This is a genomic window from Marinobacter sp. CP1, from assembly GCF_001266795.1.
GTDB lineage: Bacteria > Pseudomonadota > Gammaproteobacteria > Pseudomonadales > Oleiphilaceae > Marinobacter > Marinobacter flavimaris.
The window spans coordinates 2,798,253-2,854,456 of the sequence record NZ_CP011929.1 but is presented as its reverse complement, the minus strand read 5'-3'; the positions used below and the strand labels follow the sequence as shown (position 1 = coordinate 2,854,456).

57 protein-coding genes, 7 tRNA genes and 3 rRNA genes (1 of these 67 only partly in view) are annotated in these 56,204 nt (G+C 55.6%); 3 read left to right on the top strand and 64 right to left on the bottom strand.

Annotation, left to right across the window (positions count from 1 at the left end; genetic code table 11):
- Positions 1-219: 219 nt before the first annotated feature.
- Both ssb and ACP86_RS13220 read right to left on the bottom strand, forming a co-directional pair.
- A complete protein-coding gene (ssb, locus tag ACP86_RS13225; RefSeq protein WP_008174919.1) occupies positions 220-744 on the bottom strand; it encodes a single-stranded DNA-binding protein in 525 nt (174 codons plus the stop codon).
- 57 nt (positions 745-801) lie between these two features.
- Positions 802-2,172: an MFS transporter gene (locus ACP86_RS13220; protein ID WP_053114306.1), complete on the bottom strand. Its 1,371-nt coding sequence runs from the start codon at positions 2,170-2,172 to the stop codon at positions 802-804.
- 186 nt (positions 2,173-2,358) lie between these two features.
- On the opposite strand from ACP86_RS13220, the gene uvrA reads away from it, so the two are divergent.
- Positions 2,359-5,199 carry an excinuclease ABC subunit UvrA gene (uvrA, locus tag ACP86_RS13215; protein WP_053114303.1) on the top strand — a complete coding sequence of 947 codons (2,841 nt, stop codon included), beginning with the start codon at positions 2,359-2,361 and terminating at the stop codon, positions 5,197-5,199.
- A 203-nt stretch (positions 5,200-5,402) separates the two neighbouring features.
- Here uvrA and rplQ read toward each other — a convergent pair whose 3' ends face one another.
- The 59 genes from rplQ to tyrS form a co-directional block, all read right to left on the bottom strand.
- The gene (gene rplQ / locus ACP86_RS13210; protein WP_008174913.1) at positions 5,403-5,801 is read right to left on the bottom strand and encodes a 50S ribosomal protein L17; all 399 of its coding nucleotides are present in this window, start codon (positions 5,799-5,801) and stop codon (positions 5,403-5,405) included.
- Between the two features lie 33 nt (positions 5,802-5,834).
- On the bottom strand, positions 5,835-6,839 hold the full coding sequence (locus ACP86_RS13205) for a DNA-directed RNA polymerase subunit alpha (protein WP_008174911.1): 1,005 nt from the start codon (positions 6,837-6,839) through the stop codon (positions 5,835-5,837).
- A 35-nt stretch (positions 6,840-6,874) separates the two neighbouring features.
- Positions 6,875-7,495 carry a 30S ribosomal protein S4 gene (rpsD, locus tag ACP86_RS13200; RefSeq protein WP_053114301.1) on the bottom strand — a complete coding sequence of 207 codons (621 nt, stop codon included), beginning with the start codon at positions 7,493-7,495 and terminating at the stop codon, positions 6,875-6,877.
- 18 nt (positions 7,496-7,513) lie between these two features.
- Positions 7,514-7,903 carry a 30S ribosomal protein S11 gene (gene rpsK / locus ACP86_RS13195; RefSeq protein ID WP_007153992.1) on the bottom strand — a complete coding sequence of 130 codons (390 nt, stop codon included), beginning with the start codon at positions 7,901-7,903 and terminating at the stop codon, positions 7,514-7,516.
- Positions 7,904-7,916: 13 nt separating this feature from the next.
- Positions 7,917-8,273, bottom strand: a complete 357-nt coding sequence (gene rpsM, locus ACP86_RS13190) for a 30S ribosomal protein S13 (protein ID WP_014575963.1) — start codon at positions 8,271-8,273, stop codon at positions 7,917-7,919.
- Positions 8,274-8,413: 140 nt separating this feature from the next.
- Positions 8,414-8,527: a 50S ribosomal protein L36 gene (gene rpmJ / locus ACP86_RS22140; RefSeq protein ID WP_008174902.1), complete on the bottom strand. Its 114-nt coding sequence runs from the start codon at positions 8,525-8,527 to the stop codon at positions 8,414-8,416.
- Between the two features lie 30 nt (positions 8,528-8,557).
- Positions 8,558-9,880, bottom strand: a complete 1,323-nt coding sequence (gene secY, locus ACP86_RS13185) for a preprotein translocase subunit SecY (protein WP_008174899.1) — start codon at positions 9,878-9,880, stop codon at positions 8,558-8,560.
- Positions 9,881-9,897: 17 nt separating this feature from the next.
- Entirely contained in the window at positions 9,898-10,332 is a 435-nt protein-coding gene (rplO, locus tag ACP86_RS13180) for a 50S ribosomal protein L15 (protein WP_014575962.1), read from the bottom strand.
- Position 10,333: 1 nt separating this feature from the next.
- Positions 10,334-10,522: a 50S ribosomal protein L30 gene (gene rpmD / locus ACP86_RS13175; protein ID WP_012139786.1), complete on the bottom strand. Its 189-nt coding sequence runs from the start codon at positions 10,520-10,522 to the stop codon at positions 10,334-10,336.
- Positions 10,523-10,526: 4 nt separating this feature from the next.
- Positions 10,527-11,027 carry a 30S ribosomal protein S5 gene (gene rpsE / locus ACP86_RS13170; protein WP_008174892.1) on the bottom strand — a complete coding sequence of 167 codons (501 nt, stop codon included), beginning with the start codon at positions 11,025-11,027 and terminating at the stop codon, positions 10,527-10,529.
- Positions 11,028-11,039: 12 nt separating this feature from the next.
- Entirely contained in the window at positions 11,040-11,387 is a 348-nt protein-coding gene (rplR, locus tag ACP86_RS13165) for a 50S ribosomal protein L18 (protein WP_041644927.1), read from the bottom strand.
- A 9-nt stretch (positions 11,388-11,396) separates the two neighbouring features.
- Positions 11,397-11,930 carry a 50S ribosomal protein L6 gene (rplF, locus tag ACP86_RS13160; protein WP_008174888.1) on the bottom strand — a complete coding sequence of 178 codons (534 nt, stop codon included), beginning with the start codon at positions 11,928-11,930 and terminating at the stop codon, positions 11,397-11,399.
- 9 nt (positions 11,931-11,939) lie between these two features.
- Positions 11,940-12,332, bottom strand: coding sequence for a 30S ribosomal protein S8 (rpsH, locus tag ACP86_RS13155; RefSeq protein ID WP_008174886.1), 393 nt, complete (start codon positions 12,330-12,332; stop codon positions 11,940-11,942).
- 88 nt (positions 12,333-12,420) lie between these two features.
- Positions 12,421-12,726, bottom strand: a complete 306-nt coding sequence (gene rpsN, locus ACP86_RS13150; RefSeq protein ID WP_008174884.1) for a 30S ribosomal protein S14 — start codon at positions 12,724-12,726, stop codon at positions 12,421-12,423.
- A 12-nt stretch (positions 12,727-12,738) separates the two neighbouring features.
- Positions 12,739-13,278, bottom strand: coding sequence for a 50S ribosomal protein L5 (gene rplE / locus ACP86_RS13145; RefSeq protein ID WP_008174883.1), 540 nt, complete (start codon positions 13,276-13,278; stop codon positions 12,739-12,741).
- Between the two features lie 15 nt (positions 13,279-13,293).
- Positions 13,294-13,614, bottom strand: coding sequence for a 50S ribosomal protein L24 (gene rplX, locus ACP86_RS13140; protein ID WP_053114299.1), 321 nt, complete (start codon positions 13,612-13,614; stop codon positions 13,294-13,296).
- A 17-nt stretch (positions 13,615-13,631) separates the two neighbouring features.
- A complete protein-coding gene (gene rplN, locus ACP86_RS13135; RefSeq protein WP_007154005.1) occupies positions 13,632-14,000 on the bottom strand; it encodes a 50S ribosomal protein L14 in 369 nt (122 codons plus the stop codon).
- 18 nt (positions 14,001-14,018) lie between these two features.
- The gene (gene rpsQ / locus ACP86_RS13130; protein ID WP_008174879.1) at positions 14,019-14,285 is read right to left on the bottom strand and encodes a 30S ribosomal protein S17; all 267 of its coding nucleotides are present in this window, start codon (positions 14,283-14,285) and stop codon (positions 14,019-14,021) included.
- A gap of 1 nt (position 14,286) precedes the next feature.
- A complete protein-coding gene (rpmC, locus tag ACP86_RS13125) occupies positions 14,287-14,478 on the bottom strand; it encodes a 50S ribosomal protein L29 (protein ID WP_008174877.1) in 192 nt (63 codons plus the stop codon).
- On the bottom strand, positions 14,478-14,891 hold the full coding sequence (gene rplP / locus ACP86_RS13120; protein WP_008174875.1) for a 50S ribosomal protein L16: 414 nt from the start codon (positions 14,889-14,891) through the stop codon (positions 14,478-14,480). The genes rpmC and rplP overlap by 1 nt, the downstream gene beginning before the upstream one ends.
- A 12-nt stretch (positions 14,892-14,903) precedes the next feature.
- Positions 14,904-15,587 carry a 30S ribosomal protein S3 gene (gene rpsC / locus ACP86_RS13115; RefSeq protein WP_008174872.1) on the bottom strand — a complete coding sequence of 228 codons (684 nt, stop codon included), beginning with the start codon at positions 15,585-15,587 and terminating at the stop codon, positions 14,904-14,906.
- Positions 15,588-15,598: 11 nt separating this feature from the next.
- Positions 15,599-15,931, bottom strand: coding sequence for a 50S ribosomal protein L22 (rplV, locus tag ACP86_RS13110; protein ID WP_008174870.1), 333 nt, complete (start codon positions 15,929-15,931; stop codon positions 15,599-15,601).
- 16 nt (positions 15,932-15,947) lie between these two features.
- Positions 15,948-16,223 (bottom strand): 30S ribosomal protein S19, encoded by a 276-nt coding sequence (rpsS, locus tag ACP86_RS13105; protein WP_007154011.1) that lies wholly within the window; start codon positions 16,221-16,223, stop codon positions 15,948-15,950.
- Positions 16,224-16,246: 23 nt separating this feature from the next.
- A complete protein-coding gene (gene rplB / locus ACP86_RS13100) occupies positions 16,247-17,074 on the bottom strand; it encodes a 50S ribosomal protein L2 (RefSeq protein ID WP_008174864.1) in 828 nt (275 codons plus the stop codon).
- A gap of 17 nt (positions 17,075-17,091) precedes the next feature.
- A complete protein-coding gene (gene rplW, locus ACP86_RS13095) occupies positions 17,092-17,385 on the bottom strand; it encodes a 50S ribosomal protein L23 (protein WP_008174862.1) in 294 nt (97 codons plus the stop codon).
- Complete coding sequence (gene rplD, locus ACP86_RS13090) at positions 17,382-17,987, bottom strand: 50S ribosomal protein L4 (protein ID WP_008174860.1); 606 nt, start codon at positions 17,985-17,987, stop codon at positions 17,382-17,384. The genes rplW and rplD overlap by 4 nt, the downstream gene beginning before the upstream one ends.
- A gap of 11 nt (positions 17,988-17,998) precedes the next feature.
- The gene (gene rplC / locus ACP86_RS13085; protein WP_008174858.1) at positions 17,999-18,637 is read right to left on the bottom strand and encodes a 50S ribosomal protein L3; all 639 of its coding nucleotides are present in this window, start codon (positions 18,635-18,637) and stop codon (positions 17,999-18,001) included.
- Between the two features lie 76 nt (positions 18,638-18,713).
- The gene (gene rpsJ, locus ACP86_RS13080) at positions 18,714-19,025 is read right to left on the bottom strand and encodes a 30S ribosomal protein S10 (protein ID WP_004580743.1); all 312 of its coding nucleotides are present in this window, start codon (positions 19,023-19,025) and stop codon (positions 18,714-18,716) included.
- 186 nt (positions 19,026-19,211) lie between these two features.
- Positions 19,212-20,408, bottom strand: a complete 1,197-nt coding sequence (gene tuf, locus ACP86_RS13075; protein ID WP_008174851.1) for an elongation factor Tu — start codon at positions 20,406-20,408, stop codon at positions 19,212-19,214.
- A gap of 35 nt (positions 20,409-20,443) precedes the next feature.
- The gene (gene fusA, locus ACP86_RS13070; RefSeq protein WP_008174849.1) at positions 20,444-22,549 is read right to left on the bottom strand and encodes an elongation factor G; all 2,106 of its coding nucleotides are present in this window, start codon (positions 22,547-22,549) and stop codon (positions 20,444-20,446) included.
- 18 nt (positions 22,550-22,567) lie between these two features.
- Entirely contained in the window at positions 22,568-23,038 is a 471-nt protein-coding gene (gene rpsG / locus ACP86_RS13065; protein ID WP_008174847.1) for a 30S ribosomal protein S7, read from the bottom strand.
- A gap of 114 nt (positions 23,039-23,152) precedes the next feature.
- A complete protein-coding gene (gene rpsL / locus ACP86_RS13060; RefSeq protein WP_008174844.1) occupies positions 23,153-23,527 on the bottom strand; it encodes a 30S ribosomal protein S12 in 375 nt (124 codons plus the stop codon).
- Between the two features lie 167 nt (positions 23,528-23,694).
- Positions 23,695-27,909, bottom strand: a complete 4,215-nt coding sequence (gene rpoC / locus ACP86_RS13055; RefSeq protein WP_008174840.1) for a DNA-directed RNA polymerase subunit beta' — start codon at positions 27,907-27,909, stop codon at positions 23,695-23,697.
- A gap of 76 nt (positions 27,910-27,985) precedes the next feature.
- Positions 27,986-32,065, bottom strand: coding sequence for a DNA-directed RNA polymerase subunit beta (gene rpoB / locus ACP86_RS13050; RefSeq protein ID WP_053115533.1), 4,080 nt, complete (start codon positions 32,063-32,065; stop codon positions 27,986-27,988).
- Positions 32,066-32,306: 241 nt separating this feature from the next.
- Positions 32,307-32,684: a 50S ribosomal protein L7/L12 gene (rplL, locus tag ACP86_RS13045; protein ID WP_008174836.1), complete on the bottom strand. Its 378-nt coding sequence runs from the start codon at positions 32,682-32,684 to the stop codon at positions 32,307-32,309.
- Between the two features lie 40 nt (positions 32,685-32,724).
- A complete protein-coding gene (rplJ, locus tag ACP86_RS13040) occupies positions 32,725-33,255 on the bottom strand; it encodes a 50S ribosomal protein L10 (RefSeq protein WP_008174835.1) in 531 nt (176 codons plus the stop codon).
- Between the two features lie 225 nt (positions 33,256-33,480).
- The gene (gene rplA, locus ACP86_RS13035) at positions 33,481-34,179 is read right to left on the bottom strand and encodes a 50S ribosomal protein L1 (RefSeq protein WP_008174833.1); all 699 of its coding nucleotides are present in this window, start codon (positions 34,177-34,179) and stop codon (positions 33,481-33,483) included.
- Between the two features lies 1 nt (position 34,180).
- Complete coding sequence (gene rplK / locus ACP86_RS13030; protein ID WP_008174831.1) at positions 34,181-34,612, bottom strand: 50S ribosomal protein L11; 432 nt, start codon at positions 34,610-34,612, stop codon at positions 34,181-34,183.
- A gap of 117 nt (positions 34,613-34,729) precedes the next feature.
- Entirely contained in the window at positions 34,730-35,263 is a 534-nt protein-coding gene (gene nusG / locus ACP86_RS13025) for a transcription termination/antitermination protein NusG (protein WP_008174829.1), read from the bottom strand.
- A 12-nt stretch (positions 35,264-35,275) separates the two neighbouring features.
- Positions 35,276-35,644 carry a preprotein translocase subunit SecE gene (gene secE, locus ACP86_RS13020; RefSeq protein ID WP_008174826.1) on the bottom strand — a complete coding sequence of 123 codons (369 nt, stop codon included), beginning with the start codon at positions 35,642-35,644 and terminating at the stop codon, positions 35,276-35,278.
- 33 nt (positions 35,645-35,677) lie between these two features.
- Positions 35,678-35,753 (bottom strand) — tRNA-Trp (locus ACP86_RS13015).
- A gap of 37 nt (positions 35,754-35,790) precedes the next feature.
- Complete coding sequence (gene tuf / locus ACP86_RS13010; protein ID WP_008174851.1) at positions 35,791-36,987, bottom strand: elongation factor Tu; 1,197 nt, start codon at positions 36,985-36,987, stop codon at positions 35,791-35,793.
- A 51-nt stretch (positions 36,988-37,038) separates the two neighbouring features.
- Positions 37,039-37,114 (bottom strand) — tRNA-Thr (locus ACP86_RS13005).
- A 14-nt stretch (positions 37,115-37,128) separates the two neighbouring features.
- Positions 37,129-37,203: transfer RNA gene (locus ACP86_RS13000), tRNA-Gly, on the bottom strand.
- Positions 37,204-37,214: 11 nt separating this feature from the next.
- Positions 37,215-37,299 (bottom strand) — tRNA-Tyr (locus tag ACP86_RS12995).
- Between the two features lie 39 nt (positions 37,300-37,338).
- A tRNA-Thr gene (locus ACP86_RS12990) sits at positions 37,339-37,414 on the bottom strand.
- 31 nt (positions 37,415-37,445) lie between these two features.
- Positions 37,446-38,120: a hypothetical protein gene (locus tag ACP86_RS12985; protein WP_227507717.1), complete on the bottom strand. Its 675-nt coding sequence runs from the start codon at positions 38,118-38,120 to the stop codon at positions 37,446-37,448.
- Entirely contained in the window at positions 38,117-38,851 is a 735-nt protein-coding gene (locus tag ACP86_RS12980; protein ID WP_008174817.1) for a type III pantothenate kinase, read from the bottom strand. The genes ACP86_RS12985 and ACP86_RS12980 overlap by 4 nt, the downstream gene beginning before the upstream one ends.
- On the bottom strand, positions 38,848-39,813 hold the full coding sequence (locus ACP86_RS12975) for a biotin--[acetyl-CoA-carboxylase] ligase (protein ID WP_053114295.1): 966 nt from the start codon (positions 39,811-39,813) through the stop codon (positions 38,848-38,850). The genes ACP86_RS12980 and ACP86_RS12975 overlap by 4 nt, the downstream gene beginning before the upstream one ends.
- A gap of 102 nt (positions 39,814-39,915) precedes the next feature.
- Positions 39,916-42,318 carry a DUF6160 family protein gene (locus tag ACP86_RS12970; protein ID WP_053114293.1) on the bottom strand — a complete coding sequence of 801 codons (2,403 nt, stop codon included), beginning with the start codon at positions 42,316-42,318 and terminating at the stop codon, positions 39,916-39,918.
- Between the two features lie 20 nt (positions 42,319-42,338).
- Entirely contained in the window at positions 42,339-42,887 is a 549-nt protein-coding gene (locus tag ACP86_RS12965; protein WP_053114291.1) for a hypothetical protein, read from the bottom strand.
- Positions 42,884-43,963, bottom strand: a complete 1,080-nt coding sequence (locus ACP86_RS12960; RefSeq protein ID WP_053114289.1) for a hypothetical protein — start codon at positions 43,961-43,963, stop codon at positions 42,884-42,886. The genes ACP86_RS12965 and ACP86_RS12960 overlap by 4 nt, the downstream gene beginning before the upstream one ends.
- A 10-nt stretch (positions 43,964-43,973) precedes the next feature.
- Positions 43,974-45,173, bottom strand: coding sequence for a hypothetical protein (locus tag ACP86_RS12955; protein ID WP_053114286.1), 1,200 nt, complete (start codon positions 45,171-45,173; stop codon positions 43,974-43,976).
- A 232-nt stretch (positions 45,174-45,405) separates the two neighbouring features.
- Positions 45,406-45,520 (bottom strand): 5S ribosomal RNA (gene rrf, locus ACP86_RS12950).
- Between the two features lie 99 nt (positions 45,521-45,619).
- Positions 45,620-48,511, bottom strand: a 23S ribosomal RNA gene (locus tag ACP86_RS12945).
- Positions 48,512-48,828: 317 nt separating this feature from the next.
- Positions 48,829-48,904 (bottom strand) — tRNA-Ala (locus ACP86_RS12940).
- Between the two features lie 62 nt (positions 48,905-48,966).
- Positions 48,967-49,043, bottom strand: a tRNA-Ile gene (locus ACP86_RS12935).
- Positions 49,044-49,134: 91 nt separating this feature from the next.
- Positions 49,135-50,674, bottom strand: a 16S ribosomal RNA gene (locus tag ACP86_RS12930).
- The 16S, 23S and 5S rRNA genes sit together here with 2 tRNA genes alongside, the layout of an rRNA operon.
- 473 nt (positions 50,675-51,147) lie before the next feature.
- Positions 51,148-52,350, bottom strand: coding sequence for a tyrosine--tRNA ligase (gene tyrS / locus ACP86_RS12920; RefSeq protein ID WP_053114284.1), 1,203 nt, complete (start codon positions 52,348-52,350; stop codon positions 51,148-51,150).
- A gap of 304 nt (positions 52,351-52,654) precedes the next feature.
- On the opposite strand from tyrS, the gene ACP86_RS12915 reads away from it, so the two are divergent.
- Complete coding sequence (locus tag ACP86_RS12915; protein ID WP_053114282.1) at positions 52,655-54,064, top strand: OapA family protein; 1,410 nt, start codon at positions 52,655-52,657, stop codon at positions 54,062-54,064.
- A 7-nt stretch (positions 54,065-54,071) separates the two neighbouring features.
- On the top strand, positions 54,072-55,169 hold the full coding sequence (locus tag ACP86_RS12910; protein WP_053114279.1) for an anhydro-N-acetylmuramic acid kinase: 1,098 nt from the start codon (positions 54,072-54,074) through the stop codon (positions 55,167-55,169).
- A 13-nt stretch (positions 55,170-55,182) separates the two neighbouring features.
- On the opposite strand, the gene erpA is transcribed toward ACP86_RS12910, so the two are convergent.
- From erpA to ACP86_RS12895, 3 genes are all read right to left on the bottom strand, one after another.
- Positions 55,183-55,536 carry an iron-sulfur cluster insertion protein ErpA gene (gene erpA, locus ACP86_RS12905; RefSeq protein ID WP_008173146.1) on the bottom strand — a complete coding sequence of 118 codons (354 nt, stop codon included), beginning with the start codon at positions 55,534-55,536 and terminating at the stop codon, positions 55,183-55,185.
- A gap of 63 nt (positions 55,537-55,599) precedes the next feature.
- The gene (locus ACP86_RS12900; RefSeq protein ID WP_008173148.1) at positions 55,600-56,085 is read right to left on the bottom strand and encodes a bactofilin family protein; all 486 of its coding nucleotides are present in this window, start codon (positions 56,083-56,085) and stop codon (positions 55,600-55,602) included.
- 1 nt (position 56,086) lies between these two features.
- A protein-coding gene (locus tag ACP86_RS12895; RefSeq protein WP_014575940.1) for a DUF6776 family protein crosses the window boundary here: on the bottom strand, positions 56,087-56,204 show its final stretch. It continues 623 nt past the right edge of the window; 118 of the gene's 741 nt are visible here — the last part of the coding sequence; the start codon falls outside the window, past its right edge; it ends in the stop codon at positions 56,087-56,089.

Sequence of the window (56,204 nt, the reverse complement as noted above, 5' to 3'; positions counted from 1 at the left end):
CCAATCAGGCTTAACCGTATGGGACTTGCAATGACGGGCGCAAGTTAGACTCTTTCACCGCCACCCGCCTTTTCCTGACATGCTGCACTCCCCTCCCTCTTTCGAGGTTCAAGCCCATTACTGGGCGAGGATAAGTCAGGTTTGCAATAGGCCTACCAACAGCCTATACTTGTAGCACGAATGCCGTAAGTGCCTGATTTACCTAGCAAAACGGCGCACTCAGAACGGGATGTCATCATCAAAGTCGTCAACCGGTTCGGGCATGCTGCCCTGCGAAGGCTGGTTGCTGTAGCCACCGGATTGCGGTGGCGGATTGTTCTGCTGTCCAGCCGGCGCGTTGTAGCCGGACTGCTGAGGCCGTCCTGCCGGCGCACCCTGGCTCATTCCGCCTTCGCCGCCACGGCTGTCCAGCATCTGCATCTGGCCATTGATATCCACCACAACCTCGGTGGTATAGACATCCTGCCCTTCCTTGTTCTGCCATTTGCGGGTCTGAAGCTTGCCCTCAATATAAACCTTTGAGCCCTTTCGCAGGTACTGTCCCGCAACTTCGGCGATCTTGCCGAACATGACAACCCGGTGCCATTCGGTTTTCGGCACCAGCTGACCGGTCTGACGATCCTTGTAGCTTTCGTCTGTTGCAAGGTTCAGGTTTACTACGGCATTGCCGTTGGGGGTGTAGCGGGTATCCGGGTCCTGCCCCAGATTACCGATTAGGATTACCTTGTTTACGCCTCGTGCCATGTTCTGCTCCTGACTCTGTTTTCAGGGACGCCCGCGTTCCGTGCGAGCCTCCGGATTTCAAGAATGGTTAGCCTGCCGGACAAAGGAAAAGTCCGCAAGTAACGCTTCATCAAATTGCTGACGATCCACCTTAAGATAGGCGGTGGCAGCGTCTTCCACAATCACCACATCCTGAACGCCCGGAAGGCGGCGGAGATTGTCATCGATGTCGTCGTACTGGTCGTTCATTACCTGCTGCAACTGTACCACGAAACTTGTGGTGTGACCGGGCGCGGGCATGGTGAGCGCTATCAGCAGCCAGAGGCCCAGCACTACCACCATGAACCAGAGCACGCCCTGCAGCCCGGCTACCTCCAGGAGGTAGCCGCCGAATGCGCCCCCCAGAAACGCACCCATGAACTGGGAGGTGGAGTAAACCCCCATCGCCGTGCCTTTGCTTGCAGCCGGCGCCTCCTTGCTGATCAATGACGGCAGGCTGGCCTCGAGCAGGTTGAAGGCCATGAAGAAGAAAAACAGCACAGCCCAGGCCGCAACCAGGCTGCTGGAAACACCGGTAAACCCGGCAGTGGCCAATGTCAGCAAGGCAATCGCCCCGCAAAGCACCGGTTTCATCCTGCGCTTTTTCTCGCCAATGATGATGAACGGCACCATGGCGAAGAAAGACGTGACCATCACGCTCAGGTAAAACCACCAGTGTGAACTGCTGGCAAGGCCAAACCGCTCCTGAAGCATGGAGGGAAACACCAGAAACAGGGCGGTCAGCACCAGATGCAGTGCGAAGATACCGAAATCCAACCGGAGAAGACGACCGTCTGAAAGCACGCGCCCCAGCATCTCCCGGGCAGGATGCGTGTCGGGGCTGGTCTTGTGCTGATGGGGCGTCGGAACCACGCGGTTGACGATCACCAGCGCCACCACGGCCAGTGCTGCCGTGGCGTAGAAGATCCCGGACAGTCCCCACCAGGCTCCGAGAAGGGGCCCAAGAACCAGCGATACCGAAAACGACAGGCCGATGGTGATCCCCACCGTTGCCATGGCCTTGGTCCGCTCTTCCTCGCGAGTCAGGTCACTGAGCAGCGCCATCAGCACACTGGCGATCGCACCGGCGCCTTGAAGAATCCGACCGGCAATTACAACGTATATGGAGTCCGTGGCTCCGGCCAGCAAACTGCCTGCGGCAAAAAGTACCAGCCCGATATAGATCATGCGCTTTCGGCCAACCCGATCAGACAGCATGCCGAAGGGAATCTGCAACAGGGCCTGACTGAGTCCATAGGCGCCTATAGCGAGACCCAGCAGTGCGGGCGTTGCATCCTTGAGATCTTCGCCCAGCAACATGAATACCGGCAGCACCATGAACAGTCCGAGCATGCGCATGGCGTAAACAGACGCCAGGGCGAATACGGAGCGTTTTTCCAGCGCATTCATGGCAATTACGTACCTCAGCCGGGGTTGAAAGCGGTCAGATTGAGGGCAGATACCCATCGCAGGCGGCGCATTGTAACAGAAGGGGCGCTGACGGGGGGACAACCCGCGTGATGCTGGCCCCGGTATCATTTTCGCCGCAGCGGGCCCAACGCGGTATAATTTTCGTTTTTATCCGAGCGAGGTGTTATGGACCATATCCAGATCAAAGGGGCACGAACCCACAACCTGAAGAACATCGACCTGGATATGCCAAGGGACAAACTGATCGTGATTACCGGCCTCTCCGGTTCCGGTAAATCGTCCCTTGCGTTCGATACGCTCTATGCTGAAGGGCAGCGACGTTATGTGGAGTCGCTGTCTACCTATGCCCGCCAGTTTCTCTCGATGATGGAGAAGCCGGATGTGGACCATATCGAAGGGCTGTCGCCAGCGATATCCATTGAGCAGAAGTCCACTTCCCACAACCCTCGCTCCACCGTTGGCACCATCACAGAAATCTACGATTACCTGCGCCTGCTCTTCGCCCGCGCCGGGGAGCCCCGGTGCCCCGACCACGGCCAACCCCTGGAAGCGCAGACCATCAGCCAGATGGTGGACCAGGTGGTGGCCATGCCAGATGACAGCAAACTGATGATCTTGGCACCGGTAATACGGGATCGGAAAGGCGAACATCTTCAAGTTATCGAAACCATGCGCAGCCAGGGCTTTATCCGCCTGCGCGTGGACGGCACGGTTTATGACATCGACGATGTGCCGGCGCTGGACAAAAAACGCAAACATCAGATTGATGTGGTCGTCGATCGGTTCAAGGTCAAGCCAGGCCTGGAGCAACGGCTTGCCGAGAGTTTCGAAACCGCCCTTGACCTGGCTGACGGGATTGCCCTTGTGGCGCCCATGAGTGGTGAGGGGGAAGAACAGACCTTCTCCGCCCGTTATGCCTGCACCCAGTGCGGCTATGCCCTGAGCGAGCTCGAGCCGAAACTGTTTTCCTTTAACAACCCGGCGGGTGCCTGCCCTACCTGCGACGGACTGGGTGTTAAACAGTTCTTTGATCCCGAAAAAATTGTCCAGCACCCGGAAGCCACTTTGGCATCCGGCGCCATCAAGGGCTGGGATCGCCGGGCCGTCTACTACTTCCAGATGCTGGGCAGCGTGGCAGATCACTACGGCATCGATCTGGAAACACCCTGGGCGGATCTCCCCGAGGATTTTCGCAACGTGCTGCTGTTCGGCTCGGGCGATGAGGATATCCCATTCCGTTATGTGAATTCCCGTGGCCATATCATGGAGAAGGCACATCCATTCGAGGGCATTCTGCCTAACCTTGAACGGCGCTACCGCGAGACCGACTCACAGAGCATGCGGGAAGAGCTCGCCCGCAATCTGAGCACCCAGCCGTGCAAAGAATGCGGCGGCTCACGACTGCGCCGCAGCGCCCGCCACGTCTTTATCGAAGAGCACAATATTTCCGATGTCACCCATCTCCCGGTGGGTGACGCACATGATTACTTCGAAACCCTCGCGCTACCGGGTCGAAAAGGTGAGATAGCCGAAAAAATTCTGAAGGAAGTGCGGCAGCGCCTTCAGTTCCTGGTGAACGTCGGGCTGGAATACCTCACGCTTGAACGAAGTGCCGATACCCTCTCCGGGGGTGAAGCGCAGCGTATTCGCCTGGCAAGCCAGATCGGCGCCGGGCTGGTAGGCGTCATGTACATTCTTGACGAACCCTCCATCGGCTTGCATCAACGGGACAATGACCGGCTTTTGGCCACCCTCACCCATCTCCGGGATCTGGGCAACACCGTGATTGTTGTCGAACACGATGAGGATGCGATCCGCGCTGCAGATCATGTCATTGATATCGGACCGGGCGCTGGCGTTCATGGCGGCAAGGTTATCGGCCAGGGCACACCGCAACAGATCATCAACAACCCCGATTCACTTACCGGGCAATACCTCAACGGCACCCGGGAAATCGCCATCCCGAAACAGCGCAACAAAGGCAGCGGAAAAGCACTGACCCTGTCAGGTGCTACTGGCAACAACCTGAAAGACGTTACGCTCGATTTACCTCTGGGTATCATGACCTGCGTCACCGGTGTATCCGGGTCTGGCAAGTCCACGTTGATCAACAGCACCCTTTATCCGGTAGCTGCCGCCAAACTCAACAAGGCCACCAGCCTCAACCATGCCCCCTACCAGTCGCTCAAAGGACTGGACCACCTGGACAAGGTCATCGACATTGACCAGAGCCCCATCGGCCGCACCCCCCGCTCGAATCCCGCCACCTACACCGGCCTGTTCACTCCCATCCGTGAACTCTTTGCCGGAACACAGGAGGCACGTTCCCGGGGTTACAAACCTGGCCGATTCTCTTTCAACGTCAAAGGTGGTCGATGCGAGGCATGCCAGGGCGACGGCGTGATCAAGGTAGAGATGCATTTCCTGCCGGATGTCTACGTGCCCTGCGACGTCTGCAAGGGCAAGCGCTACAACCGGGAAACCCTGGAAGTGCGCTACAAGGGCAAGAACATCAACGAAGTGCTGGAGATGACTGTTGAGGAAGGCCGGGAGTTCTTCGACGCCGTGCCTTTCCTGGCCCGCAAACTACAGACATTGATGGATGTCGGCCTCTCCTACATCCGACTGGGGCAAAGCGCAGTGACGCTCTCGGGCGGCGAAGCCCAGCGGGTAAAGCTGGCCAAAGAATTGTCCAAACGGGATACTGGCAAAACCCTCTACATCCTGGACGAGCCCACAACCGGCCTGCACTTCTACGACATTCAGCAGCTGTTGAATGTACTGGAGCGCCTACGTGATCACGGTAATACCATCGTCGTGATCGAGCACAACTTGGATGTCATCAAAACCGCAGACTGGATTATCGATCTGGGCCCGGAAGGCGGCTCTGGCGGCGGCCAGATCATTGCCGAGGGAACGCCGGAGGAGGTCGCCGAGAACCCCGCTTCTCACACAGGCCGCTATCTGAAGCCAATGTTGGCGAAGTCATTGGCGGGCAACGAATAGCTCTGTCGGCGAGGGGGTGGAGGTTTATTTTCTGCCGGAAAAAGATGTCTGAGCGCAGCGAGTTATTTTTCCAAAGAAAATAAACCTCCACCCCCTTGCCAGCCCCCTTACTTCCAGGCTACGAGTTATCTACAAACGAGGCACAAAAAAACCGGGAACCTCGCGGAACCCGGTTTTTTTGTGGTTGGCCAAAGCCGAGGGAATTAATCCTCGTCTTCGTCCACCTCTTCAGCTTCGATATCCAGAGGACGACCGACCAGCTCAACGAATGCCATAGGGGCATTGTCGCCAGCACGGAAGCCGCACTTCAGGATACGAAGGTATCCACCCGGACGCTCGTTGTAGCGAGGACCAAGCTCGTCAAACAGCTTGGCAACCGCTGCATCGTCACGCAGGCGTGAGAACGCCAGACGACGATTCGCGACCGAATCATTCTTGGAAAGCGTGATCAAAGGCTCAGCTACCCGACGAAGCTCTTTGGCTTTCGGCAGCGTTGTTTTGATCAGCTCGTGTTCAACCAGTGACGCAGTCATGTTACGGAACATGGCCTTGCGATGCGCACTGGTCCTGCTGAACTTACGACCACTCTTACGATGACGCATTGCTCTGATTCCTTACCTTAAACTAATCGGCGATTAACCGCCCAGAACCCGGTCGTCGCCACGAAGGCTAGCCGGCGGCCAGTTATCAAGACGCATGCCCAGTGACAGACCACGGGACGCCAGAACGTCCTTGATCTCGGTCAGCGACTTTTTACCAAGGTTAGGCGTCTTCAACAGCTCAACTTCTGTGCGCTGGATAAGATCGCCGATGTAGTAAATGTTCTCAGCCTTCAAGCAGTTAGCTGAACGCACTGTCAATTCCAGATCATCAACCGGACGCAGCAGGATCGGATCAATTTCTTCCTCCTCCTCAACGCGCTCGGGCTCTTTCTCATGATCGAAATCGACAAACACCGCCAGTTGCTGCTGGAGGATGGTGGCCGCCCGGCGAATTGCTTCTTCCGGGTCGATGGTGCCATTGGTCTCCAGGTCGATAACCAGCTTATCCAGATCGGTCCGCTGCTCTACCCGTGCACTTTCCACGGCGTAAGCCACACGACGAACCGGGCTGAATGTTGCATCCAGCTGCAGGCGTCCGATGGCGCGAGTTTCGTCCTCGTCAAGACCGCGCTGGTCCGCCGGCTCATAGCCGCGACCGCGTGCAACACGGAGGCGCATGTTCACTTCACCATTCTCGCTAAGGTGACAGATCACGTGCTCCGGGTTGGCAATCTCGACGTCATGATCCAGCTTGATATCACCGGCTGTCACAACGCCCGGGCCTTTCTTGCTGAGCGTAAGCTCGGCATCGTCCCGACCGTTCATTTTTACGGCAACGCCTTTGAGATTCAGAAGAATCTCAATGACGTCTTCCTGGACACCCTCAATGGCGCTGTACTCGTGCAGGACACCGTCAATCTGCGCTTCAGTCACGGCGCAGCCCGGCATCGAAGACAAGAGAATCCGGCGCAGTGCACTGCCCAAGGTATGGCCAAAGCCCCTTTCCAGAGGCTCAAGCGTAACCTTGGCACGTGTGGCGCTTGATTCCTTCACGTCAATGGTACGAGGTGTCAATAACTCATGTACTGAACGCTGCATAGACGCCCCTATCTGCTATCGTTGCTAACTGGGCTTTACTTGGAGTAAAGCTCGACGATGAGGTTCTCGTTGATGTCGGCCGGCAGTTCAGTACGCTCGGGTACTGACTTGTAAACGCCGGACATCTTGTTGGCGTCGACCTCTACCCAGCTCACCGGTGCACGGCTTGCAGACAGATCCAGTGCGCCTTTCACACGCAGCTGGTTCTTCGCCTTTTCACGCACGCTCACAACATCACCCGGCCGGACCTGGTAGGACGGAATATTAACCGTCTTGTCGTTGACCAGGATCGCCTTGTGAGAGACGAGCTGACGGGCTTCTGCACGGGTAGAACCAAAGCCCATGCGGTATACAACGTTATCGAGACGACCTTCCAGCAGTTGCAGCAGGTTTTCACCAGTTGCACCTTTGCCTCGGGCGGCCTCTTTGTAATAGTTGCGGAACTGCTTCTCGAGAACGCCGTAGATACGACGAACTTTCTGTTTCTCACGAAGCTGTACGCCGTACTCGGACAGACGACCGCGACGCGCGCCGTGCATACCCGGCGGAGTCTCGATGTTGCACTTGGAATCGAGCGCGCGAACACCGCTCTTCAGAAAAAGATCTGTCCCTTCACGACGAGACAGCTTGCACTTCGGGCCTATATAACGAGCCATAATTCACTGTCTCCTGTGTTAGACGCGGCGCTTCTTGGGCGGACGACAGCCGTTGTGGGGAATCGGCGTCACATCTGTGATGTTGGTGATCTTGTAGCCACACGCATTCAGCGCGCGAACTGCAGACTCACGTCCGGGCCCAGGACCCTTAACCTCTACGTCCAGGTTTTTAAGGCCGTATTCAGCAGCCGCATTACCGGCTCTTTCAGCTGCTACCTGCGCAGCAAAAGGTGTACTCTTGCGTGACCCACGGAAACCGGAACCACCAGAAGTGGCCCAGGACAGGACGTTGCCCTGACGGTCAGAAATGGTCACGATAGTGTTGTTGAAGGACGCGTGAATGTGCGCGACGCCATCAACAACCGTCTTTTTCACCTTTTTACGGGTACGTGTACCTGGCTTTGCCATGTTTGCCTACCTGTTACTTACGAATAGGTTTGCGTGGACCTTTACGGGTGCGTGCGTTGGTCTTGGTGCGCTGGCCACGGACCGGAAGGCCATGACGATGACGCAGACCACGGTGGCATCCGAGATCCTTCAAACGCTTGATGTTCATCTGTACTTCACGACGCAGATCGCCTTCGACAGACACCTTGCCCACTTCAGTACGAAGTGCTTCAAGCTGCTCGTCGCTAAGGTCTTTGACCTTGACGTCCGGCTTGACGCCGGTTGCATCGCAAAGCTTCTGGGCTGTGGTCTTGCCAACACCAAAGATGTAGGTCAGCGAGACAACAGCATGTTTGTGATCGGGTATATTGACACCGGCTATACGTGCCATCCAAATTACTCCGCGTTCAAAGCTTTGCTGTGTGAATTTTCCGCCACAAAAAGGGCGCGAAATAATAGCGCCTGACCCCGCATGTAGTCAAGCGCCATCATTCCGAAACCCTACAATGTCAGGAACGATTCCTCTCGGAATCAACCCTGGCGTTGCTTGTGACGAGGCTCCGAGCAAATGACTCGTACCGAGCCATTGCGACGAATTACTTTGCAGTTACGGCAAATTTTCTTTACCGAAGCGCGTACTTTCATTGTCGACTCCAGTTTTCAAGGGGAACGGGATTAACCGTTCCGACCATAGCCCTTGAGATTGGACTTCTTCATCAGCGATTCATACTGATGGGACATCAGGTGCGACTGAACCTGCGCCATGAAATCCATCACCACGACTACAACAATCAGCAGAGAGGTACCACCCAGATAGAACGGTACATTCCCGGCCACCATCAGGAACTGAGGGAACAGGGAAACTGCTGCAATGTACATTGCACCGAACAGCGTCAGACGGGTCAGAACACCATCGATATACTTGGCAGTCTGATCACCAGGACGAATGCCCGGAATAAACGCTCCAGAGCGCTTGAGGTTATCCGCAACTTCCTTCGGGTTGTACATCAGGGCTGTATAGAAGAAGCAGAAGAAAACCACTGCTGCTGCAAACAGGATAATGTACAACGGCTGGCTCGGCGCCAGGGCCTGGGATACATCGCTCAGCCATTCCATACCCTCACCCTGACCAAACCACTGCCCCAGCGAAGCCGGGAAGAGCAGAATGGAAGACGCAAAGATGGGCGGAATAACACCGGCCATATTTACCTTCAGGGGAAGGTGACTGGACTGCTGGGCGAACACCCGGCGACCCTGTTGCCGCTTGGCGTAATTGATTGTCAGCCTGCGCTGCCCGCGCTCCATGAAGACCACGAAGCCGATAACAGCAACCGCAAGAACACCAATACCGAGTACGACAAGCAGGCTCATCTCACCATTTCGGGCCTGCTCGAGCGTCTGACCGATCGCACCGGGAAGCCCGGCGACGATACCGGCGAAGATCAGCAGGGAGATGCCGTTACCAACACCCCGCTCGGTGATCTGCTCGCCAAGCCACATCATGAACACGGCACCACTCACGAATGACACAACCGCCACAAAGTGGAAGCTGAAGCTGTCATTGAAAGTGACACCCTGAGATGCCAGACCGACAGAAATACCGAAACCCTGAACCAGGGCCAGGATAACCGTACCATACCGTGTGTACTGGCTGATCTTTCGACGGCCAGCCTCACCTTCTTTCTTCAGCTGCTCAAGCTGCGGACTAACCGCAGTCATGAGCTGCATGATGATAGAGGCCGAAATGTACGGCATGATACCGAGAGCGAAGATACTCATGCGCTCAAGCGCACCACCGGAAAACATGTTGAACATGCTCAGGATTGTGCCCTGGTTCTGTTCAAACAGTGCCGCCAGACGGTCGGGGTTGATACCCGGCACCGGAATGTGGGCACCAATCCGGTACACCAGCAATGCCAGGAAGACAAACCAGAGCCGCGATCGCAGCTCTGCCAGTCCTTTACCCGCGCCCGCAGGCAATGATGCGTTCTTGGCCATTTAGTCCTCGACTCGCCTTAGTCTTCGACTTTACCACCCGCGGCAGAAATTGCCTCGCGCGCGCCTTTGGTTACCCGAAGTCCCTTCACAGTTACCGCGCGGCTCAGTTCGCCGGACATGATAACCTTGGCTTCGCGAATCTCTCCGCGAATAATGTCTGCCTTTTTCAGGGCTTCCAGATCCACCACATCGCCTTCAACCTTCGCCAACTCGTTCAGGCGAATTTCAGCAACGTAGCGCTGCTGACGGGAGGTGAAGCCAAACTTCGGCAGACGACGGGCCAACGGCTGCTGACCACCCTCGAAACCGGGCGCTACACTGCCGCCGGAGCGGGCTTTCAGACCCTTGTGACCACGACCGCCGGTTTTACCGAGACCGCTACCGATACCACGACCGACCCGCTTGGGGGCCTGGCGTGAACCGGGTTCCGGACTAAGTTCGTTCAGACGCATCTTAGTTCTCCTCAACCCGAACCAGGTAATCAACCCGGTTGATCATGCCGCGGATGGAAGGGGTATCTTCCACTTCCACGGTGTGACCGATTTTACGAAGACCCAGGCCCTTCACACACAACTTGTGCTTGGGCTGGCAGCCGATGGGGCTGCGGGTCAGAGTTACTTTGATCGTTTTTGCGTTCGCCATGACTTCAACCCAGAATCTCTTCCACGGTCTTACCGCGCTTGGCTGCAATATCTTCAGGCGCTTGAGTTGCCTGGAGACCCTTGATGGTGGAACGTACCACGTTCACCGGGTTGGTAGACCCGTAACACTTGGACAGTACGTTCTGAACACCCGCCACTTCCAGTACTGCGCGCATCGCACCGCCGGCGATGATACCAGTACCTTCGGACGCAGGCTGCATGTAGACCTTGGAGCCGCCATGCTGAGCCTTGACCGGGTATTGCAGGGTAGTACCGTCAAGCGGAACTTCTACCATGTTCTTGCGTGCAGCTTCCATGGCCTTCTGGATGGCAACCGGCACTTCACGCGCCTTGCCACGACCGAAACCAACGCGACCTTTACCATCACCCACTACAGTCAGTGCGGTGAAGGCGAAAATACGGCCACCTTTAACAACCTTGGCGACACGATTGACCTGAACCAGCTTTTCCTGGAGCTCAGGCGCCTTCTGTTCGTTAACGCTCATCTTCTCCACCTCTTAGAATTGCAAGCCAGCTTCACGGGCTGCGTCGGCCAGAGCCTGAATACGGCCGTGATAACGGTAACCGGAGCGGTCAAAAGCAACCTGCTCTACACCTGCTGCCTTGGCACGCTCAGCGATCAGCTGACCGACCTTTTTGGCAGCGTCCACGTTACCGGTTGCACCCTGGCGCAGTTCCTTATCCAACGTGGAGGCAGAAGCCAGCACCTTGCTGCCGTCTGCAGTTGTGACCTGGGCGTACATGTGACGCGGTGTGCGGTGAACGCACAGACGATTGGTACCCAGTTCACGGATCTTCATGCGCACTTTGCGTGCGCGACGCAATCTTTCAGTATTCGCGCTCATAGTCCCGCCTTATTTCTTCTTGGCTTCTTTGCGTCTGACCTGCTCATCCGCATAACGAACACCCTTGCCCTTATAAGGCTCGGGCGGACGGAACGCGCGGACTTCCGCAGCGACCTGGCCAACCTGTTGCTTGTCGATACCGCGAATTACAACTTCCGTATTGGACGGAGTTTCTGCGGTAATCCCCTCGGGCAGCTCATACTCGACCGGGTGTGAGAAACCCAGAGTCAGATTGAGCTTCTTACCTTGCGCCTGGGCACGGTAACCTACGCCCGTCAGCTGGAGTTTACGTTCCCAGCCTGTGGAAACACCGGTCACCATGTTGTTGACCAGTGCACGAGTAGTACCAGCAAGAGCGCGGGACTTGGTAGCACCATCGCGGGCCGCAAAGCGCAGAACATTTTCTTCCTGCTTTACTTCAACCGCCTGGTGAATGGTGATTTGAAGCGCTCCCTTGGAGCCCTTCACACTAATTTCCTGTCCGTTCAGCTTAACCTCAACACCGGAAGGCAGCACGACAGGATTATTGGCAACCCTGGACATGTGTATCTCCTAGAATACGGTGCAGATGACTTCGCCACCCACGCCAGCAGCTCGTGCGGCGCGGTCTGTCATAACGCCCTTGGACGTTGAGACAATCGCGACTCCCAGACCACCGGATACTTTCGGCAGTTCCCCAGCGCCGTTGTACTGGCGCAGACTCGGACGGCTGACCCGCTTGATCTCTTCAATAACCGGCTTGCCACCGAAGTATTTCAGAGTAATCGTCAGCTCGGGCTTCGCGTCGGCTGAAACGGAGAAATCGTCGACGTAACCTTCGTCCTTGAGGACTTGGGCTACGGAGATCTTCATTTTTGAAGACGGCATCGTAACGTCTGCTTTCGATGCCATCTGTGCATTACGGATACGGGTAAACATATCCGCAAGCGTGTCTTGCATACTCATTGGTATGAGGCTCCTGATCTTTTTAGTTGTGCAGCGGCTTGCCGCACCGCTTACCAACAGGCACCCGACCGAGGTCAGGGTGCCTATCTTACCAGCTTGCCTTGGTCAGGCCCGGAACGTCACCGCGCATGCCGTATTCACGGAGTTTGATCCGTGACAGCTCAAACTTGCGCAGAACGCCGTGGGGACGACCAGTCACCTGGCAACGATTACGAAGACGCGAAGGAGAAGCATCGCGAGGAAGCTGCTGAAGCTTCATCTGTGCGTCCCAACGGTCATCATCGCTGGTATTCGGGTTCTTGATAATCGCCTTGAGCTCGGCACGCTTCGCTGCAAACTTCGCAACGGTCTTTTCGCGCTTGAGCTCACGGTTTTTCATGGAAACCTTAGCCATTACACTCGTTCCTTATTTCTTGAACGGAAAGCCAAAGGCTTTCAACAGTTCGCGACCTTCATCGTCGGTACCGGCAGTGGTGGTAATGGTGATATCCAGACCACGGATCTTGTCGACTTTGTCGTACTCGATCTCGGGGAAAATGATCTGCTCACGCACACCCATGCTGTAGTTACCGCGACCGTCGAACGATTTGGGATTCAGACCGCGGAAGTCACGAATGCGGGGAACCGCAATGTGAACCAGACGATCAAAGAAGTCCCACATACGCTCGCCGCGCAGGGTAACTTTACAACCGATAGGCCAACCTTCACGGATTTTGAAACCCGCGACGGATTTACGAGCCTTGGTAACAACCGCTTTCTGACCTGCCAGGCGCTCGAGATCCGCCACAGCATTCTCAATCAGCTTCTTGTCACCAACCGCTTCGCCGACACCCATGTTAAGGGTGATCTTTTCGATACGCGGCACCTGCATGATGTTCTTGTAGCTGAACTCTTTCTGCAGGGCGGGTACCACTTCCTTACTGTACTGCTCTTTCATGTTAAGCATCGTAACCACCACCGCTTACTGGTTATCGACAGCTTCATTCGTGGACTTGAAGATCCGCACTTTCGCGCCGTCTTCCTTGATCTGGAAGCCTACACGATCGGCTTTGCCGGTCTGCGGATTAAAAATAGCCACGTTGGAAGCCTGGATAGGTGCTTCTTTTTCGACGATGCCACCTGGGGAGCCCAGCATCGGGTTCGGCTTGGTGTGCTTCTTGATCATATTGATCCCAGAAACCACCATGCGGCCATCGTCCTGAACCTTCAGGACTTTACCACGTTTGCCTTTATCTTTCCCCGTGGTGACGATTACTTCGTAATCTCGTTTGATCTTTTTCATAACCGGCCTCTGGTCCTTTAAAGTACTTCGGGTGCCAGTGAGATAATCTTCATGAACTTTTCATTACGCAGTTCACGGGTAACCGGTCCGAAGATACGGGTACCAATCGGTGCGTCCTGATTGTTCAGAAGTACCGCCGCGTTTCCGTCGAAACGGATCAGCGAACCGTCGGGACGGCGAACACCCTTGCGGGTGCGTACCACGACAGCTTTCAGGACCTGGCCTTTCTTCACTTTACCGCGGGGGATGGCTTCCTTGACGGTCACCTTGATGATATCCCCTACGCTGGCATAACGCCGATGTGAACCGCCCAGGACCTTGATGCACATCACCTGACGCGCACCGCTGTTATCCGCGACTTCAAGCATTGTTTGAGTCTGAATCATGGTTGTTCTCCGGGCGAATTACACCTTGGATGCACGTTCAGTGACTTCCACCAGGGCCCAGCTCTTGGTCTTGGAGACCGGACGGGTTTCCTGAATGGTCACAGTGTCACCGATGTTGCACTGATTGCTCTCATCGTGAGCGTGGATCTTGGTTGAACGCTTCATGTACTTACCGTACAGCGGGTGTTTCACCTGACGCTCGACCAGCACCACGATGGACTTCTCCATCTTGTTGCTCACGACCTTGCCGCTCAGAGTTCTGGCAGTTTGGGTAGCTTCGGTCATGTCACTGTCCTGCCTTTTCGTTCAATACTGTTTTCACGCGAGCGATGTCGCGCTTCACCTTGCCGAGAAGGTGAGACTGATTCAGCTGACCTGTCGCCTTACGCATGCGCAGGTTGAACTGCTCCTTCAGGAGGTCGATCAGCTCTTTGTTCAGCTCCTCGACTGACTTTTCACGCAGCTCTGTTGCTTTCATCACATCACCGTCCTCGTTACAAAGGTGGTCTGTACCGGCAGTTTGGCCGCCGCAAGAGTGAATGCGTCACGAGCGATTTCCTCGGAAACACCTTCCATCTCGTAGAGCATACGGCCAGGCTGGATTTCAGCCACCCAATACTCGACAGAACCCTTACCTTTACCCATTCGAACTTCAAGCGGCTTACCGGTGATCGGCTTGTCCGGGAATACCCGAATCCAGATCTTACCGCCCCGCTTGATGCGACGAGTCATGGTACGACGCGCTGCCTCAATCTGGCGCGCAGTTATACGCCCACGGCTCGTAGCCTTCAATCCGTATTCACCGAAGCTCACCTTGTTGGCGCGGTGAGCAAGACCGGTGTTACGGCCTTTCATTACCTTGCGGAATTTGGTGCGTTTTGGTTGCAGCATAAGAGTGCCCCTTTACTTAGAACCTTTCTTCCCAGAGGCTTTCTTGTCAGCACGGACCTGCTCCATACCACCAAGAATCTCACCTTTGAAGATCCATACCTTGACGCCGATTACGCCGTAAGTGGTATGCGCTTCGTAGGTTGCGTAATCAATATCTGCACGCAGTGTGTGCAGCGGAACACGACCTTCGCGATACCACTCGGAACGCGCGATTTCAGCACCCCCGAGACGACCGCCAACCTGGATCTTGATACCCTTGGCACCCTGGCGCATGGCGTTCTGGACCGCACGCTTCATAGCGCGACGGAACATCACACGACGCTCCAGCTGGCCGGCAACGTTTTGCGCTACCAGGCGGGCATCGAGGTCCGGCTTGCGGACTTCTTCGATGTTGATGTGCACAGGCACACCCATCATGTCGCTGACTTCGCGACGCAGACGATCAACATCTTCACCCTTCTTACCGATAACAATACCGGGACGGGCAGTATGGATCGTGATACGGGCGTTCTGAGCAGGGCGCTCGATCACAATCTTGCTGACAGACGCCTTAACCAGACGCTTGTCGAGGAACTCGCGAACCTGAATATCATTCAGCAGGTTCTTGGAGTATTCCTTTTTGTCGGCATACCAGACTGAGTTGTGCTCTTTGATCACACCCAGGCGAATGCCGGTTGGATTTACTTTATGACCCATCTGAGCATCTCCTACTTGTCGGCGACCTTGACGGTGATATGGCAGGTGCGCTTGAAAATACGGTCAGCGCGCCCCTTGGCTCGAGCTTTGATTCGCTTGAGCGTCGGACCCTCATCCACCATCACGGTGGAAACCCGCAGTTCGTCAACGTCCAGACCTTCGTTATGCTCAGCGTTGGCGATGGCGGACTCAAGAGCTTTCTTGATCACGACCGCCGCCTTCTTCGGGCTGAAAGTCAGAATGTTCAGGGCATCCTCAACAGCCTTGCCACGTACTTGGTCAGCGACAAGACGTGCTTTCTGAGCTGAGAGGTTAGCGCCCTTATACTTGGCTGCTACTTCCATTTTGATTACCTCAGAATCAGCGTTTAGCTTTCTTGTCGGCCGCATGACCACGATAAGTACGCGTTGCCGCGAACTCACCCAGCTTATGTCCAACCATATCTTCGGTGACATAAACCGGCACGTGCTGCTTGCCGTTGTGGACTGCAATGGTCAGGCCTACCATCTCCGGAAAGACTGTCGACCGGCGGGACCAGGTTTTGATCGGCCGCTTGTCGTTAGCTTCCAGAGCTGCCTCGACCTTCTTCAACAGATGCAGGTCTATAAAAGGACCTTTCTTCAAAGAACGTGGCACAGCAATTACCTCTATGTAGTCGTTTACTTGGCCGAACGACGACGTACTATCATTTTGTCAGTACGCTTGTTCTTACGAGTCTTATGCCCTTTGGTCGGAACACCCCACGGAGTAACCGGGTGACGCCCGCCAGAGGTACGCCCTTCACCACCACCATGTGGGTGGTCAACTGGGTTCATAGCAACACCACGTACTGTTGGCCGTTTGCCGCGCCAACGTGATGCACCCGCTTTACCAAGCTGCTTGAGGCTGTGTTCGCTGTTGGACACTTCACCCAACGTTGCGCGACAGTCAACAAGCACCTTACGCATTTCACCTGAGCGCAGGCGGATGGTGGCATAAGCACCTTCCCGGGCAACCAGCTGTACGGATGCGCCCGCAGAGCGAGCCAGCTGTGCACCTTTGCCAGGCTTGAGTTCGACGCAGTGGATCACAGAACCGACCGGAATATTCCGGAGCGGCAGCGTGCTACCCACCTTGATTGGCGCGTCGATACCGGAGCGCACAGGATCACCGATCTGCATACCCTTGGGAGCGATGATGTAACGACGCTCGCCATCGGCATACTTCAACAGTGCAATGTGCGCAGAGCGGTTCGGATCATATTCCAGGCGCTCAATAGTCGCCGGGATACCATCTTTGGTCCGCTTGAAATCGATGACACGGTAGTGCTTCTTGTGGCCACCACCCGTGTGACGGGTTGTGATGCGGCCTACATTGTTACGACCACCCGTCTTGTTCTTTCTTTCTACCAACGGCTCGTAGGGGCGCCCAGTGTGCAGATCCGGGTTGTAAAGCTTTACAACGTGACGGCGTCCGGCAGATGTTGGTTTGGTTTTGACGATCGGCATATTACGACCCCTTTACCTTATTCCACATCCAGAAAATCGATGTCCTGACCTTCTGCCAGCTTTACGTAAGCCTTACGAATGTCATTACGCTTGCCGAACCCGCGGATAGTGCGCTTGAGCTTACCCTTACGGTTCAGAACCTGAACACCTTCTACGGTGACGTTGAACAGCTGCTCAACGGCTTTTTTGATCTCGGGCTTGGTGGCATCAGGTGCTACACGAAACACTACCTGACCACGCTCTGCTGCCAGAGACGCTTTTTCCGATACGTGCGGCCCAAGCAGGACCTTGTAAATACGTTCCTGATTCATCCCAGCATCTCCTCGATCTTCTTCAGAGCGGGAACGGTCACAACGACCTTCTCGAAGGCAACCAGGCTAACCGGATCCAGACCGGCAATATCACGCACGTCAACGTGCGGAATGTTGCGTGAGGCCAGATGCAGGTTCTGTTCGACGTTGTCGGACAGAATCAGCGCATTGGTCACACCGATATCCTTCAGCTTGGCGTTGAATGCCTTGGTCTTCGGGCTGTCAACGTTCATGTCGTCAACAACAACCAGACGCTCTTGGCGAACCAGCTCGGAAAAAATGGAGCGCATCGCTGCGCGGTACATTTTGCGGTTTACCTTCTGCTCAAAGCCGCGAGGCTTGGCTGCAAAGGTAACGCCACCGGAGCGCCAGATCGGACTACGGATAGTACCGGCACGGGCACGACCGGTGCCCTTCTGGCGCCATGGCTTCTTACCGCCACCGCTTACTTCGGAACGCGTTTTCTGAGCCTTGGTACCCTGGCGGGCGCCTGCCATGTAGGCAGTCACTACCTGGTGAACCAGCGACTCGTTAAAATCTTTGGCGAATGCAGCGTCGGAAACAGAAATTCCCTTGCCGCTACCTGTAATAGTCAATTCCATCGCACCGCTCCTCAGGCTTTAACTGCAGGCTTGATGACAACATCGCCGCCAGTTGCGCCGGGAACGGCACCACTTACCAGCAGCAGGTTGCGCTCGGCGTCGACACGGACAATTTTCAGGTTCTGCACAGTTACCTGAGCATTACCCATCTGGCCCGCCATCTTTTTGCCCTTGAATACCTTGCCCGGAGTCTGGTTCTGACCAATGGAACCCGGAGCACGGTGAGACAGAGAGTTACCGTGAGTGGCATCCTGCATGGAGAAGTTCCAGCGCTTAACACCGCCCTGGAAGCCCTTACCCTTGGACTGGCCGATGGCATCTACCACCTGACCGTCTTCGAATACAGAAGCCGTAATCTCGCCACCGGCGGCCAGATCCTCACCTTCGCCATCGGCAAGACGGAATTCCCACATACCACGACCGGCTTCAACACCCGCCTTGGCAAAGTGGCCCGCTTCGCTCTTGGTAACACGAGAGGAACGACGAGTACCGACAGTCACCTGAACGGCGCGGTAGCCATCGCTTTCAAGAGTTTTCAGTTGGGTAATGCGGTTGGGCTCAACCTCAATTACCGTTACGGGCAGCGCCTGCCCATCTTCCGTAAAAATACGGGTCATACCGGCCTTACGACCGACAACACCAATTGCCATGTTTCACCTCTTAAGTGTACGGGGCTCTCACCCTCTATGGCCTTATGACAGTTACACAGACTAATACCGGGCGGTATTAGCCGAGGCTGATCTGAACGTCTACACCTGCTGCCAGGTCCAGTTTCATCAGAGCATCTACTGTCTTTTCCGTCGGCTCAACGATGTCGAGCAAACGCTTATGCGTACGAATTTCATACTGATCGCGCGCGTCCTTGTTGACGTGCGGAGAGATCAATACGGTGTACTTTTCCTTCCGCGTCGGCAGAGGGATAGGGCCACGCACCTGAGCGCCGGTCCGCTTGGCGGTATCGACGATCTCCTGCGTGGACTGGTCGATCAGGCGATAATCAAACGCCTTCAACCGGATTCGAATTTTTTGGCTTTGCATGATGCACCAAACTCCACTCGTAGCAGCTACTAGTTAGCCGACCTTCAAAAAAAGGAGCCGCATTGTATGCATAATACCCAACCCTGTCAACAGCAATACTGGTTGACCGGGTCAGGCTGGCTTTGCGGCTGAAACAGAAAAAGGGGCTGAAGAATCAGCCCCTTTTTTCCTGATCAAACGAGCAGATTACTCGATGATCTTGGAGACTACGCCGGCACCAACGGTACGGCCGCCTTCACGAATCGCGAAGCGCAGGCCATCTTCCATGGCGATCGGAGCAATCAGGGTAACACTCATCTTGACGTTGTCACCCGGCATAACCATTTCCACACCTTCCGGCAGTTCGCAAGAACCGGTTACATCGGTGGTACGGAAGTAGAACTGCGGACGATAGCCCTTGAAGAACGGAGTATGACGGCCGCCTTCTTCTTTGGACAGTACGTACACTTCGCACTCGAACTTGGTGTGCGGAGTGATGGAACCCGGAACCGCCAGAACCTGACCACGCTCAACGTCGTCACGCTTGGTGCCACGCAGAAGCGCACCAATGTTCTCACCGGCACGACCTTCGTCCAGCAGCTTGCGGAACATCTCAACACCAGTACAAGTGGTCTTCACGGTATCCTTGATACCAACGATTTCCACTTCGTCACCAGTCTTGATAACGCCACGCTCAACACGGCCGGTCACAACAGTACCACGACCAGAGATAGAGAAGACGTCCTCGATCGGCATCAGGAACGGCTGATCGATCGCACGCTCCGGCTCGGGGATGTAGTCATCCAGAGCTTCTACCAGCTTCTTAACAGCGGTAGTACCCATCTCGTTGTCGTCTTTGCCTTCCAGCGCCATCAGCGCAGAACCGGTGATGATCGGAGTGTCGTCACCCGGGAAGTCGTACTGGCTCAGCAGGTCACGAACTTCCATCTCAACCAGCTCGAGCAGCTCTTCATCGTCTACCATGTCCGCTTTGTTCAGGAACACAACGATGAAAGGTACGCCAACCTGACGGGACAGCAGGATGTGCTCACGGGTCTGCGGCATGGGGCCGTCAGCTGCGGAGCAAACCAGGATCGCGCCGTCCATCTGCGCTGCACCAGTGATCATGTTCTTCACATAGTCAGCGTGGCCCGGGCAGTCTACGTGAGCGTAGTGGCGATTCGGGGAATCGTACTCAACGTGGGAAGTCGCAATGGTAATACCACGCGCCTTCTCTTCCGGTGCGTTATCGATCTGGTCGAAGGCACTCGCAGAGCCTGTACCCCAAACTTCGTGACATACACGGGTCAGGGCAGCAGTCAAAGTGGTTTTACCATGGTCAACGTGACCAATGGTGCCTACGTTCAAGTGCGGCTTATTACGCTCAAATTTAGATTTAGACACGGTTACACCTCTTCCTGTTTCTTAAGTCCTGGGGATCAACCCTTTTTAATGATCGCTTCGGCAATGTTCGAAGGCGCCTCTGAATAACCAGAGAACTCCATCGCATAGGACGCCCGGCCTTGCGTTGCAGAACGCAGGTCGGTGGCGTAACCGAACATTTCCGACAACGGAACCTCTGCACGGATGACCTTACCGGCAGGACCTTCGTCCATGCCCTGGATAACGCCGCGACGACGGTTCAGGTCGCCCACAACATCACCCATGTAATCTTCCGGCGTCACAACTTCAACACGCATGATCGGCTCGAGCAGTGCCGGGTTCGCCTCGAGGGCACCCTTCTTCATTGCCATGGAACCAGCGACCTTGAAGGCCATCTCGTTCGAGTCGACGTCGTGGTAGGAACCGTCGTACAGGGTTGCCTTGATACGCAGCAGCGGATAACCGGCCAGACAGCCGTTCTGCATCTGCTCTTCAATACCCTGCTGAACTGCCGGGATGTATTCCTTGGGAACAACACCACCAACAATCTCATTCACGAAGATAAAGTTTTCGCCATCTTCATCATCCAGCGGCAACGGCTCAAGCTTGATCTTGACGTGACCATACTGACCACGACCACCAGACTGACGCACGAATTTGCCTTCGACGTCTACCGACTTGCGAATGCGCTCACGGTAGGCCACCTGCGGCTTGCCGATGTTCGCCTCTACCTTGAACTCGCGACGCATACGGTCAACGATGATGTCCAGGTGAAGCTCACCCATGCCAGAGATGATAGTCTGACCGGATTCTTCGTCGGTACGAACGCGGAACGACGGATCTTCCTGAGCCAGCTTACCCAGGGCAACGCCCATCTTTTCCTGGTCCGCCTTGGACTTCGGCTCAACAGCAACGGAGATTACCGGCTCCGGGAATTCCATGCGCTCGAGAATGATCTTGTGATTCTCGTCGCACAGGGTGTCACCGGTGGTCACGCTCTTCAGGCCGATCGCAGCAGCGATGTCGCCCGCCAGTACTTCTTTGATTTCCTGGCGATCCTTGGAGTGCATCTGAACCATACGACCGACGCGCTCTTTCTTGCCTTTGACCGAGTTGTAAACGGCATTACCGGACTCAAGCTTACCGGAGTAAACCCGGAAGAAGGTCAGCGTGCCCACAAACGGGTCTGTGGCGATCTTGAACGCCAGTGCCGCGAACGGCGCATCATCATCCGCCTCACGAAGCTCCTCGGTACCGTCTTCGTCAACTTCACCACGGATGGCCTTGACTTCGTCCGGCGCCGGCAGGAACTCAATAACGGAATCCAGAACCGCCTGGACACCCTTGTTCTTGAACGCAGAACCACAGGTAGCAACAACGATCTCGTTCGCCAGGGTACGCATACGCAGACCCTTCTTGATATCGTCGATGGAGAGCTCACCCTCTTCGAGGTACTTTTCCATCAACTCTTCGTTGGCTTCTGCAGCAGCTTCAACCATCTGCTCGCGGTACATGGCGACTTCGTCTTCCATTTCCGCGGGAACGTCTTTCTGCTCGTAAGTTGCGCCAGAGTCAGCTTCGTTCCAGTAGATAGCCTTGTTCCGGATCAGGTCAACGATACCGGCGAAGTTGTCTTCAGCACCGATCGGCAACTGGATGGGAACGCAGTTCGCACCGAGACGCTTTTTGATCTGCTCGACGACGCGCAGGAAGTTTGCACCGGCACGGTCCATCTTGTTGACGAACACCATGCGGGGAACTTCGTACTTGTTGGCCTGACGCCATACAGTCTCGGACTGCGGCTCAACACCGGAGGAACCACAGAACACGACAACCGCACCGTCGAGTACGCGCAGGGAGCGCTCTACTTCGATAGTGAAGTCAACGTGCCCCGGGGTGTCGATGATGTTGATCCGGTGCTCCGGGTACTGCTTGTCCATACCCTGCCAGAATGTCGTAGTCGCAGCAGAGGTGATGGTAATACCACGCTCCTGCTCCTGCTCCATCCAGTCCATGGTAGCTGCACCATCATGAACTTCACCGATCTTGTGGGAAATACCTGTATAGAACAGTACCCGCTCGGTGGTCGTGGTTTTGCCCGCATCAACGTGCGCACAAATACCAATGTTTCTGTAACGCTTGATAGGAGTCTTGCGTGCCACTGTATAAACCTCGGCTGATTAGAAACGGAAGTGAGAGAACGCCTTGTTGGCTTCTGCCATGCGGTGAACATCTTCACGCTTCTTAACAGCGGAGCCTTTGCTGTCAGCGGCGTCCAGGATTTCACCAGCCAGACGCTGAGCCATGGACTTCTCACCGCGCTTCCGTGAATATTCTACGAGCCAGCGCATTGCCAACGCGTTCTGACGGGAAGGCCGTACTTCGACAGGCACCTGGTAAGTAGCACCACCAACACGACGGGACTTAACCTCAACCATCGGCTGGATGTTCTCCAGGGCCTTCTCGAACATGTCGATCGGCTCTTCTTTGGATTTCTCGGCAACAATGTCCAGAGCGCCGTAAACAATGCGCTCTGCGGTAGACTTCTTGCCACTTTCCATCACGTGGTTGATGAACTTGGCAAGACGTGCACTGCCGAATTTCGGATCCGGGATAATTTCCCGTTTAGCTGCAACTCTTCTTCTAGGCATCGATAAGCCCTTATATATCTAAAAGGTCTTCAGGAACCCCTGAGATAGCAAATGCTACTCAGCCTTACTCTTACCGTTCTGACAAGCAACGATAAAAGACACCCGCTCGGGACATCAGGACTTGGGTCGTTTTGCACCGTACTTGGAGCGGCCCTGCTTACGGTTCTGTACACCCTGGGTGTCCAGCGTTCCGCGAACAGTGTGATAGCGCACACCCGGAAGGTCTTTTACTCGACCGCCACGGATAAGCACAACACTGTGCTCCTGAAGGTTGTGACCTTCACCACCAATGTATGAGGAAACCTCGTAGCCGTTGGTCAGACGAACACGGCACACTTTACGCAGTGCTGAGTTCGGCTTCTTCGGCGTTGTGGTATACACACGAGTGCACACACCACGGCGCTGAGGGCAGGCCTGGAGAGCAGGAACATCGCTCTTGGCTACCTTGCGCTTACGAGGCTTACGCACCAACTGATTAATCGTTGCCATGTAAGCAAACTCCAAAAAACCATATCAATGAAACTTACCCCCTGTGCAGGGGGTAAAATTTAAGGGACGCAAGTGTAAGCCTGCGCCCCCGGACAGTCAAGATGACTGGTCTCTTTTTGACCACCTCTCGGGTAGGTAACTACCCGGAGGCGGCGCGTCGTCCCAACTCAGCTTTCGCGGTTGAGCTCGGCACTCAGAGCTTCTTCCACGTCGGCCGCGGTTACGCCCTGCTCTTCCAGGTCACGCTTGCGACGACGCTCGTTGTGGTATGCCAGACCGGTACCGGCCGGAATCAGTCGACCAACCACAACGTTTTCCTTCAGGCCGCGCAGGTAATCACGCTTACCGGTAACCGCACCTTCGGTGAGTACCCGGGTAGTTTCCTGGAACGAAGCCGCAGAAATGAACGACTCGGTGGCCAGGGAAGCCTTGGTGATACCCAGCAGCAGACGCTCGAACCGTGCAGGCTCTTTGTCGGCGGCATCGGCCTTCTCGTTTTCTTCCAGCACCTGGGTGATTTCCACCTGGTCGCCGGAGAGCAGAGTGGTATCGCCGGGATCGGTGATTTCCACCTTCCGCAGCATCTGACGAACGATAACCTCAATGTGTTTATCGTTGATGACAACACCCTGCAGCCGGTAAACGTCCTGGATTTCGTTGGTGATGTACTTGGCCAGTTCAACCACACCCAGCAGACGCAGAATATCGTGCGGGTTGGACGGACCGTCCGAGATTACCTCACCCTTCTCAACGGTCTCGCCTTCGAAGACGTTGAGCTGACGGTGCTTCGGAATCAGAACTTCGTAAGCATCCCCATCCTTCGGTGTGATAACCAGACGCTTTTTGCCCTTGGTTTCCTTGCCGAACGAGACCATACCGCTGATTTCAGCCAGGATGGAGGATTCCTTCGGACGACGGGCCTCGAACAGGTCGGCAACCCGCGGCAGACCACCGGTGATATCCCGGGTCTTGGAGCTTTCCTGCGGGATCCGTGCTACCACGTCACCCAGTTCGATCCGCGCACCGTTGGCCATGGTGACCAGAGCGTTTGCCGGCAGGAAGAAGATCGCAGTACCGCCACCTGGCAGCTCCACTTCTTCACCCTTCTCATCAATGAGCTGGATCGCAGGACGAATGTCCTTACCAGCTGCAGGACGCTCCTTGGAGTCGATGACCTCCATGGTGGACAGGCCCGTCAATTCGTCGGTCTGGGTGCGGACAGTGATGCCCTGGTCCATGTTGACGAATTTCGCGGTACCACCAGCCTCGGCGATGATCGGGTGGGTGTGCGGATCCCACTTGGCAACCACAACGCCCGCTTCAACCGCATCACCGTGCTTGACGGATAGAACAGCACCGTATGGCAGCTTGTACCATTCACGCTCACGACCCTGGTCATCGGCAATGGCCAACGCGGAGGAACGGGAAATCACCACCAGAGTACCGTCGGCCTTCTCGATCGACTTCATATTGTGCAGACGGACGGTACCGCCATGCTTGACCTGGATATTGTCCACCGCGGACGCCCGGCTGGCCGCACCACCAATGTGGAAGGTACGCATAGTCAGCTGGGTACCCGGCTCACCGATGGACTGCGCAGCGATAACGCCCACAGCTTCACCGACGTTAACCTCGTGACCACGGGCCAGATCACGGCCGTAGCACTTGGAGCAGATACCGTGGCGGGTTTCACAGGTGATCGCAGAGCGAACCCAGACTTCATCCACACCGGCCCGCTCGAGGGTTTCAACGGCCTTCTCGTCCAGCAGAGTGCCGGCTTCGATAACGGCGTTGTCCTTGTCGGTCGGAGTAAACGCATCACGGGCGGTCACACGACCCAGAACCCGGTCACCCAGCGGTACTACAACGTCGCCACCTTCGATGTGCGGCGTCATCAGCAGACCTTCGTCGGTACCACAGTCAGGCTCGGTAACGACCAGATCCTGGGAGACGTCTACCAGACGACGGGTCAGGTAACCGGAGTTCGCGGTCTTCAGAGCGGTATCCGCCAGACCCTTACGGGCACCGTGAGTGGAGATGAAGTACTGGAGTACGTTCAGACCTTCACGGAAGTTCGCAGTAATCGGCGTTTCGATGATAGAGCCGTCCGGCTTGGCCATAAGGCCACGCATACCGGCCAGCTGACGGATCTGGGCCGCGGAACCCCGGGCGCCGGAATCGGCCATCATGTAAACCGAGTTGAACGACTCCTGCATCAGGTATTCGCCGTCCTCGCCCTTCACCGGCTGTCCGTCAGGCCCGATAACCTGCTCCTTCGCCAGACGCTCCATCATGGCTTTGGAAACTTTATCGTTGGCACGTGACCAGATGTCGATAACCTTGTTGTACTTCTCGCCCTGGGTCAGCAGACCGGATGCGTACTGGGTTTCGATATCCTTCACCTCAGCGGATGCGGCATCAACCAGCTCGTACTTCTCCGGCGGAATCTCGAAATCGTTGAAACCAATAGAGATACCGGAAACGGTCGCGTAGTGATAACCCATGTACATCAACTGATCCGCGAAGATGACGGTGTCTTTCAGACCGGCATCACGGTAGCAGGTGTTGATCAGGTTAGAGATTGCCTTCTTGACCATCGGCTTGTTGACCAGCTCGTAGGACAGGCCATCAGGCACGATGTCAAACAGCAGAGCACGACCAACCGTGGTATCAACAATCTTGTATTGCTCGGTACGGGAGCCATCTTCGGCAATCGCCACTTCCTTCACGCGAACCTTGACGATCGCCTGAAGGTCGACCTTGCCAGCGCCGTAGGCACGATGCGCCTCTTTGACGTCGGCAAACACCATACCCTCACCCAGGGCGCTCTTGCGCTCACGGGTCATGTAGTACAGGCCGAGTACCACGTCCTGGGACGGCACGATAATCGGCTCGCCGTTGGCCGGCGACAGCACGTTGTTGGTGGACATCATCAGCGCACGGGCTTCGAGCTGGGCTTCCAGGGTCAGCGGTACGTGAACCGCCATCTGGTCGCCGTCAAAGTCGGCGTTGTAGGCCGCACATACCAGCGGATGCAGCTGGATCGCCTTGCCTTCGATCAGAACCGGCTCGAACGCCTGGATACCCAGACGGTGCAGGGTCGGCGCACGGTTCAGCATGATCGGATGCTCACGGATGACTTCGTCCAGGATATCCCAGACCACGCCTTCCTCGCGCTCGACCATCTTCTTGGCGGCCTTGATGGTGGTCGCCAGGCCGCGGTGCTCCAACTTGGAGAAAATAAACGGCTTGAACAATTCCAGTGCCATCTTCTTTGGAAGACCACACTGGTGCAGGCGCAGGTACGGACCGACCACGATCACTGAACGACCGGAGTAGTCCACACGCTTACCAAGCAGGTTCTGACGGAAACGACCCTGCTTACCCTTGATCATGTCAGCCAGGGACTTCAGCGGGCGCTTGTTGGTGCCGGTAATGGCCCGGCCACGGCGTCCGTTGTCCAGCAGCGCGTCAACGGCTTCCTGCAGCATCCGTTTCTCGTTACGCACGATGATATCCGGAGCGTTCAGCTCCAGCAGGCGCTTGAGACGGTTGTTCCGGTTGATCACCCGACGGTAAAGATCGTTCAGATCAGAGGTCGCGAAGCGGCCACCGTCCAGCGGTACCAGCGGGCGCAGATCCGGCGGAAGCACCGGCAGCACGGTCATGACCATGTCGCCTGGCTTGTTGCCGGAATACAGGAACGCCTCAAGAATTTTCAGACGCTTGCTGAACTTCTTGATCTTGGTTTCGGAGTTGGTCTGCGGAATCTCCTCACGTAGGGCATCGACCTCTTCCTGCAGGTCAATACCTTCAAGGAGCTCCTTGACCGCTTCGGCACCCATGCGGGCGTCGAACTCGTCACCGAATTCTTCCAGGGCTTCATAGTACTGCTCATCGTTCAGCAGCTGGCCCTTCTCCAGGGTGGTCATCCCCGGATCGATAACAATAAAGGACTCGAAGTACAGGACCCGCTCGATATCGCGCAGGGTCATGTCCAGCATCAGACCGATACGGGACGGCAGTGACTTCAGGAACCAGATGTGCGCGACCGGGCTGGCCAGCTCGATGTGGCCCATCCGCTCACGGCGGACACTGGCCAGCGCAACCTCAACGCCACACTTCTCGCAGATAACACCGCGATGCTTGAGGCGCTTGTATTTACCGCACAGGCACTCGTAGTCCTTGATCGGGCCGAAGATCTTGGCACAGAAAAGACCGTCGCGCTCCGGCTTGAAGGTACGGTAGTTAATGGTCTCAGGCTTCTTCACTTCGCCAAAGGACCAGGAACGGATCATGTCAGGCGACGCCAGGCCAATACGGATGGCGTCGAATTCCTTGCTTTGGTTCTGGCTCTTGAGAAGATTCAGCAAATCTTTCATCAGTAAAAGCTCCGGATGGCGTTAATCTCGGGCGGGCACTGGTCGTGCCCGCTCACGCTGCCAAAAACAATTCGGCTCACTCGGATTCCAGCTCGATGTCGATACCCAGCGAGCGGATTTCCTTGACAAGAACGTTGAAGGATTCGGGCATGCCCGGCTCCATCCGATGATCGCCATCGACAATGTTCTTGTACATCTTGGTCCGACCGTTCACGTCATCAGACTTGACGGTGAGCATCTCCTGCAGCGTGTAAGCCGCACCGTAGGCCTCGAGAGCCCACACTTCCATCTCACCGAAGCGCTGGCCACCGAACTGCGCCTTACCACCCAGCGGCTGCTGGGTAACCAGGCTGTAAGAGCCGGTGGAACGAGCATGCATCTTGTCGTCGATCAGGTGGTTCAGCTTCAGGATGTACATGTAGCCAACCGTTACCGGGCGGTCGAACATATCACCAGTACGACCGTCATACAGCATGGTCTGACCGGTGGTGCTCAGTCCCGCAAGCTCAAGCATGCGCTTGACCTCGGCTTCCTTGGCACCGTCGAATACCGGCGTTGCCATGGGCACACCGCCGCGAAGGTTGTGGCACATCTCCAGGATTTCCTTGTCGGACAGGGAATCCAGGTCCACCTTGAACACTTCGTCTGAGTGATTGTAGATCTCATCCAGCAGCTTGCGTAATTCAGCCACCTTGCGCTGCTCGTCCAGCATCTGGCTGATACGCTCACCCAGACCCTTGGCTGCAGCACCCAGATGAGTCTCAAGCACCTGACCTACGTTCATCCGCGAGGGAACACCCAGCGGGTTCAGAACCACGTCAACGGTGTTGCCGTGCTCGTCGTAAGGCATGTCTTCGATCGGCATCACCGAGGAAATAACACCCTTGTTACCGTGACGACCGGCCATCTTGTCACCCGGCTGGATACGACGCTTGATAGCCAGGTATACCTTGACGATCTTCAGTACGCCCGGTGCGAGGTCGTCGCCCTGCTGAAGCTTGCCTTTCTTGTCGTCAAAGCGCGCTTCGTGTTCCTTCTTGCGGTCTTCCAGACCCTGCTCGGATTTCTCCAGCAGCTCGTTCAGGCTCTCGTCTTTCATCCGGAGCTTGAACCAGTCAGAACGCGGCAGCTCGGCCAGATAGCTCTCTTCGAGGGTGGCGCCTTTCTTCAGGCCCGGCCCACTGATCACTTCCTGCCCTTTCAGAGCACTCATCAGACGCTCGAATGTGGCACCTTCGACAATCCGGTACTCGTCCTTCAGATCCTTGCGGTACTGGTCCAACTGCTCTTTCTCGATGGACTGGGCACGCTGATCCTTCTCGATACCGTCGCGGGTAAAGACCTGCACGTCGATAACGGTGCCGCGGGTGCCGGTCGGCACGCGGGAGGAGGTGTCCTTAACATCGGACGCCTTCTCACCGAAGATGGCACGCAGCAGCTTCTCTTCCGGCGTCAGCTGGGTCTCACCCTTCGGTGTGACCTTGCCTACCAGAATGTCACCGGGGCCCACTTCAGCACCGATGTAAACAATACCGGACTCATCCAGCTTGGACAGCGCACTTTCACCAACGTTCGGAATATCCGCGGTGATTTCTTCGCTACCCAGCTTGGTATCCCGAGCCACACACGTCAGTTCCTGGATGTGGATGGTGGTCAGGCGATCTTCCTGCACCACTTTCTCGGAGATGAGGATGGAGTCCTCAAAGTTGTAACCGTTCCAGGGCATGAACGCGATGCGCATGTTCTGCCCCAGGGCCAGTTCACCCAGATCCACGGACGGACCGTCGGCCAGCACGTCGCCACGGGCAATCACGTCACCCTGACGCACGATGGAACGCTGGTTGATACAGGTGTTCTGGTTTGAACGGGTGTACTTGGTCAGGTTGTAGATATCCACACCTGCATCACCCGCTTCGGTTTCCTCGTTATTGACACGAACTACGATACGGGCCGCGTCGACACTCTCAATCACACCGCCACGACGGGCCGTGACACAGACACCGGAGTCCTGCGCCACCGTACGCTCTACACCCGTACCTACGAGAGGTACCTGGGAACGCAGGGTCGGAACCGCCTGACGCTGCATGTTGGCACCCATCAGTGCCCGGTTGGCGTCGTCGTGCTCGAGGAACGGAATCAGAGACGCAGCCACCGAAACTACCTGGCGCGGAGAGACGTCCATGAAGTTGACGCTTTCCGGCGGAGTAACGGTAAATTCGTTCTGATGGCGAACGGTAACCAGCTCGTCAGTCAGACGCTTGGTCTTCTCGTCCATGGCTGCGCTGGCCTGGGCAATGACGTAGTTGCTCTCCTCGATAGCGGAAAGGTAAACCACTTCATCGGTGACCACGCCATTTTCGACCTTCCGGTACGGGCTCTCGAGAAAACCGTAGGAGTTGGACCGCGCGTAAGTCGCCAGCGAGTTGATCAGACCGATGTTCGGACCTTCCGGCGTCTCGATCGGGCATACACGACCGTAGTGGGTCGGGTGTACGTCACGAACCTCAAAGCCTGCACGCTCACGGGTCAGACCGCCAGGGCCCAACGCAGAGATACGACGCTTGTGCGTGACCTCGGAGAGCGGGTTGTTCTGGTCCATGAACTGGGACAACTGGCTGGAGCCGAAGAATTCTTTAACCGCGGCAGCCACCGGCTTGGCGTTAATCAGATCCTGCGGCATCAGGCCTTCACTTTCAGCAAGGCTCAGACGCTCACGAACCGCGCGCTCAACGCGCACAAGCCCGACACGGAACTGGTTTTCGGCCATTTCGCCAACACAGCGAACACGACGGTTACCCAGGTTATCGATGTCGTCCACATTGCCCTGGCCGTTACGGATATCGATCAGAGTCTTCAGAACATCGATGATGTCTTCGTGAGTCAGCGTGCCTTCACCGGTGCTCTCTTCACGGCGCAGACGACGGTTGAGCTTCATCCGGCCAACCGCAGACAGATCGTACCGCTCTTCAGAGAAAAACAGGTTGTTGAACAGATTCTCAGCCGACTCCTTGGTGGGCGGCTCACCCGGGCGCATCATACGGTAGATCTCAACCAGCGCTTCCAGCGGCGTGCGGGTCGGATCGATACGCAGGGTGTCGGACATGAAGGGTCCGCAGTCCAGGTCGTTGGTGTAAAGGGTTTCGATTTCCTTCACGCCAGCGTCGAGGATCTTGGTAACCAGCTCTTCGGTCAGCTCGGAGTTACACTCCACCAGGACTTCACCGGAAGCCTGATCGATCATGTCTTTCGCCAGTACACGGCCGTACAGGTACTCGGTCGGCACCTCAAGCTCGTTGATGCCGGCTTTTTCCAACTGCTTGATGTGGCGGGCCGTAATCCGGCGACCTTCCTCGACAATCACGTTACCGTCATTGTCCTTGATATCGAAGGTTGCGATGTCGCCACGCAGACGGCTCGGCACCAGCTCCAGCTTGCACACTTCCGCGCCCAGGCTGAATTTACTGGTTTCGAAGAACATCTCCAGCATCTGCTCGGAGGTGTAGCCCAGGGCACGCAACAGAATGGATGCCGGAAGCTTACGACGACGGTCGATACGAACGAACACGGAGTCCTTCGGATCAAACTCGAAGTCCAGCCAGGAACCACGGTAAGGAATCACCCGGGCAGAATACAGCAGCTTGCCGGAGGAATGGGTCTTGCCCTTATCGTGATCGAAGAACACACCCGGAGACCGGTGGAGCTGGGAAACAATAACGCGCTCGGTACCGTTGATAACGAAGGTACCGTTCTCGGTCATCAGGGGCATCTCGCCCATGTAGACTTCCTGCTCTTTAATGTCCTTGATCGCCTTGTTGGACGATTCCTTATCGTAAATGATAAGGCGGACCTTCACCCGCAGCGGCGCTGCATAGGTTACGCCCCTAAGCTGGCATTCCTTGACATCAAAAACCGGCTCGCCAATACGATAGCTCACGTATTCGAGCGCGGCATTGCCAGAGTAACTGACAATCGGGAATACGGATTTGAATGCTGCGTGAAGACCGGTTTCCCGGCGGTCTTCAGGAGCGGCTTCCATTTGGAGGAAGTCCCGGAACGAATCCAGCTGAATAGACAGCAAATAGGGGACGTCCATCACGGAAGGCAATTTACTAAAATCTTTGCGAATCCGCTTTTTCTCAGTGTAGGAGTAAGTCATCTGCATTCCCCAGCTTTAGACCTGATACCTGGTATCAAGAAGCAACCAATGTTCTGCTTCGGGGCCGAATTGCTCGGCTTATCGCGCCGTCTTGAACAAGACTCTGGCTGTAGGTTATAGATCTGACATCAACCTGCAATTGCTCACCAGACTCTATAGCATATACAACAGAAAAAGGCCGGTGGCCCAAAGCCACCAGCCTGTCCATGCTTATCGCACGGTTTCGATCAACAGCCGACTCTTACTTGAGCTCAACAGAAGCGCCTGCTTCCTCAAGCTTCTTCTTGGCTTCTTCAGCGTCGTCTTTGCTAGCTGCTTCCTTGATAACGGAAGGAGCGCTGTCGACCATTTCCTTGGCTTCTTTCAGACCCAGGCCAGTCAGTTCACGAACGGCCTTGATTACGTTTACTTTCTTCTCACCAGGACCGGTAAGTACAACGTCAAACTCGGTCTGCTCTTCAGCAGCGGCTTCGCCACCACCAGCAGCTGCCGGCGCAGCAGCAACGGCTGCAGCGGCAGAAACACCGAATTTTTCTTCCATTGCTTCAACCAGCGCAACTACGTCCATTACGCTCATTTCAGCGATTGCGTTCAAAATGTCTTCGTTAGACAGAGCCATGACTTTCTCCCAAAAATATAAAAAATGGTGTTCAACAGAATCAAGCAGCTTCTTGCTTCTGGTCGCGAACTGCCGCTACAGCACGAGTCACTTTCGAAGGAACTTCGTTCAGTGTCCGTGCCAGCTTGGTGATCGGTGCCTGTGTTACTGCGGCCAGCATTGTCAGCGCTTCGTGACGTGTTGGCAGCTTGGCAAGACGGTCGATCTGGTCTGCACCCATCAGCTCTCCGCCGACGGCCAGTGCCTTAATCTCGAACGCCTCTTTCTCTTTCGCAAAATCCTTCAACAGACGCGCTGCCGCGCCCGGATCTTCCATAGAGAATGCCAGAATGGTCGGGCCGACCAGGGCTTCGTCGATGCACTCGAACTCGGTACCGCGAATCGCGATCTTCGCCAGGTTGTTACGAACAACCTTCAGACGCACGTTTTCGGCACGAGCCTTGGCACGAAGCGCCGTCATGTCACCAGAGGTAACACCACGGTAGTCAGCCATAACCACAGACAGAGCACCACCGGCAGTCTCGTTGACTTCAGCGACGATCGCTTTCTTGTCTTCGAGTCTAATTGCCACTGGATTTCTCCTCGATTTCGCCGGGTCTTCCCGGCAAACCCACATATACCCCTCGCGGGGCTCCTAACGGTGTTTGGGTTCAGAGAGAACGTCTTCACACCGTCTGCGCAGGCGTTGCTTTAACCCTTGCAGCACTTCCAGTCAGACCGAAAGTGCTTCGAGGGCCTGCGGTCTTTGACAGCCTTGGCTTCCGCCCAGACTACAAAGTAACCACCGATCAAAGGATCAAATAGCGAGACCGCTCTGATCGATAGTCAGGCCAGGACCCATAGTCGAGGAAATGGTGATCTTTTTGAGATACACACCTTTCGCCGACGACGGCTTGGCCTTTTTCAGATCTGCTACCAGAGCTTCAAGGTTTTCCTTGATGTTCTGCGCAGAGAATTCAACGTTACCCAGCGGAGCGTGGATAATACCGTTCTTGTCGGTGCGGTAACGAACCTGACCGGCCTTGGCGTTCTTGACCGCAGTCTCGACGTCAGGAGTCACAGTACCCACCTTCGGGTTCGGCATCAGGCCACGGGGACCAAGAATCTGGCCCAGCTGACCAACAACACGCATGGCGTCCGGAGTGGCGATAACCACGTCGAAATCCATGTTGCCTTTCTTAACTTCGTCCGCCAGATCGTCCATGCCTACAACGTCTGCACCAGCAGCCGTTGCTTTCTCGGCATTGGCGCCCTGGGTAAATACAGCGACGCGAACGGTCTTGCCGGTGCCGTGAGGCAGAACAGTGCTGCTACGGACAACCTGGTCGGATTTACGTGCGTCAACGCCCAGATTGACGGCTACGTCGACAGACTCTTTGAACTTCACGTTCTGGCCCAGCTCAACCAGCAGTGCAACTGCTTCGTCGACAGAGTAGGAACGAGTAGAGTCTACCTTTTCACGAATAAGCTTCTGACGCTTGCTCAGCTTCGCCATGTTACAGGCCCTCCACGTTCAGGCCCATGCTGCGGGCTGTTCCTGCAATGGTACGTACCGCTGCGTCCATATCGGCTGCAGTCAGGTCCGGCTCTTTGGTCTTGGCAATTTCTTCAAGCTGCTCGCGGGTCACGGTACCGACTTTCTCGGTATTCGGACGACCGGAGCCACTCTTGATGCCAGCGGCCTTCAGGAGAAGAACCGGTGCAGGCGGAGTCTTGGTAATAAAGGTAAAGCTGCGATCACTGTAAACGGTGATCACGGTCGGAATCGGCAGACCAGGCTCCATGTCCTGAGTCTGGGCGTTGAACGCCTTGCAGAATTCCATGATGTTTACGCCGCGCTGACCCAGTGCAGGACCAACGGGGGGACTCGGGTTGGCCTTGCCGGCAGCAACCTGAAGCTTGATGTACGCTTCAATTTTCTTTGCCATGATAGATCTCCTGTGGGTTCAAACGCCTCTCGGCTCCCCGTTTTTACAACTGCTAAGAGCAGACACAAAAAGCCCGCGTCGCTTGAGCGCGCGAGCTTTCAGCTTTCCCGTTACCGGTCAGTCTTTTTCGACCTGCCCAAACTCCAGCTCTACCGGAGTTGAACGACCAAAGATCAGAACGGCAACCTTGACCCGACTCTTGTCGTAGTCAACTTCCTCAACCACACCATTGAAGTCCGCAAAAGGACCTTCAACAACGCGAACAATCTCACCCGGCTCGAACAGCGTCTTCGGCTTGGGCTTGTCTGCACCGCTTTCGACTCGACGAAGGATCGCTTCCGCTTCCTTTTCGGTGATCGGTGCAGGCTTATCCTTGGTACCACCAATAAAACCAAGAACACGCGGGGTGTTCTTCACAAGGTGCCACGTCGCATCGTCCATTTCCATCTGGACCAGTACGTACCCGGGATAGAATTTGCGCTCACTCTTGCGCTTCTTCCCTTCTCGCATTTCGACGACTTCCTCGGTCGGAACCAGGATCTCGCCGAAACGGTCTTCCATCTCGTGCAGCGCAACGCGCTCCCTGAGAGTGCGCATCACCTGCTTTTCGAAGCCAGAATACGCATGAACGACGTACCAGCGCTTAGCCATTGCCCACTCCTGTTAACCGATAAACCCGGCGACCAGCCAGCTGATCAACGAATCCATACCCCACAACAACAGAGCCACAACGAGCACAAACACCACAACAATCGCTGTCGTCTGCACGAGCTCGGGCCTGGTGGGCCATACCACTTTCCGGATCTCGACTCTCGCTTCCTTCAGCAGCGTCGCGAAGCGACGACCACGGTCGGTCTGGAGGGCAACAAGCGCCGCCACAATTGCGAGACCTACAAGAGCCAGAACCCGATACAGCAGAGACTCGGCACTATAATACTGATTCCCCACCACACCGATGGCGATCAGAACGAAAACAACCAGCCACTTCACGAAATCGAAACGGCTGGCTGACTGAACGGCTTTTGACTCCATAGGAATCAACTTATGTATCCGGATGTTAAAAAATGGCAGGCCAGGAGGGAATCGAACCCCCAACCTGCGGTTTTGGAGACCGCTGCTCTGCCAATTGAGCTACTGGCCTGCACCGAAACAACTCAGTGCACTTACTCTCGAGTCTATTACTCGATAATCTTGGAGACTACGCCGGCACCAACGGTACGGCCGCCTTCACGAATCGCGAAGCGCAGGCCATCTTCCATGGCGATCGGAGCAATCAGGGTAACACTCATCTTGACGTTGTCACCCGGCATAACCATTTCCACACCTTCCGGCAGTTCGCAAGAACCGGTCACGTCGGTGGTACGGAAGTAGAACTGCGGACGATAGCCCTTGAAGAACGGAGTATGACGGCCGCCTTCTTCTTTGGACAGTACGTACACTTCGCACTCGAACTTGGTGTGCGGAGTGATGGAACCCGGAACCGCCAGAACCTGACCACGCTCAACGTCGTCACGCTTGGTGCCACGCAGAAGCGCACCAATGTTCTCACCGGCACGACCTTCGTCCAGCAGCTTGCGGAACATCTCAACACCAGTACAAGTGGTCTTCACGGTATCCTTGATACCAACGATTTCCACTTCGTCACCAGTCTTGATAACGCCACGCTCAACACGGCCGGTCACAACAGTACCACGACCAGAGATAGAGAAGACGTCCTCGATCGGCATCAGGAACGGCTGATCGATCGCACGCTCCGGCTCGGGGATGTAGTCATCCAGAGCTTCTACCAGCTTCTTAACAGCGGTAGTACCCATCTCGTTGTCGTCTTTGCCTTCCAGCGCCATCAGCGCAGAACCGGTGATGATCGGAGTGTCGTCACCCGGGAAGTCGTACTGGCTCAGCAGGTCACGAACTTCCATCTCAACCAGCTCGAGCAGCTCTTCATCGTCTACCATGTCCGCTTTGTTCAGGAACACAACGATGAAAGGTACGCCAACCTGACGGGACAGCAGGATGTGCTCACGGGTCTGCGGCATGGGGCCGTCAGCTGCGGAGCAAACCAGGATCGCGCCGTCCATCTGCGCTGCACCAGTGATCATGTTCTTCACATAGTCAGCGTGGCCCGGGCAGTCTACGTGAGCGTAGTGGCGATTCGGGGAATCGTACTCAACGTGGGAAGTCGCAATAGTAATACCACGCGCCTTCTCTTCCGGTGCGTTATCGATCTGGTCGAAGGCACTCGCAGAGCCTGTACCCCAAACTTCGTGACATACACGGGTCAGGGCAGCAGTCAAAGTGGTTTTACCATGGTCAACGTGACCAATGGTGCCTACGTTCAAGTGCGGCTTATTACGTTCAAACTTAGACTTAGACATTCGACCAATCTCCCTAATCAACCAGGATCGTAACGTTGACCGGATAAATAATGGAGCTCATGGGCGGATTTGAACCGCCGACCTCACCCTTACCAAGGGTGTGCTCTACCAACTGAGCTACATGAGCATTACAAAACAAATTGGAGCGGGCAGCGGGAATCGAACCCGCGTCATCAGCTTGGAAGGCTGAGGTAATAGCCACTATACGATGCCCGCGAGCAATTTAGTGGTGGAGGGGGCAGGATTCGAACCTGCGAAGGCGATGCCGTCAGATTTACAGTCTGATCCCTTTGGCCACTCGGGAACCCCTCCGAGTCGGATTCGCGTGAGCAAATCCGTCAAAACTTAAAGTGGAGCTGGCGGACGGAATCGAACCCCCGACCTGCTGATTACAAGTCAGCTGCTCTACCAACTGAGCTACGCCAGCTCACATTCGCCTCGTCAGCGAGGGCGGTATACTACGGATTTTTTTCTGGCGTTGCAACACCTTCACAAGGCCTGATTTCAACGAAATCAAAATTGCTGCCGTAATCCGCTTTCACCGCCTGAACCAGTTCTTCAGCGAGTTCTGGTTCCGCCTCAAAAGAGAGCGCGTAGCTTATCTGATTTCGGGGGAAGTTGACCAGTACCGCATTAAGATTCTGACGTTTTTTTTCTTCCAGCACGGAAATTGCAGATTCGCGGGACTCGAACAGCCCCAGCGAAATGGCATTGCGGTTTTCGCCCTCGGTAACCAGATAGGAGTCGATCCCCTGCCTCTGAATGTCACGGAACTGGCTCAGGGCGACAGCCTCGGGCTGGGGTGGAATAAGAACCCAGTGCAGGGGTGCCAGCTCTCTTTCGACTTCTTCAATCCTGAAACCCGCCTCCTCCGCGAGAGGTTGACTGTCCACCAGGCTTCGGGCGCGCTCCGCGGTTTCAATCCATCCAAGGCGGGCACAGGACATTTCGGATTCGTCGGCGGGTGCACCAGGCCCGACACCGGAGTCTGCCGGCCCCGGCGATTTGAGGCTGGCCACCCTTGGCAGGCTGCCACTGGCAACATTGGCCATGCCGCCCGATGGCCCCACGAAGTCCGGCAGGTAATAAATAGCAATACTCACCAGCACCAGCACCAACGCCAACCACCTCATCCGGAGGTTTCCTCCGCATGAATTGCACGAAGTCCCGACAACACAAGATCCGGGCGAGAAATACCGGGCAGACCAAGACCGATAAGCCGGTCAGCATCGCCGCCAGTAACCAGAATTTCAGACAGTGACAGTTTTCGGGCGTCAGCGATCACCCGCTCAATCATCGCAGCAGACAGCCAGGCAAGACCATGGTTCACGCATTCTCCGGTACTCTTGCCAGGGTCCGTTGCCAGCCCCTGGTCCGGGTCGAACCAGATCCGGGCGGCATCGGTCCGGAGACTGCGCAGCATCATCTGCAGGCCAGGAAGAATATAACCACCCAGATGCTGACCATGCCGATCAACATAATCGACAGTAACGGCACTGCCTGCGTCCAAGACCGCAAAGCCCTGCCTGTGATCGAGCCAGGCACCGTACATTCCATGCCACCGATCAGCCCCCATTCTCGAGACATCCTGGTAGGCGTTCATGAGGCCATTCCGGGACTGTTCCGACCAGTAAAAGCGAACCGGCGCCTGACACAGCTTCTCGACGGAGCCCGCCAAATGAGTTCGCCTTTCTTCAGAGGCGACGGTGGATATGGCGACAGACACAACCTTTCCGATCAGTTCTCCCGACATGCCCAGGGGGTTCTCGTCTTCGAGAGAGCCGGTCCCCGAGGCCAGAACCTCATCCTGGTTTGCAAGACACCACTTCAGCCGGGTGTTACCCGCGTCAATAAACAGATTCATTTTGCCACTCGCAGACTGATTTCCCCTGCGCGCACCGGAACAAGCCCGTTTTCGGTCCGGATTTGATAGTTGCCGGCGTCATCAATGCCACAACCGACACCTTCGACATCACCGCCCCGGGCCTTGAGCGATTTTCCCATGAACACATCGCGACGCTGCCAGGACTCCCGAAAATCTGCAAACCCGATATCCGAGAACAGCGCGACAGCATCGAATACAGCATCGATGATTGCACCACCGATCTGGCTGCGCGACCACTCGACTTGAGGGCAGGCCCTGGCGAGGCTGCTCCAGGGTTGATCGACGCCATCAGCCCGGGACATATGTACATTCAGCCCGATACCCGCAATTACCTGCACCACGCCTTCCTCCAGCTCACCCTGGAGCTCCACCAGGATGCCGCCAAGCTTGCCGTCCGGCAGAAAAATATCATTTGGCCACTTGAGTCCGACCTCCGGCACTCCCAGTCGTTCCAGGGCATTGGCCACCGCAACGCCGAGCACCAGACTCAACCCATCCAGTACTCCGAAGCCGCCGTGGAAGGTGAGCCCCATGCTCAGGTACAGGTTTTCGCCCCGGGGGCTTTGCCATACACGCCCCCGTCGGCCTCGGCCGGACGTCTGACAGTCGGCGATAGCCACCGGGACACCCTTGCTTCCGGCGTTAATCTGCCTGATCACCTCGGCATTGGTCGAGTCAACCTCGTCGAGGACTGTCAGTGAAAGCTCCTGTTCCCGGCCGGCGGCAATTTCACGAAGCACCCGTGCCCTATCGAGCAGGTCGACCCGGGACACCAGCTGATATCCACGTCCGCGAATCGTGGCAATGTCAGCACCTTCCTCCATCGCGCGACGAATCTGCTTCCAGATTGCGGTACGACTAACCCCGAGCTTTTCGGCCAGCGCGGCTCCGGAGTGAACCTGACCGTCACTGAGCAGCTCTATAAGTGCTTTGGATTTCATAAGATGCATCCAGCCATGAAATTGGGTAAGGCCGGATTAAACACCAGGGAAGGGAAAAAGACAAAGTTGACGGCGTCGCTTTGCGAACCGCCTGCGGGAAGATCAGGGAATCGGGGTTGCGGTCAGATTGGCCTTGATATCAAAGTTCTGCATTTTGACGCCATAGACGGCCGTCTGAGCACCACCAACGGGATGAACCAGGTCGATATTGTTGATCGAGAGTTCCTTGAACCGGCTTCTCGCCTTCACAGCAAACCCGAGCGGTCTGTTGTCGGCCTCGGCGAGGGTTGGATTGGAGACATAGCGGTAACCGGCAGTGGACGAACCATCCATGATTTTTTCATCGCCCCGGTTGCCTGTCACTCCCATTGCATCCGGACCGTCCTCCTTCTTCACAACCCGGGTTTGATAGACATCCACGGAAAGATCGGTCCGTAGCCCAAACGAGTTGTCGTCTACGCCATCACCATCAAAGTCCCCACCATCGCTGGTATGGATATCGTTCAGAACGAGGCTCGTCCCGGTTCCGTTCATGGCCTCACCAACACCGCTGCTTTGCCGGTTGGTTTCCCAGGTCAGCGAGTTCTTCCGGGCTTCATTGATGGCCTTGGCAAGCACCTGCTTCAGGCGGACCGTCAGCCCCTCCTCACCCCGGGTTTCCCAGACGCCTCCGGAAGCCGCACAGGCGGATGGACTATCACCCATGCCACCGGCGCAGACATCGCCGGCCCCGCCGGGGACGACGGTCATGCTGCTGCCGGTTTCGTATTTCTGAATCACGAACCTCCCGAAACTCTGACCGGTTTCCTTGTCGCCGATTCTCAGATTGCCGATATCCATGGTGCTCCAGGATTCGCCCATGATCACCGCAAGCCCTTCCTGCCTGACATCAACGGTCATGTCGCGCACATGCGCGTCATAATCCAGTTCAGTAATCCAGAGGCCCTTCTGGGGAATTTCACCATTACCTTCATCGTAGGGCACCGCGATAATCGCCGCCTTGCCGTTCCTGATGCTGACATCGGAATTGATGGTTATCCCCTCACCCGATGCGCCGCCTGCACCGAGCGTCACATGGCCATCAAGCTCGAATTCGTAAGCCGGATAGAACCCCAGTGCCAGCAGCAGCTCTGTGCCACCCTGCAAGGGGGCGTCATCACTTCCTACTCGCAGACCGTTGATCCGGTAGCCGGCCCTGATGTCCTCGAAACCAATCCGCAGACCATCGAAGAACTCGGTACCGTTGGTGACGCCATCTCGAGTTACATTGACCGTTACATCGCCCTGCCCCCAGGACTGCAGGCCACTGAAGATCACCCGGTTGCCGTCTTCGGTGTAGCTGAAATCGGCAAGCCGAAGACTCCATTCAGTGGCAAGTCGCAAGCCCTGCGGCCCGGCGTCAGGGTGTCCACCCCCCTGCAGATAGATCGCATTGGAATAGCTGCGGCCGTTGAACACCTGATCTTCAAGCAAAAAGCTGACATTCACCTGACCGATACTCTTGCCATTGCCACCCACCTCAATAGCGCCAATGCTGAATTCACCATCCATGGAGCCAAGGGTCAGGGCCAGGGCCGATCTATTCTGCCAGTCGGTCGCCACATCGAGCCGGAGGTCGTTAATCCGATAGACGCCAGTGATGTCTCGAAGCGCGAGGGCCTTTCCGTCATCCCTATATAGAAAAGAGGCCGAGTGTATAACGGTCTCGTTATCGATTCGAAGGCCCTCTCCGGATCGGCCGCCGGCAGTCAGGCTGGTGCTGGAGGAAAGCTCGTAACTTCCACTCAGGCTGCCATAGCTGGGTAGAGGCTGTCCGTTGCCGGAATCGACGGATACGCCATGATTCAGGGGGTTGCTGCTGTAACGAATCGCGCCGACTTCCCAATCCCCGGTTATTCTGGGCGCATTCAGAGCCAGAGTGTCGCCGACCACATCCAGGGTTACTCCCAGTGCCTCCACATTCATGGTGATATCGTCCAGAAAAACTTCATTGCCATTGGTGCGATATCCCAGACGGCCGCCAGTCATCGTGTAGGCGGAGTCAAAGGTATATCCGGCCCCGCCAACGGAGCTGCCCTGCCTTATACTTAAATACCCTTCCAGAGAATGATCGAAAAAGATCCCCCCCATACTGACACCGGGGGCCCCGGCGAGCCGGATATCACCGAACTCGATCCGTCGGTCTTTCACCAGGTAATCGAGGTTAAGGGATGCATCCTCCTCAACATCGATGCGAATCAGGTGGAATGCCTGACCAGAAGGATCAACGGCGGAACCAATGCGAAAACCGTCCAGATGGATGCCGCTGCCATCATCAACATAGGACAGTCGATCTGCCGTCACGCCAAGATCGAGCTCTACGGACAAACCACTCTGGCCGCTGATGTTTGCCAGCGTGGAATCGTCCAGGCTTTTCATGTCGGCGACCACCGGGGAGGCGAGGACCACACAAAACAGCCCAGTGGCCATCGGGGCAAGTTGTTTGATTTTGTCTGGCGCGCCCATAACCGTTAACCTCTTCAATCTCACGGATTCCCCGCCGGGAACACGAGCAGGTTTCCTTCCATCACAACGTCACCCCGCATATCAACAGAGAATATGTCGGTCTGCTGAAAGCCGGGGTCGGTGGGCCGGGCCGTGCTGCTGGAAGAAATCTTGAATTGAACGTCGTTGAACCGAACCGTATTGGGCAGCCCAAGCTCCAGCACATCCCGATTGAACAGTTCGCCATCACCACCGAATCCCGAATCGACTTTGCGGACCCGCAGTGTCAGGCCCTCAAACGCGAAATTGCCCCGAATATCATCAAGCACCATCCATCCGCCGTTTTCTTTCAGCCGGTAAGCAAAACGGGCGCCACACTTCTTGTCCACGTCATCACAACGTCCGAAATAACTGTTCTCGACCGGACCGCCCATTTCATTGATGCTGATATCGCCGGACAGGTAGATCCCACCCTGTCCGGAGATATCCGAGAGAGCTTCATCTCCCAGGCGGGCGAGTTCGGCAAGGCTGGGGAGTGAAAACAGAAAAACAGGGAGAGCCAGTATTGTTCTGCGCAGAAAGGATTTCATTGGCTCAGATCCCTGGTCTTAATGTTCAAGTGTTGTATCAGCATTCCCTGTACACGGGCCGAACCAAAATCGCGGTCGCCAACACTGAAATTTCCGATCTTGAGATTGCTACGAAACTCCGGGTTCGTGTAGTAGGACTCGTAGAAATCCCAGGCATCCGCATCACTGCTGCCGCGGAGACCGTCGGCACCGATCTCGCCCGGCTGAGGGCGCCGAATTGCAGCAACCTCCACTACAAAGTTTCCACTGCCATCAACGTCGAAGAATACCGGTTGAAGCTGGTTGCCAATCGCCAGTTCGAGCGCAAAATTGCTCATCAGTATTCGTGATCCGCAGGTGGAACCGTCCTGTACGCAGGCATTGATAGAAAGTTCCGGGGAATAGAAATTCAGCTTGAACTGGCCGACCATCTGGCGCCGATCGTTATCGCCCCAAAGGCGCAGATAGCTACCATCGATGACAGCACTCTTTGCGTGGATATTGATATTGGCAGACCGGTCGTCACCAACTGCCACGTTCATCTGCATGCCGATGTCCGCTCGTTCCCCGATGTATCCAGCGGACGCCGGGCGACTCGAACAGGTGCCGCTGCCAGGACCGGCCCCGGAGTCCATGCAGTCATAACCCTGGTCGCTATTGACCATGGCACTGGCCGCGAACTCCAGCACCGCCTTGTTAGCGATACCAATATCATTGCCATCCACCATATCAATTTTCCACGGGTTCAGGAGTCTCCCGAGATTGACCGGGCCCAGGGTCTCTCCGTAGTTGCTATTGGCCCCGGCGATGTAGAGATGGTTTACCGTAATATCGACATCACGGCCGTCGGTGCTTTTGATCCCGCCAATCCGGAAAATGCGTGCCTGCTCTCCCGAGGCATCCGGCTCATCCGTTCCGTGGGAGAATTTGAAATTCTCCAGTACAAGGCCGATCCCGGCTCCATCAATCGAGGACATTTCAGTTTCCGAAAGCCCCTGAAGTTCCGCCTCAACAGGCACTGGGGCGGTCAGAACAGCCGCCACCACCGGAAGGAGCCGCGCGAAAACAGGAAGCTGACTGAAACTCAACCATTTCATACGAAGCCCCTCAGAACAGACCTTTGCCGCGGTCGATGTATTCAGTGCGGTAACGCTGGGTGCCATAGAGCGCCTCGTTGAGATTCACCTCAGTAGCGCCGTTGGGAATATTGAAGAAGGCACCTGATGTGGCCTTGATAAAATCTTCGGGCGTGAAGTCTGTTTTCTTTACATCCTTCAGCCAATCAAGATCTTTGGTCTGGAATGAGATAAAAGCACCGTCGGCCGGCCCGGTGATACGTCGCTCGCCATTGACCTCACCAACCTCTCCTACCGGGAAGCTGTTATAGATATCCAGGTCGAAACAGGAATCTATTCCAAGGACCAGGCAGTCCTCCGCGTAAACATAAATGTCACCGCCTGAACAGCTGAAAAAGGAACAATCCGGAACCTCGATTCGGGAACTCGAACCCCAGCCGATCAGGTTCTTTACCGACCAGCGGGTAAAGCCGCTTGCGCCCTCGAGGATGAACCGTTCGCCATCCGGGATACCGATGTATTCCGCTCTTACCGGGTCCAGGGAGCCAATGTTTGGATCGCCCTCCGCACCGTAAACCAGCTCTGCCTTGGTGGATAATGGACTACCGCCTTCGAGTAGAGGGGTGAGGAGCACGATGATTTGATCAAAAAGGTTACCGCTTGAGCTGGCCTGGCTCAGCCCTTCACCGCGGTCAATGATGTCCACGTTCACATTGCCAGTCAGCGTTTCAATCTTGCCGGACAGGACACCCATGGATTCACCGAAACCCAGTCGGAAGCCGACCACTTCTTCAGTTTGTTCATCGAAGGCAAACTCCAGAAACGGATTCTGGATCAAGAAAGGAACGATCTCCCCCTCTGCATAGGCACTGCCATCGGGCTTTCGCTGTCTCGGAGCTTTGGGATTGGCGTCAAAGTAAGCCTGATTGTTAATGTATCCAAGGGCAAAATCTTCAATATAGACATCCGAAGTGCCCGGTTTCTCACCTTCCCGGTCGTAACGGCCCATTTCCAGCACATCCACATTGGTCTGGATTTCAATGTCCATTCCGAGATTGACCCGGGTATAGGCGGTGTTGTCGTTGGCATCAGGATGGTACTGGCGGTCAACCGACACAAAGGCCTGCCCTGTGACTTCAGACATCTGTCGATCTGAAATCGGGCGCAGTTCGGCGTTGACCCCCGAAGCCAGTAAAGGCAGGAGGAGAAGCGAATAAAATAGTTTACTCATAGTCACATCTCACCGCGGCCGCTTCTTGTTATTGGCGGCTGATTTAAAGATGACTGATGAGCGTCTCTGAGGCTGGCTTGGATTTTTGGTGTTGTTTTAGCCAGTTCTTTTACAGAAGTGTAACCTCGGTTACATGTTGTCACTGTGCGCAGCGTCATGGTTTTGGCATTTGCCAAATTTCAGGCAATAAAAAACCCCAGCATCAAGGATGCTGGGGTTTTCGGTATTAGGAGCCTGACGATGACCTACTCTCACATGGGCAACGCCACACTACCATCGGCGCTGGTCTGTTTCACTTCTGAGTTCGGGATGGGATCAGGTGGTTCCAGACCGCTATGGTCGTCAGGCAAAACGGTTGATCACTGGGGGACGAGAAGGAACTGAGTGATGTTGATTTCGATTGAGCGGTTAAGCTCTGCGTTATCCGCAATTGTCTTGGGTGTTATATAGTCAAGCCGCACGAGCAATTAGTATCGGTTAGCTCAACGCCTCGCAGCGCTTACACACCCGACCTATCAACGTCCTGGTCTTGAACGGCTCTTCAGGGACCTCAAGGGTCCAGGGAGATCTCATCTTGGAAGGGGCTTCCCGCTTAGATGCTTTCAGCGGTTATCCTGTCCGAACATAGCTACCGGGCAATGCGACTGGCGTCACAACCCGAACACCAGAGGTTCGTCCACTCCGGTCCTCTCGTACTAGGAGCAGCTTTCCTCAAATCTCCAACGTCCACGGCAGATAGGGACCGAACTGTCTCACGACGTTCTAAACCCAGCTCGCGTACCACTTTAAATGGCGAACAGCCATACCCTTGGGACCGGCTTCAGCCCCAGGATGTGATGAGCCGACATCGAGGTGCCAAACACCGCCGTCGATGTGAACTCTTGGGCGGTATCAGCCTGTTATCCCCGGAGTACCTTTTATCCGTTGAGCGATGGCCCTTCCATACAGAACCACCGGATCACTATGACCTACTTTCGTACCTGCTCGACGTGTCTGTCTCGCAGTTAAGCGGGCTTGTGCCATTACACTAACCGCATGATGTCCGACCATGCTTAGCCCACCTTTGTGCTCCTCCGTTACGCTTTGGGAGGAGACCGCCCCAGTCAAACTACCCACCACACAGTGTCCTCAACCCCGATAAGGGGTCCAAGTTAGAACCTCAAACATGTCAGGCTGGTATTTCAAGGTTGGCTCCATGAGAACTGGCGTTCCCACTTCAAAGCCTCCCAGCTATCCTACACAAACATGCTCAAAGTTCACTGTGAAGCTATAGTAAAGGTTCACGGGGTCTTTCCGTCTAGCCGCGGATACACCGCATCTTCACGGCGATTTCAATTTCACTGAGTCTCGGGTAGAGACAGCGCCCCCATCGTTACGCCATTCGTGCAGGTCGGAACTTACCCGACAAGGAATTTCGCTACCTTAGGACCGTTATAGTTACGGCCGCCGTTTACCGGGGCTTCGATCAAGAGCTTCGCGCAAGCGCTAACCCCATCAATTAACCTTCCGGCACCGGGCAGGCGTCACACCGTATACGTCCACTTTCGTGTTTGCACAGTGCTGTGTTTTTAATAAACAGTCGCAGGGGCCTGGTATCTTCGACTGGCTTCAGCTCCACCCGCAGGGATTTCACTTACCACCAGCGTGCCTTCTCCCGAAGTTACGGCACCATTTTGCCTAGTTCCTTTACCCGAGTTCTCTCAAGCGCCTTGGTATTCTCTACCTGACCACCTGTGTCGGTTTGGGGTACGGTCTCGAATAGCCTGAAGCTTAGAAGATTTTCCTGGAAGCATGGCATCAATGACTTCCCGCTCTAAGAGCAGTCGTCGTCGCGTCTCGAGATTGTGGACCCGGATTTGCCTAAGTCCACTCCCTACTCGCTTAAACCGGGACAACCGTCGCCCGGCTCACCTAGCCTTCTCCGTCTCTCCATCGCAGCTATCCAAGGTACGGGAATATTAACCCGTTTCCCATCGACTACACCTTTCGGTCTCGCCTTAGGGGCCGACTCACCCTGCGCCGATTAGCGTTGCGCAGGAACCCTTGGTCTTCCGGCGTGCGGGTTTTTCACCCGCATTGTCGTTACTCATGTCAGCATTCGCACTTCTGATACCTCCAGCATGCTTCTCAACACACCTTCGCAGGCTTACAGAACGCTCCCCTACCCCGCATACAAAGTATGCAGCCGCAGCTTCGGTGACCAGTTTGAGCCCCGTTACATCTTCCGCGCAGGCCGACTCGACTAGTGAGCTATTACGCTTTCTTTAAAGGATGGCTGCTTCTAAGCCAACCTCCTAGCTGTCTGAGCCTTCCCACATCGTTTCCCACTTAACTGGTACTTGGGGACCTTAGCTGGCGGTCTGGGTTGTTTCCCTCTTCACGACGGACGTTAGCACCCGCCGTGTGTCTCCCGGATAGTACTCACAGGTATTCGGAGTTTGCATCGGGTTGGTAAGTCGGGATGACCCCCTAGCCGAAACAGTGCTCTACCCCCTGTGGTATTCGTCCGAGGCGCTACCTAAATAGCTTTCGGGGAGAACCAGCTATCTCCGGGCTTGATTAGCCTTTCACTCCGATCCACAAGTCATCCCCTGGCTTTTCAACGACAGTGGGTTCGGTCCTCCAGTGCCTGTTACGGCACCTTCAACCTGCTCATGGATAGATCGCCCGGTTTCGGGTCTATGCCCAGCGACTAAATCGCCCTATTCAGACTCGGTTTCCCTACGGCTCCCCTAAACGGTTAACCTCGCCACTGAACATAAGTCGCTGACCCATTATACAAAAGGTACGCCGTCACGGAACAAGTCCGCTCCGACTGCTTGTACGCATACGGTTTCAGGATCTATTTCACTCCCCTCACAGGGGTTCTTTTCGCCTTTCCCTCACGGTACTGGTTCACTATCGGTCAGTCAGGAGTATTTAGCCTTGGAGGATGGTCCCCCCATGTTCAGACAGGATATCACGTGTCCCGTCCTACTCGATTTCACTAAACTCAGGTTTCGGATACGGGGCTATCACCCACTATGGCGGCACTTTCCAGAGCCTTCTCCTACCAGTTGTCTAGCTTAAGGGCTAGTCCCCGTTCGCTCGCCGCTACTTAGGGAATCTCGGTTGATTTCTTTTCCTCGGGGTACTTAGATGTTTCAGTTCCCCCGGTTCGCCTCTTACACCTATGTATTCAGTGCAAGATACCGACCCGAAAGTCGGTGGGTTTCCCCATTCAGAAATGCCCGGATCACAGCTTGTTTGCCAGCTCCCCGAACCTTATCGCAGGCTTCCACGTCTTTCATCGCCTCTGACTGCCAAGGCATCCACCGTATGCGCTTAGTTGCTTGACTATATAACCCCAAGACAACTGTGCTCCATTCATCGACAACCTGGTAAACCAGGGCATCAATAAGTGGAGACAGTTCCTTGAAGCGATATAACAACCACTTCAACGACAACACCGGATAACGCTTGAAATCGTTATCACTCTGATCAATGAATTCCGGAGATAATGGAATTCATCAATCGTGTTCTATCTCGTCCAATTTGTTAAAGAGCAAATCTGACCCAGTGATCAGAAAGAAGATCTTCAGCCACAACTCTTAATCGAGTCACGCAACTGAAAAGCTTGTTTCTGTACACTGCTAACCGAAGTTAGTCAGTAATTTGGTGGAGCTAGGCAGGATCGAACTGCCGACCTCCTGCGTGCAAGGCAGGCGCTCTCCCAGCTGAGCTATAGCCCCATAAAAGCTATTACAAGAATTATTCAGATCAACGTACCTGATAACGCCGAGCTGGATAATTCTGGTGGGTCTGGGTGGACTTGAACCACCGACCTCACCCTTATCAGGGGTGCGCTCTAACCACCTGAGCTACAGACCCAAAAACACGGGCCTGCAACGACCCATCTGCTCTCTTTATTCAGCTAACCAAGTAATTCGTGTGGACTCTGACCGAAGCATTCGGCTTCGTTTAAGGAGGTGATCCAGCCGCAGGTTCCCCTACGGCTACCTTGTTACGACTTCACCCCAGTCATGAACCACACCGTGGTGATCGTCCTCCCGAAGGTTAGACTAACCACTTCTGGTGCAATCCACTCCCATGGTGTGACGGGCGGTGTGTACAAGGCCCGGGAACGTATTCACCGTGACATTCTGATTCACGATTACTAGCGATTCCGACTTCACGCAGTCGAGTTGCAGACTGCGATCCGGACTACGATGCGTTTTGTGAGATTGGCTCCCCCTCGCGGGTTTGCAGCCCTCTGTGCGCACCATTGTAGCACGTGTGTAGCCCTGGCCGTAAGGGCCATGATGACCTGACGTCATCCCCACCTTCCTCCGGTTTGTCACCGGCAGTCTCCCTAGAGTTCTCAGCCGAACTGCTAGCAACTAGGGATAGGGGTTGCGCTCGTTACGGGACTTAACCCAACATCTCACGACACGAGCTGACGACGGCCATGCAGCACCTGTGTCAGAGTTCCCGAAGGCACCAATCCATCTCTGGAAAGTTCTCTGCATGTCAAGGCCAGGTAAGGTTCTTCGCGTTGCGTCGAATTAAACCACATGCTCCACCGCTTGTGCGGGCCCCCGTCAATTCATTTGAGTTTTAACCTTGCGGCCGTACTCCCCAGGCGGTCTACTTAGTGCGTTAGCTGCGCCACTAAGACTTCAAGAGTCCCAACGGCTAGTAGACATCGTTTACGGCGTGGACTACCAGGGTATCTAATCCTGTTTGCTCCCCACGCTTTCGCACCTCAGTGTCAGTATTGGTCCAGGTAGCCGCCTTCGCCACTGGTGTTCCTTCCTATATCTACGCATTTCACCGCTACACAGGAAATTCCACTACCCTCTACCATACTCTAGCCTGACAGTTCGAAATGCCGTTCCCAGGTTAAGCCCGGGGCTTTCACATCTCGCTTATCAAACCACCTACGCGCGCTTTACGCCCAGTAATTCCGATTAACGCTTGCACCCTCCGTATTACCGCGGCTGCTGGCACGGAGTTAGCCGGTGCTTCTTCTGTGAGTAACGTCAAGCCCTACGAGTATTAGTCGCAGAGTTTTCCTCCTCACTGAAAGTGCTTTACAACCCGAAAGCCTTCTTCACACACGCGGCATGGCTGGATCAGGGTTGCCCCCATTGTCCAATATTCCCCACTGCTGCCTCCCGTAGGAGTTCGGGCCGTGTCTCAGTCCCGATGTGGCTGATCATCCTCTCAGACCAGCTACGGATCGTCGCCTTGGTAGGCCTTTACCCCACCAACTAGCTAATCCGACATAGGCACATCCAATAGCGCAAGGTCCGAAGATCCCCTGCTTTCCCCCGAAGGGCGTACGCGGTATTAATCCGGGTTTCCCCGGGCTATCCCCCACTACTGGGCAGTTTCCTATGCATTACTCACCCGTCCGCCGCTCGTCAGCGGGGTGCAAGCACCCCCTGTTACCGCTCGACTTGCATGTGTTAAGCCTGCCGCCAGCGTTCAATCTGAGCCATGATCAAACTCTTCAGTTTAAATCATACAAGAATCCGAAGATTCTCTATTCTTGCTCAAGACAAAACTCAATTTCGACGAGTCACTGTCCTGATATTTCATATCCGAAATACCTCGGCCAGCGCCCACACGAATTACTTGGTCAACTTTTTAAAGAGCGTTTGAGCTGTTGCTCAATCAAGGCCGCGTATTCTACATCGTAGCGCCGCCTTGTCAACCGTTTATTTTTCGATGTTTTCCGTCTCCGGAAAGCGCCGAAAAATGACCCGGCTTACTGCTTGTTTCGAGGCGCGCATTCTACAGTGAATCGCTTGCCTGTCAACTGCTTTCTGAAGAATTTTGAAACTCATTTTCTTCAGCGCTTTCAAACAGTTATCTTTCGATTTCTGAGCCGCCTCAGCGGTGCTCCCCTCGAAAGAGATGCGCATTCTACAGACCTGCCCGTGGGTGTCAACGGCGATTCTGAAAAAAACTCAAAATCGCCCAAAATCGATCAGACAGTAATCAGAACCCGGGCGATCTTCTTCTTGCCAGCCTGGATGACGCAATCATCGCCTTCCACAAACATCCGGTCGCCCTCGAATTTCTGGCCATCGACAAATACCGCACCACGCCCCAGGACATCCCGGGCTGCCGCGCCGTTCTTTACCAAACCGGCCAGGCGAAGCACCGCCGCCATCGGGATCTCGGACTGCCCCTCCAAAGGCACCTCAACAGTTGGCACATTGTCCGGGATCTCGCCGAGCGCCACCCGGTTACCCGCCGACTTGTGAGCGGTCCGGGCCGCCTCTTCATCATGGAAGCGGGTAATAATCTCTTCCGCGAGCAGCTTTTTATAATCCTGGGGGTTTGCACCACCAGCAACCGCCTTGCGGAACTCGTCCACCTCGGCAAGCGGCCGGAAGCTCAGCAGTTCAAAGTAGCGCCACAGGAGATCATCCGGCATGGAGAGCAGCTTGGTGTACATTTCGCCAGGCGAGTCGTTGACGCCGACGTAGTTCCCCAGAGACTTGGACATCTTCTGGACACCATCGAGCCCTTCCAGAATTGGCATGGTGAGGATCACCTGGGGCGACTGGCCGTAATGCTTCTGCAGAATGCGCCCCATCAGGAGATTAAACTTCTGGTCGGTACCGCCCAGCTCAACATCCGCCTCCATGGCCACGGAGTCATACCCCTGGACCAGAGGGTAGAGAAACTCGTGAATCGCAATCGCCTGCTCGGCACGATAGCGCTTGGTGAAGTCATCCCGCTCCAGCATGCGCGCAACGGTGTATTGTCCCGCCAGCTTGATCATATCGGCGGCGCTCATCTTACCCATCCAGTCGGAATTGAACATGACGCGCGTTTTCGCGGGATCAAGAATCTTGAACACCTGCTCTTTATAGCTGACCGCGTTCTCGGCGACCTGCTGCTCTGTTAGAGGAGGACGCGTGGCGCTTTTCCCGGTGGGGTCACCGATCATTCCGGTGAAATCTCCAATCAGAAACATCACCTCGTGACCAAGATCCTGAAACTGCCGCAGCTTGTTAATAAGAACGGTGTGCCCAAGATGAAGGTCCGGCGCAGTGGGGTCGAAACCCGCCTTAATCCGCAGCGGACGACCTTCCTTCAATTTTTCGATGAGCTCATCTTCCGGAATGAGTTCGTCTACGCCTCGCTTGATTATCGCCAACGCTTCATCAATGGATGCCATGAACAACACGTCCCCGCTTTGATCTTGGAAAGATTCTGTCAGTTACAGAGTTCAACAAAAGAAATCTGTGAGTTACCTGTTCCCCTGCTACAGTATGCTGACCAGATTTTGACCAACACCGACTTTGCAGGGCGGCGTATTATAACAACGCTGTCAAAAGAAATCCGGAGGATGGAGCAGCAACCGTAATGTTCCACGCTGTCCCGCATGCATTTTATACGGTAATCTGTTGGACTATACTTGAACAACAGCTTTAATTAGGTAGTACAAGCTGCCGTAATACCGATTAAAACGGGTGCGATACGTGCTGAAAATGTTTCCTAAAACTCACATTACCATTGCTGCCGCGGCTACCGTTGTTGTTACCGCTGCCATTCTCATGAGCCCCAGCAGCAACGTTGAAGCCAAACGGATGTCCTATGCCCTGGACTTGGAGCAAGGCACCGTTTCCGAAACCGGCGCAGCGCCTGAGCAAGCAATGCCGACAGAGGCTCCCGTAGCGGACACCCAGCCGAAAGCGCCTGAATCCGAGGTCGCGGCAGAAGGCACGCAGCAGGCGAGCGTTTCCGCTCCCGAGCAACCTGTCGCTCCGAAGTTGCCGGAACTCGAATGGCAAACCTTCGCGATCAAGTCTGGTGACACGCTCTCCTCCCTGTTCAAGAAAGCTGGCTTTAATGATGGCATCATGCTCTCGGTTATTCATGGCGACGGTGAGGCCGAAAAACTCCAGCGCTTGTACGCCGGCGAAACCATTCGCTTTGCAACAACCGAAGACGGTGGGCTTGCGGCCATCGACTTGCAGAGAAACCGTCTGGAAACCCTGAAGATTACCAAAGAAGGCGAAAGCTTTACCGGCGAAACCGAAGTTCGCAAACCGGAAGCGCGGCCAGCCTTTGCATCAGGCACCATTGACGGCTCCCTCTATCTGGCTGCGCGCGAAGCGGGCCTTAACGACAGCCTGACCATGGAGCTGGCAGGCATCTTCGGCTGGGATATCGACTTTGTTTACGACGTCCGGAAGGGCGACCAGTTCGAAGTGGTTTACGAAGAACTCTACCTTGACGGCGAAAAGTTCGACACGGGCCGGATCCTGTCTGCACGATTCGTTAACCGCGGCGAAGAAAACCTCGCACTGCTTTATACCGACAGCAATGGCGACAGCGATTACTACGCTCCCGATGGCAAAAGCATGCGCAAGGCATTCCTGCGAACCCCCATCAATGCCCGGATTTCTTCTCCGTTCAACCTTCAGCGCCGCCATCCCGTTCTGGACGTAGTACGTCCGCATGAAGGCACCGATTACGCAGCGCCTCCCGGAACTCCCATCAAGGCGGCAGGTTCCGGTCGGGTGAAATTCGCAGGCTGGAAAGGTGGTTACGGACGAACTGTCATCCTCCAGCACGGCGACAACATCACCACGCTGTATGCACACATGAGCCGCCTGGGTAAAGGCATCAAGAATGGCACCCGAGTCAAGCAGGGCCAAACCATCGGGCATGTTGGTTCATCGGGCATGGTTACCGGACCTCACCTGCACTACGAGTTCAGACTGAACGGGTCGCCGCGCAACTCCCGCACGGTCAAGTTGCCGGACGCAAAGCCCATTCCGTCTTCCGAGATGGCCCGATTCAAACAATTCACCGAACAGCGAATCGCGCAGTTTGACGTGTTCCGCGAGAGCTATCAGCAACTCGCACTGGCTTCAGACGACTGAGAAACAAATGGAAGCCTGGATTGGATTGATGTCAGGCACCAGCATGGATGGCATTGATGCCGTGCTGGTGTCTTTCAATCACAGCGCCGTAAAGATCCACGCATCGCACACGATCCCCTACCCCGATCAGATTCGCCACCGACTCATTGCCGCCAGCCAGAACCAGGCCGAACCCGACGAAATCGGCGAACTGGATACTCTGGTCGGTCATCTGTTTGCCCAGGCCGCGGACGCGGTCATCCAAAGATCGGAATTCGATCGAGCGAAGATTCGGGGCATTGGCAGCCATGGACAAACCATTCGACACCAGCCTTCTGGCACCGCACCTTTCTCCATACAGATCGGCAACCCTTGCGTGCTGTCCGAAGCCACCAACATCACAACAGTTGCGGACTTCCGACGACGGGACATGGCCGCCGGAGGCCAGGGCGCACCGCTGGTCCCGGCCTTCCACAAGGCCTTTTTCAGCTCAGATGAGGAGAACCGCTGTATTCTCAACCTCGGGGGAATCGCCAACATTACCTGGCTCCCCGCCAGTGACGAGATACCGGCAACCGGTTTTGACACGGGCCCTGCCAATGCGCTGATGGATGCCTGGTGCCTCGACCAGACCGGGCTGCCTTTCGACAGCGACGGTCATTGGGCCATGGAGGGTTCGATTAACCAGGAACTTCTTGATGACATGCTCTCCGATGCCTATTTCTCGAAGGCACCCCCGAAAAGCACGGGCAAAGAGCGGTTCAATCTTGATTGGGTAAAAACACTGGTAAGCCGCCACCGGGACATTCCAGCCGAAGATATTCAGAGAACCCTGCTGGAATTAACCGTCAAAAGCGTCGTGCAGCAACTGCCCGAGATCTCGGATCTCAGGATTTACGTGTGTGGTGGCGGGGCACGCAATCCGCTGCTGATGGAGGCGTTCGCCAAAGCGCTTCCCGGCGTTTCGCTTTCACTCACAACGGAGCTGGGATTAGACCCTCAACTGGTGGAGCCTGTCGCCTTTGCCTGGCTGGCAAAGCAGGCACTGGAAGGAAAGCCCGGCAACCTGCCGGACGTGACCGGAGCATCTGGCCCTCGTATTCTGGGTGCCATTTACCCGGCCTGAAAACCACTGCCACTCAGATGGAGAAGGAGCTACCACACCCGCAAGTGGAGCTGGCATTGGGGTTCTGAACCACGAACTGTGAGCCCTGCAGGCCTTCCTGATAATCAATGGTAGCGCCCACCAAATACTGGTAACTCATCGGATCCACCAGAAGAGAAACGCCATCACGCTCGATCACGGTGTCTTCCTCATCCTGGCTTTCATCAAACGAGAAGCCGTACTGAAATCCGGAGCAGCCCCCGCCCGTCACAAAGACGCGGAGTTTGAGCTCGGGATTTTCTTCTTCCTCGATCAACTCACGTACTTTGGCAACGGCACTGTCACTGAAGAACAGCGGTGTAGCTATTTGTTGCTGAACTGCGCTCAAGTTCGCCTCCGGATAATTATGAACAACTCAGGCGATTATGGTATTCCTGACCAAAACAATCAACTATTCGGACTTTCCACCATCGTCCGCACCGCTGGGCTCCCCTGCCGAATCGCCAGCGGAAGCCTGCTTTTCACCGGACACGGCGGCTTTGGAATCCTGAGAGAGCAACCCTACCGGCTCCCGCTGATGCACCAGATTTCCGTTTACAGACGCCCCCATCGCCATTTCAATGAGGTTGTAGTAAACGCTTCCATTGATAGAGGCTTTTTCCGCCAGTTCAAGATGTGCCGAGGCGTAGACATCACCATTCACGGTTCCGTTGATAATGACGTGCGGCGCATTGATATCACCCGTCACTTCGCCAACTTCTGAAATCCTCAATACCGCGTCGGTGCCCTCATCGGCAACGACCTTGCCACGAATCCGGCCATCCACGTGAAGCCCACCGCTGAAATGCACATCGCCTTCAACCGTCGTACGGGAAGAGATCAGGGTGTCAAAATGGCCCGTGGGCCGGCGCGGCTTCTGCTTTTTCTTGCCAAGCATGTCAGTTCTCCGTTAAATCGTCCCAGTTAAAGGTGCGCTCGGCTTGCGAGGATTTTTTTCCCTCTGCCTGGGCAACCACCTGGATCTCAAGCGGTTCAAATTGTTCCGGCAGTTTCAGG

What these genes read in the sequence shown, in the direction of transcription:
- ACP86_RS12985 (WP_227507717.1), bottom strand. Translation starts at nt 38,120, where the DNA reads ATGAGGTGGTTGGCGTTGGTGCTGGTGCTGGTGAGTATTGCTATTTAT.
- rpsG (WP_008174847.1), bottom strand. Translation starts at nt 23,038, where the DNA reads ATGCCTAGAAGAAGAGTTGCAGCTAAACGGGAAATTATCCCGGATCCG.
- rplC (WP_008174858.1), bottom strand. Translation starts at nt 18,637, where the DNA reads ATGGCAATTGGTGTTGTCGGTCGTAAGGCCGGTATGACCCGTATTTTT.
- rpmC (WP_008174877.1), bottom strand. Translation starts at nt 14,478, where the DNA reads ATGAAAGCAACAGAGCTGCGTGAAAAGTCAGTCGAGGAGCTGAACAAA.
- nusG (WP_008174829.1), bottom strand. Translation starts at nt 35,263, where the DNA reads ATGGCTAAGCGCTGGTACGTCGTTCATGCGTATTCTGGCTTCGAAAAG.
- rpmJ (WP_008174902.1), bottom strand. Translation starts at nt 8,527, where the DNA reads ATGAAAGTACGCGCTTCGGTAAAGAAAATTTGCCGTAACTGCAAAGTA.
- ACP86_RS12965 (WP_053114291.1), bottom strand. Translation starts at nt 42,887, where the DNA reads ATGAAATCCTTTCTGCGCAGAACAATACTGGCTCTCCCTGTTTTTCTG.
- tyrS (WP_053114284.1), bottom strand. Translation starts at nt 52,350, where the DNA reads ATGGCATCCATTGATGAAGCGTTGGCGATAATCAAGCGAGGCGTAGAC.
- rplV (WP_008174870.1), bottom strand. Translation starts at nt 15,931, where the DNA reads ATGGAAGTAGCAGCCAAGTATAAGGGCGCTAACCTCTCAGCTCAGAAA.
- rplQ (WP_008174913.1), bottom strand. Translation starts at nt 5,801, where the DNA reads ATGCGTCATCGTAAGAGTGGTCGTAAGTTCAGCAGGACCAGTGCGCAT.
- tuf (WP_008174851.1), bottom strand. Translation starts at nt 36,987, where the DNA reads ATGTCTAAGTCTAAGTTTGAACGTAATAAGCCGCACTTGAACGTAGGC.
- rpsL (WP_008174844.1), bottom strand. Translation starts at nt 23,527, where the DNA reads ATGGCAACGATTAATCAGTTGGTGCGTAAGCCTCGTAAGCGCAAGGTA.
- rplA (WP_008174833.1), bottom strand. Translation starts at nt 34,179, where the DNA reads ATGGCGAAGCTGAGCAAGCGTCAGAAGCTTATTCGTGAAAAGGTAGAC.
- rplF (WP_008174888.1), bottom strand. Translation starts at nt 11,930, where the DNA reads ATGTCCAGGGTTGCCAATAATCCTGTCGTGCTGCCTTCCGGTGTTGAG.
- rplD (WP_008174860.1), bottom strand. Translation starts at nt 17,987, where the DNA reads ATGGAATTGACTATTACAGGTAGCGGCAAGGGAATTTCTGTTTCCGAC.
- rpsC (WP_008174872.1), bottom strand. Translation starts at nt 15,587, where the DNA reads ATGGGTCATAAAGTAAATCCAACCGGCATTCGCCTGGGTGTGATCAAA.
- rplW (WP_008174862.1), bottom strand. Translation starts at nt 17,385, where the DNA reads ATGAATCAGGAACGTATTTACAAGGTCCTGCTTGGGCCGCACGTATCG.
- rplR (WP_041644927.1), bottom strand. Translation starts at nt 11,387, where the DNA reads ATGAGCGCGAATACTGAAAGATTGCGTCGCGCACGCAAAGTGCGCATG.
- rpsN (WP_008174884.1), bottom strand. Translation starts at nt 12,726, where the DNA reads ATGGCTAAGGTTTCCATGAAAAACCGTGAGCTCAAGCGCGAAAAGACC.
- ACP86_RS12975 (WP_053114295.1), bottom strand. Translation starts at nt 39,813, where the DNA reads ATGAAATCCAAAGCACTTATAGAGCTGCTCAGTGACGGTCAGGTTCAC.
- rplN (WP_007154005.1), bottom strand. Translation starts at nt 14,000, where the DNA reads ATGATTCAGACTCAAACAATGCTTGAAGTCGCGGATAACAGCGGTGCG.
- uvrA (WP_053114303.1), top strand. Translation starts at nt 2,359, where the DNA reads ATGGACCATATCCAGATCAAAGGGGCACGAACCCACAACCTGAAGAAC.
- rplX (WP_053114299.1), bottom strand. Translation starts at nt 13,614, where the DNA reads ATGAAAAAGATCAAACGAGATTACGAAGTAATCGTCACCACGGGGAAA.
- rpoB (WP_053115533.1), bottom strand. Translation starts at nt 32,065, where the DNA reads ATGACTTACTCCTACACTGAGAAAAAGCGGATTCGCAAAGATTTTAGT.
- rpmD (WP_012139786.1), bottom strand. Translation starts at nt 10,522, where the DNA reads ATGGCGAACGCAAAAACGATCAAAGTAACTCTGACCCGCAGCCCCATC.
- ssb (WP_008174919.1), bottom strand. Translation starts at nt 744, where the DNA reads ATGGCACGAGGCGTAAACAAGGTAATCCTAATCGGTAATCTGGGGCAG.
- rpoC (WP_008174840.1), bottom strand. Translation starts at nt 27,909, where the DNA reads ATGAAAGATTTGCTGAATCTTCTCAAGAGCCAGAACCAAAGCAAGGAA.
- ACP86_RS13205 (WP_008174911.1), bottom strand. Translation starts at nt 6,839, where the DNA reads ATGCAGCGTTCAGTACATGAGTTATTGACACCTCGTACCATTGACGTG.
- secY (WP_008174899.1), bottom strand. Translation starts at nt 9,880, where the DNA reads ATGGCCAAGAACGCATCATTGCCTGCGGGCGCGGGTAAAGGACTGGCA.
- ACP86_RS12980 (WP_008174817.1), bottom strand. Translation starts at nt 38,851, where the DNA reads ATGAATCTGTTTATTGACGCGGGTAACACCCGGCTGAAGTGGTGTCTT.
- rpsD (WP_053114301.1), bottom strand. Translation starts at nt 7,495, where the DNA reads ATGGCTCGTTATATAGGCCCGAAGTGCAAGCTGTCTCGTCGTGAAGGG.
- ACP86_RS12960 (WP_053114289.1), bottom strand. Translation starts at nt 43,963, where the DNA reads ATGAAATGGTTGAGTTTCAGTCAGCTTCCTGTTTTCGCGCGGCTCCTT.
- secE (WP_008174826.1), bottom strand. Translation starts at nt 35,644, where the DNA reads ATGGAGTCAAAAGCCGTTCAGTCAGCCAGCCGTTTCGATTTCGTGAAG.
- rpsM (WP_014575963.1), bottom strand. Translation starts at nt 8,273, where the DNA reads ATGGCACGTATAGCCGGTGTCAATATACCCGATCACAAACATGCTGTT.
- ACP86_RS12955 (WP_053114286.1), bottom strand. Translation starts at nt 45,173, where the DNA reads ATGAGTAAACTATTTTATTCGCTTCTCCTCCTGCCTTTACTGGCTTCG.
- rplE (WP_008174883.1), bottom strand. Translation starts at nt 13,278, where the DNA reads ATGCTTAACATGAAAGAGCAGTACAGTAAGGAAGTGGTACCCGCCCTG.
- ACP86_RS12900 (WP_008173148.1), bottom strand. Translation starts at nt 56,085, where the DNA reads ATGCTTGGCAAGAAAAAGCAGAAGCCGCGCCGGCCCACGGGCCATTTT.
- ACP86_RS12970 (WP_053114293.1), bottom strand. Translation starts at nt 42,318, where the DNA reads ATGGGCGCGCCAGACAAAATCAAACAACTTGCCCCGATGGCCACTGGG.
- rplL (WP_008174836.1), bottom strand. Translation starts at nt 32,684, where the DNA reads ATGGCTCTGTCTAACGAAGACATTTTGAACGCAATCGCTGAAATGAGC.
- rplP (WP_008174875.1), bottom strand. Translation starts at nt 14,891, where the DNA reads ATGCTGCAACCAAAACGCACCAAATTCCGCAAGGTAATGAAAGGCCGT.
- rpsK (WP_007153992.1), bottom strand. Translation starts at nt 7,903, where the DNA reads ATGGCAAAGCCAGGTACACGTACCCGTAAAAAGGTGAAAAAGACGGTT.
- rpsH (WP_008174886.1), bottom strand. Translation starts at nt 12,332, where the DNA reads ATGAGTATGCAAGACACGCTTGCGGATATGTTTACCCGTATCCGTAAT.
- rplK (WP_008174831.1), bottom strand. Translation starts at nt 34,612, where the DNA reads ATGGCAAAGAAAATTGAAGCGTACATCAAGCTTCAGGTTGCTGCCGGC.
- rplB (WP_008174864.1), bottom strand. Translation starts at nt 17,074, where the DNA reads ATGCCGATCGTCAAAACCAAACCAACATCTGCCGGACGCCGTCACGTT.
- rpsE (WP_008174892.1), bottom strand. Translation starts at nt 11,027, where the DNA reads ATGAGCGTTAACGAACAGAAGGCGCCTGAGCTCCAGGAAAAGCTGGTT.
- rpsJ (WP_004580743.1), bottom strand. Translation starts at nt 19,025, where the DNA reads ATGCAAAGCCAAAAAATTCGAATCCGGTTGAAGGCGTTTGATTATCGC.
- rplO (WP_014575962.1), bottom strand. Translation starts at nt 10,332, where the DNA reads ATGCGTCTGAACGAACTTAGTCCGGAACCCGGTTCACGCCAGGCCCCC.
- rpsQ (WP_008174879.1), bottom strand. Translation starts at nt 14,285, where the DNA reads ATGACCGAAGCTACCCAAACTGCCAGAACTCTGAGCGGCAAGGTCGTG.
- ACP86_RS13220 (WP_053114306.1), bottom strand. Translation starts at nt 2,172, where the DNA reads ATGAATGCGCTGGAAAAACGCTCCGTATTCGCCCTGGCGTCTGTTTAC.
- ACP86_RS12910 (WP_053114279.1), top strand. Translation starts at nt 54,072, where the DNA reads ATGGAAGCCTGGATTGGATTGATGTCAGGCACCAGCATGGATGGCATT.